The sequence below is a fragment of the Paenarthrobacter sp. 2TAF44 genome, from assembly GCF_052114885.1.
GTDB lineage: Bacteria > Actinomycetota > Actinomycetes > Actinomycetales > Micrococcaceae > Arthrobacter.
The window spans coordinates 1-41,906 of the sequence record NZ_JBFRFP010000038.1 but is presented as its reverse complement, the minus strand read 5'-3'; the positions used below and the strand labels follow the sequence as shown (position 1 = coordinate 41,906).

45 protein-coding genes and 1 pseudogene are annotated in these 41,906 nt (G+C 61.8%); 20 read left to right on the top strand and 26 right to left on the bottom strand.

The annotated features are described in order from the left end of the window. Both AB4Z15_RS23615 and AB4Z15_RS23610 read right to left on the bottom strand, forming a co-directional pair. Window positions 1-836 (bottom strand): hypothetical protein (locus AB4Z15_RS23615; protein WP_442019197.1); only part of this gene is annotated, 836 nt, incomplete at its 3' end. 4 nt (window positions 837-840) lie between these two features. Continuing rightward, the gene (locus tag AB4Z15_RS23610) at window positions 841-1,254 is read right to left on the bottom strand and encodes a DUF6318 family protein (RefSeq protein WP_442019199.1); all 414 of its coding nucleotides are present in this window, start codon (window positions 1,252-1,254) and stop codon (window positions 841-843) included. Between AB4Z15_RS23610 and AB4Z15_RS23605 the strand changes: the two genes are divergently transcribed. The 9 genes from AB4Z15_RS23605 to AB4Z15_RS23565 all read left to right on the top strand — a co-directional run bounded on the left by AB4Z15_RS23605 (window position 1,205) and on the right by AB4Z15_RS23565 (window position 6,019). After that, a complete protein-coding gene (locus AB4Z15_RS23605) occupies window positions 1,205-1,549 on the top strand; it encodes a hypothetical protein (protein WP_442019200.1) in 345 nt (114 codons plus the stop codon). The two genes, AB4Z15_RS23610 and AB4Z15_RS23605, sit on opposite strands and share 50 nt — an antisense overlap. Window positions 1,550-1,697: 148 nt before the next feature. Continuing rightward, window positions 1,698-2,264, top strand: coding sequence for a hypothetical protein (locus AB4Z15_RS23600; protein WP_442019196.1), 567 nt, complete (start codon window positions 1,698-1,700; stop codon window positions 2,262-2,264). A 90-nt stretch (window positions 2,265-2,354) separates the two neighbouring features. Beyond that, window positions 2,355-2,792: an Asp23/Gls24 family envelope stress response protein gene (locus AB4Z15_RS23595; protein WP_442002791.1), complete on the top strand. Its 438-nt coding sequence runs from the start codon at window positions 2,355-2,357 to the stop codon at window positions 2,790-2,792. After that, on the top strand, window positions 2,789-2,980 hold the full coding sequence (locus AB4Z15_RS23590; protein WP_216922303.1) for a hypothetical protein: 192 nt from the start codon (window positions 2,789-2,791) through the stop codon (window positions 2,978-2,980). Before AB4Z15_RS23595 ends, AB4Z15_RS23590 begins: the two co-directional genes overlap by 4 nt. Next, window positions 2,977-3,357 carry a hypothetical protein gene (locus AB4Z15_RS23585; RefSeq protein ID WP_442019195.1) on the top strand — a complete coding sequence of 127 codons (381 nt, stop codon included), beginning with the start codon at window positions 2,977-2,979 and terminating at the stop codon, window positions 3,355-3,357. The genes AB4Z15_RS23590 and AB4Z15_RS23585 overlap by 4 nt, the downstream gene beginning before the upstream one ends. After that, on the top strand, window positions 3,354-3,998 hold the full coding sequence (locus AB4Z15_RS23580; RefSeq protein WP_442019194.1) for a DUF6286 domain-containing protein: 645 nt from the start codon (window positions 3,354-3,356) through the stop codon (window positions 3,996-3,998). The genes AB4Z15_RS23585 and AB4Z15_RS23580 overlap by 4 nt, the downstream gene beginning before the upstream one ends. Next, window positions 3,995-4,606, top strand: a complete 612-nt coding sequence (locus tag AB4Z15_RS23575; protein WP_442019193.1) for a hypothetical protein — start codon at window positions 3,995-3,997, stop codon at window positions 4,604-4,606. The genes AB4Z15_RS23580 and AB4Z15_RS23575 overlap by 4 nt, the downstream gene beginning before the upstream one ends. A gap of 174 nt (window positions 4,607-4,780) precedes the next feature. Next, on the top strand, window positions 4,781-5,116 hold the full coding sequence (locus AB4Z15_RS23570; protein WP_442002787.1) for a hypothetical protein: 336 nt from the start codon (window positions 4,781-4,783) through the stop codon (window positions 5,114-5,116). Window positions 5,117-5,365: 249 nt separating this feature from the next. Then, a complete protein-coding gene (locus tag AB4Z15_RS23565; RefSeq protein ID WP_442019198.1) occupies window positions 5,366-6,019 on the top strand; it encodes a DNA alkylation repair protein in 654 nt (217 codons plus the stop codon). Here the strand turns inward: AB4Z15_RS23565 and AB4Z15_RS23560 are convergent. Then, window positions 6,016-6,420 carry a helix-turn-helix domain-containing protein gene (locus tag AB4Z15_RS23560; protein WP_442019192.1) on the bottom strand — a complete coding sequence of 135 codons (405 nt, stop codon included), beginning with the start codon at window positions 6,418-6,420 and terminating at the stop codon, window positions 6,016-6,018. The genes AB4Z15_RS23565 and AB4Z15_RS23560 overlap by 4 nt on opposite strands. A gap of 275 nt (window positions 6,421-6,695) precedes the next feature. On the opposite strand from AB4Z15_RS23560, the gene AB4Z15_RS23555 reads away from it, so the two are divergent. The 4 genes from AB4Z15_RS23555 (at window position 6,696) to AB4Z15_RS23540 (ending at window position 11,238) form a co-directional block, all read left to right on the top strand. Continuing rightward, window positions 6,696-8,036, top strand: a complete 1,341-nt coding sequence (locus tag AB4Z15_RS23555; RefSeq protein ID WP_442019191.1) for an ABC transporter substrate-binding protein — start codon at window positions 6,696-6,698, stop codon at window positions 8,034-8,036. Between the two features lie 96 nt (window positions 8,037-8,132). After that, on the top strand, window positions 8,133-9,098 hold the full coding sequence (locus AB4Z15_RS23550) for a carbohydrate ABC transporter permease (protein ID WP_442019190.1): 966 nt from the start codon (window positions 8,133-8,135) through the stop codon (window positions 9,096-9,098). After that, window positions 9,095-10,060: a carbohydrate ABC transporter permease gene (locus tag AB4Z15_RS23545; protein WP_442019189.1), complete on the top strand. Its 966-nt coding sequence runs from the start codon at window positions 9,095-9,097 to the stop codon at window positions 10,058-10,060. Before AB4Z15_RS23550 ends, AB4Z15_RS23545 begins: the two co-directional genes overlap by 4 nt. 125 nt (window positions 10,061-10,185) lie before the next feature. Continuing rightward, entirely contained in the window at window positions 10,186-11,238 is a 1,053-nt protein-coding gene (locus AB4Z15_RS23540) for a LacI family DNA-binding transcriptional regulator (RefSeq protein ID WP_442002782.1), read from the top strand. Between the two features lie 18 nt (window positions 11,239-11,256). Here the strand turns inward: AB4Z15_RS23540 and AB4Z15_RS23535 are convergent, their stop codons facing one another. From AB4Z15_RS23535 to AB4Z15_RS23515, 5 genes are all read right to left on the bottom strand, one after another. Further along, complete coding sequence (locus tag AB4Z15_RS23535) at window positions 11,257-12,180, bottom strand: hypothetical protein (RefSeq protein ID WP_442019188.1); 924 nt, start codon at window positions 12,178-12,180, stop codon at window positions 11,257-11,259. Between the two features lie 33 nt (window positions 12,181-12,213). Further along, the gene (locus tag AB4Z15_RS23530) at window positions 12,214-13,020 is read right to left on the bottom strand and encodes an exodeoxyribonuclease III (RefSeq protein ID WP_442019187.1); all 807 of its coding nucleotides are present in this window, start codon (window positions 13,018-13,020) and stop codon (window positions 12,214-12,216) included. A 97-nt stretch (window positions 13,021-13,117) separates the two neighbouring features. Continuing rightward, the gene (locus AB4Z15_RS23525) at window positions 13,118-13,684 is read right to left on the bottom strand and encodes an HdeD family acid-resistance protein (protein WP_442019186.1); all 567 of its coding nucleotides are present in this window, start codon (window positions 13,682-13,684) and stop codon (window positions 13,118-13,120) included. An 86-nt stretch (window positions 13,685-13,770) separates the two neighbouring features. After that, on the bottom strand, window positions 13,771-14,397 hold the full coding sequence (locus AB4Z15_RS23520; RefSeq protein WP_442019185.1) for a response regulator: 627 nt from the start codon (window positions 14,395-14,397) through the stop codon (window positions 13,771-13,773). Beyond that, entirely contained in the window at window positions 14,394-15,692 is a 1,299-nt protein-coding gene (locus tag AB4Z15_RS23515; protein ID WP_442019184.1) for a sensor histidine kinase, read from the bottom strand. Before AB4Z15_RS23515 ends, AB4Z15_RS23520 begins: the two co-directional genes overlap by 4 nt. Window positions 15,693-15,895: 203 nt before the next feature. On the opposite strand from AB4Z15_RS23515, the gene AB4Z15_RS23510 reads away from it, so the two are divergent. Then, complete coding sequence (locus AB4Z15_RS23510; RefSeq protein ID WP_442019183.1) at window positions 15,896-16,474, top strand: GlcG/HbpS family heme-binding protein; 579 nt, start codon at window positions 15,896-15,898, stop codon at window positions 16,472-16,474. A 66-nt stretch (window positions 16,475-16,540) separates the two neighbouring features. Here AB4Z15_RS23510 and AB4Z15_RS23505 read toward each other — a convergent pair whose 3' ends face one another. The 3 genes from AB4Z15_RS23505 to AB4Z15_RS23495 are packed head-to-tail and all read right to left on the bottom strand — an operon-like array spanning window position 16,541 to window position 19,206. Next, entirely contained in the window at window positions 16,541-17,755 is a 1,215-nt protein-coding gene (locus AB4Z15_RS23505; RefSeq protein ID WP_442019182.1) for an acetyl-CoA acetyltransferase, read from the bottom strand. Then, window positions 17,752-18,447 carry a CoA transferase subunit B gene (locus tag AB4Z15_RS23500; protein ID WP_442019181.1) on the bottom strand — a complete coding sequence of 232 codons (696 nt, stop codon included), beginning with the start codon at window positions 18,445-18,447 and terminating at the stop codon, window positions 17,752-17,754. Before AB4Z15_RS23500 ends, AB4Z15_RS23505 begins: the two co-directional genes overlap by 4 nt. A gap of 27 nt (window positions 18,448-18,474) precedes the next feature. Continuing rightward, the gene (locus tag AB4Z15_RS23495; RefSeq protein ID WP_442019180.1) at window positions 18,475-19,206 is read right to left on the bottom strand and encodes a CoA transferase subunit A; all 732 of its coding nucleotides are present in this window, start codon (window positions 19,204-19,206) and stop codon (window positions 18,475-18,477) included. 178 nt (window positions 19,207-19,384) lie between these two features. On the opposite strand from AB4Z15_RS23495, the gene AB4Z15_RS23490 reads away from it, so the two are divergent. Continuing rightward, entirely contained in the window at window positions 19,385-20,170 is a 786-nt protein-coding gene (locus tag AB4Z15_RS23490; protein WP_442019179.1) for an IclR family transcriptional regulator, read from the top strand. A gap of 57 nt (window positions 20,171-20,227) precedes the next feature. On the opposite strand, the gene AB4Z15_RS23485 is transcribed toward AB4Z15_RS23490, so the two are convergent. Then, window positions 20,228-20,809, bottom strand: coding sequence for a GNAT family N-acetyltransferase (locus AB4Z15_RS23485; protein ID WP_442019178.1), 582 nt, complete (start codon window positions 20,807-20,809; stop codon window positions 20,228-20,230). Between the two features lie 191 nt (window positions 20,810-21,000). Between AB4Z15_RS23485 and AB4Z15_RS23480 the strand changes: the two genes are divergently transcribed. After that, on the top strand, window positions 21,001-21,375 hold the full coding sequence (locus AB4Z15_RS23480) for a VOC family protein (protein WP_442019177.1): 375 nt from the start codon (window positions 21,001-21,003) through the stop codon (window positions 21,373-21,375). A 98-nt stretch (window positions 21,376-21,473) separates the two neighbouring features. Next, window positions 21,474-21,725, top strand: a complete 252-nt coding sequence (locus AB4Z15_RS23475; protein WP_442019176.1) for a hypothetical protein — start codon at window positions 21,474-21,476, stop codon at window positions 21,723-21,725. A gap of 104 nt (window positions 21,726-21,829) precedes the next feature. Here the strand turns inward: AB4Z15_RS23475 and AB4Z15_RS23470 are convergent, their stop codons facing one another. Beyond that, a complete protein-coding gene (locus tag AB4Z15_RS23470) occupies window positions 21,830-23,530 on the bottom strand; it encodes a cytochrome c biogenesis protein DipZ (protein WP_442019175.1) in 1,701 nt (566 codons plus the stop codon). Between the two features lie 244 nt (window positions 23,531-23,774). Here AB4Z15_RS23470 and AB4Z15_RS23465 point away from each other — a divergent pair, with 244 nt between their 5' ends. Then, the gene (locus AB4Z15_RS23465) at window positions 23,775-24,461 is read left to right on the top strand and encodes a fasciclin domain-containing protein (RefSeq protein WP_442019174.1); all 687 of its coding nucleotides are present in this window, start codon (window positions 23,775-23,777) and stop codon (window positions 24,459-24,461) included. Between the two features lie 65 nt (window positions 24,462-24,526). Here AB4Z15_RS23465 and AB4Z15_RS23460 read toward each other — a convergent pair whose 3' ends face one another. The 13 genes from AB4Z15_RS23460 to purU form a co-directional block, all read right to left on the bottom strand. Continuing rightward, complete coding sequence (locus tag AB4Z15_RS23460; protein WP_442002769.1) at window positions 24,527-24,712, bottom strand: hypothetical protein; 186 nt, start codon at window positions 24,710-24,712, stop codon at window positions 24,527-24,529. Window positions 24,713-24,723: 11 nt separating this feature from the next. Beyond that, on the bottom strand, window positions 24,724-26,745 hold the full coding sequence (locus AB4Z15_RS23455) for a BCCT family transporter (RefSeq protein WP_442019173.1): 2,022 nt from the start codon (window positions 26,743-26,745) through the stop codon (window positions 24,724-24,726). Window positions 26,746-27,224: 479 nt separating this feature from the next. Beyond that, a complete protein-coding gene (locus AB4Z15_RS23450) occupies window positions 27,225-28,031 on the bottom strand; it encodes an IclR family transcriptional regulator (protein ID WP_442019172.1) in 807 nt (268 codons plus the stop codon). A gap of 127 nt (window positions 28,032-28,158) precedes the next feature. Beyond that, on the bottom strand, window positions 28,159-29,040 hold the full coding sequence (gene fdhD / locus AB4Z15_RS23445; protein WP_442019171.1) for a formate dehydrogenase accessory sulfurtransferase FdhD: 882 nt from the start codon (window positions 29,038-29,040) through the stop codon (window positions 28,159-28,161). Further along, window positions 29,028-30,362, bottom strand: a complete 1,335-nt coding sequence (locus AB4Z15_RS23440; RefSeq protein WP_442019170.1) for a molybdopterin molybdotransferase MoeA — start codon at window positions 30,360-30,362, stop codon at window positions 29,028-29,030. The genes fdhD and AB4Z15_RS23440 overlap by 13 nt, the downstream gene beginning before the upstream one ends. A 29-nt stretch (window positions 30,363-30,391) precedes the next feature. Beyond that, complete coding sequence (gene fdhA, locus AB4Z15_RS23435) at window positions 30,392-31,609, bottom strand: formaldehyde dehydrogenase, glutathione-independent (RefSeq protein WP_431117782.1); 1,218 nt, start codon at window positions 31,607-31,609, stop codon at window positions 30,392-30,394. Between the two features lie 152 nt (window positions 31,610-31,761). Further along, on the bottom strand, window positions 31,762-32,184 hold the full coding sequence (locus AB4Z15_RS23430; protein WP_442019169.1) for a GlcG/HbpS family heme-binding protein: 423 nt from the start codon (window positions 32,182-32,184) through the stop codon (window positions 31,762-31,764). Window positions 32,185-32,334: 150 nt separating this feature from the next. Then, window positions 32,335-34,653 carry an FdhF/YdeP family oxidoreductase gene (locus AB4Z15_RS23425; RefSeq protein ID WP_442019168.1) on the bottom strand — a complete coding sequence of 773 codons (2,319 nt, stop codon included), beginning with the start codon at window positions 34,651-34,653 and terminating at the stop codon, window positions 32,335-32,337. After that, window positions 34,608-35,447 (bottom strand): methylenetetrahydrofolate reductase, encoded by an 840-nt coding sequence (locus tag AB4Z15_RS23420; protein ID WP_442019167.1) that lies wholly within the window; start codon window positions 35,445-35,447, stop codon window positions 34,608-34,610. The genes AB4Z15_RS23425 and AB4Z15_RS23420 overlap by 46 nt, the downstream gene beginning before the upstream one ends. Window positions 35,448-35,449: 2 nt before the next feature. Further along, complete coding sequence (locus AB4Z15_RS23415; protein WP_442019166.1) at window positions 35,450-36,340, bottom strand: bifunctional 5,10-methylenetetrahydrofolate dehydrogenase/5,10-methenyltetrahydrofolate cyclohydrolase; 891 nt, start codon at window positions 36,338-36,340, stop codon at window positions 35,450-35,452. Further along, a complete protein-coding gene (locus AB4Z15_RS23410; RefSeq protein WP_377652555.1) occupies window positions 36,337-36,963 on the bottom strand; it encodes a cyclodeaminase/cyclohydrolase family protein in 627 nt (208 codons plus the stop codon). Before AB4Z15_RS23410 ends, AB4Z15_RS23415 begins: the two co-directional genes overlap by 4 nt. Before the next feature lie 137 nt (window positions 36,964-37,100). Beyond that, the gene (locus AB4Z15_RS23405) at window positions 37,101-39,593 is read right to left on the bottom strand and encodes a GcvT family protein (RefSeq protein ID WP_442019165.1); all 2,493 of its coding nucleotides are present in this window, start codon (window positions 39,591-39,593) and stop codon (window positions 37,101-37,103) included. A 50-nt stretch (window positions 39,594-39,643) separates the two neighbouring features. Continuing rightward, window positions 39,644-40,558 (bottom strand): formyltetrahydrofolate deformylase, encoded by a 915-nt coding sequence (gene purU / locus AB4Z15_RS23400; protein ID WP_442019164.1) that lies wholly within the window; start codon window positions 40,556-40,558, stop codon window positions 39,644-39,646. A 120-nt stretch (window positions 40,559-40,678) separates the two neighbouring features. Here purU and AB4Z15_RS23395 point away from each other — a divergent pair, with 120 nt between their 5' ends. Together AB4Z15_RS23395 and AB4Z15_RS23390 are read left to right on the top strand one after the other, a co-directional pair. Then, the gene (locus AB4Z15_RS23395) at window positions 40,679-41,359 is read left to right on the top strand and encodes a GntR family transcriptional regulator (protein ID WP_442019163.1); all 681 of its coding nucleotides are present in this window, start codon (window positions 40,679-40,681) and stop codon (window positions 41,357-41,359) included. Between the two features lie 192 nt (window positions 41,360-41,551). Then, window positions 41,552-41,906, top strand: a pseudogene (locus tag AB4Z15_RS23390) (pyridoxal 5'-phosphate synthase lyase subunit PdxS); the annotation flags it as partial.

Genomic DNA, 41,906 nt, shown 5'->3' with positions numbered 1-41,906 from the left:
TCCAGGGTTCCGTTGATGGGCAGTGGGGGTCCGTTGTTCACGGAGTAGGTTCCGGTGAAGCTGGTGGTGATGGTGGCGGGGTAGTTCCCTGTTGCTGTGTAGCTGTGGCTGGTGCGGGTGTCGTTGAGGAGCCAGTCGGCTTCGGGGATCGAGTAGCCGGCGGCCGGTGTCGGGCCGAGGGTGGTGGCGTCGCCGAAGTTGTAGGTGAAGCTTGCCGGGGTTGCTGTCAGGTGGACTGTTTGCCCGAGGATGGTGACGTCGAAGGCTTGTTCGGTGGCGGTGGTGTAGAAGTTTGTTGGCCCGCCCTTGAGGGTGTGAGGGAAGGGCTGGGCTTCGAGGGTGCCTGGGTTGACGGGGAGTTGGCGGAAGTCGTTCAGGATCCGGGCTGCGATGTTGGCCAGGACGTTCTCAGGTTTGGCGTCGTACAGGCACGTGGGTCCACTGATGGCCGGATAGTCTGTCCACTGCGGGTTCGCGATTGACTTCGGAGCCTGCCTCCAGATCACCGGTGTGCCTTCTTCACCCCCAGGTGTTTTGGCGGGGCATTCCATCGCCAGGCATCCCCTGTCCGGAGTGTCCGTTCCTCCCGAACGGCAGTGAACATCCGGCATGTACTGATTTGGATCTTCAGATGCGGACGAACCATCCAGCTTTGGAGTCAGAACGCCGGATAAAGGGTCCCTGCTCCATTGTGTCGATGTTAGATTCAGCCCATTGTCCACGTAGCCGATGTCAATCTTGGGCTCCTTCGCGACCGCGTTACCACTGTGAACCACGAGAAGGATGACCGCAGCAAGGATGAAGTTCACAGTGTGGAGAGAAAGTTTCATCATCATGCGGTCAGCGGATCAGTCCGAGATCGGTTAAGACCCATCGTTCATCTGCGAACTCTAGGGCAGCGCGACTAGCCGAGTTGGTTGCCGGCACTGGATCTTGATAGAGAGATCCGTCAGCATTTCTGATTTCGATAGGGGCTTGAATCACTTGAATGATGGCTATTTGGGAAGAGCTTTCGGAATTGAATTCTATTTCGACTGCTGCTGATCGGATGCCCGCCCCCGCCACCCATCGGCCCTCATTCCACCCATCCTCGATGCCGTCGCGAAGTGAGGAACACAAAGTACAAGTAGGGGCACTGAGCGATCGAAGCGTACCTGTTTCACCAGACTCATAGCTGTAGTTCAATTGTTCGTACCAATACCTGATGAACGCCTCCAGCCCCTCTTTCGTGTTCTCCTTCGCCAACTCGGGCATGACGGGCACGGGAACGTTCTGCGCTTTGCCCTTCGCGTCTGCGGGCTTATACACACCCGATGGAGCGGTGCTCGGAGAAGGACTTGAAGGAGCGCCTGAGCTGCTGGCACCCAAGGTGGGGGACGCCGTCGTCGAGCGTGTTTCTGAAGGTGGGCTACCCGGTGAACTGCCGCCCTGGCAACCGCTGAGCAGCAACGAAACCCCGAACGCGACAGCCGCAATGCGGACGGTGAGAACAGTAAAAGAGGCGAACGAAAGGCGTGGCATGACAGGCTCCCCAGCGGCTGTTTGGTGATGTGTCGGCCAGTCTAGGTGGGGTGGGCTCCAGAGACCCTCTCGAAGTGAACTGCCTGTGGATAACTCAACCTCTGTTCACTGCGGCAAGCCGGGCGTAGTCTTGCCCTCGCCGGTTCGTCATCGCAGGCAATCCAACGGGGGACACCATGATCGAAACCATACGCTTCAGCACGTCCAGGCTTCTTGGCAGAAATCACAGGAAAGGTGTCGGCCGGCGAATTACGATCCCGCTGCTGCTCGGTTGTCTTCTCAGCGCAACATTGGCGCTCAGTGCCTGCTCCTTCCCGCTACCGGTTGCGCAGCCCACGCCCATAGCCTCGTCGAACGCCCCAAGCGCCAGCAACGCCCCAACATCCAGCACTGAGCCGACCGCGGAGATCAGTGCAAGCCCCGACGCGACTACAGGCACGGGCGGCGTCTACGGCGAATTCACGTCCTTGTCTGAAGCATGCGTCTCCGTGAGTGCCGCGATGTTGAGCGTGACCATCCTGCCGTTGGCGGCCGTGGTGGGCGGCGACCCGGAAGATATCAAGAAGGCCAAGGAGGAACTGTCCCGGATGCAGGACAAAGTGCCCGAAGAACTGAAGCCGAGCTTTGAGAAGCTGAGGGCGTATACGGAGTCGGCCGGCACGGATTTCCGCAAGTACGGGGAGCCCGAGTTCGAGCAACTTATGAAGCCGATCCAGGACTGGATGGATAAGAACTGCAAGTAGTCGCCGCGCGCGTTCCCTTCACTCCGGGCACCTCTCACAAAGCGTCGGAGCTAGACGCTAGGGTGGTACTCAAGAGAAGGGGAGTGCCCGATGTCAGACCAGAACTTGCAGATCGACCCTGTGCCTGAGGGCGAGGTCCTCGGTACCGGACGCACCATCATCTCCGAGGCGGCAGTGGCAAAAGTAGCCGGCATCGCTGCACGCGCGGTTCCAGGCGTCTACTCCCTGGGCTCAGGTCCATCCCGCGCGCTTGGCGCCATCCGTGACGCAGTGGGAAGTTCGGACCATGCCGCGGGCGTTCGCGCCGAAGTGGGGGAGACCCAAGTAGCCGTGGACATCAACCTGGTGGCTGTCTACGGGCACCCCTTGCACGGCGTCGCCAACCAGGTTCGCGCTGCTGTTTACAGGGCTGTTGAGGAACTCGTCGGGCTCCAGGTTATCGAGGTCAACATCGAGATCAACGATGTGTACGTGGCACCGCCCCCCAAGCCCAAAACCGTCGTGGTCGAAAGGGAGGCACTGCAATGAGCATGACCGTCGTGGGAATCGCGATTGGCGCCTTCGTGGCGTTTATGTCCTTCCAGTTCGGGCTGTGGGGCTTCCTTATCTCGCTGCTCTTTATGGGCATTGGCGCCCTTCTGGGCCGTGCAGCTGAAGGCAAGCTCGATCTCCGCAGCGTCCTGGACGCCATTACGGGCCGGCGCTCTTCGTCATGAGCGTGGCTGAGGCTGTGGAACCTACCACCAGCCTGGCCGGCCATAACCGGATCAGTACCCAGGCTTTGACATCGCTGGCACAGGCTGCGGCCGCCGAGGCTCTCGGCGTGGAACCCGGTGACATCCGCGCCGATTGGTCGGACGACGACGGCCTGCTGGCTTTGTCCATCGTGGCACCTATCAGCATCCCCGCTTTAGGTGAGGTGCTGCGTAATCCGCAGCGTGTCCAGGGCTTCGGCGGCTCTATCTGGGACCGTGCCGTGGCGGCAAAGGCAACAGTGTTGGAGCGTGTCACTCGGCTCAGCGGTTTTCGCATAAGCCGGGTGGACATCAGGATCAGTGGAGCCCACGTTTCAGAGGGAGGCCGTGTCCGTTGACGCAGGACCAGGAAACAGCCTTTGAACCTTCTGGCACCGACTCCGGAGCCAGCCCCATCGCTGGCGAGGACCCGGCCATGAGCCGTATCCTGCGCAGGGAAACGCACTCGTCCCGGGCAGGAGCAGCCACCATCGCTGCAGTGCTCGTGATAATTCTCTGTGTTCTCGCACTTCTGGAATCTGCCCTCCGGGCCATCGGGCAACCGCCGTGGCTTGTTGACCCAAGTACAGCAGCGGAGCGTATCATCGCACTTCCGGCCGGCATCCCGCCGCTTCTGCTCGGCGCAAGTGGTGCTGTCGTTGCGATGGTCGGGCTGTTCTTCCTCCTTCAAGCCGTATTACCCGGCAGGCGAGCCCGGCATTTGCTGAGGGACCCACGGACCGCCGTCGTGGTTGATGACGAAGTGCTGGCCTCGGCACTTGCGCGTCGCGCGCGGACTGCCGCCAACGTGACACCGGAACAGGTCATGGTGATTGTGTCCAGGCAATCAGTGGTGGTCAACGTCCGACCCACCTCAGGAAGCAGGGTCAGTGAAGAAGCCGTCCTTAAAGCAGTGCAGGCCGAGCTCGATGAAATGTCGCCCGTTCCCATGCCCACTGTTCGGGTGAACCTCTCTACTTCGGGGGTGGTGGGCGCGTGAACGGGACACCGCGTGCCCTTAACCGGGTCCTTCTCTTCATCATTGGCGTAAAACTCCTGGCCGTGGGTCTACTGCTTCTGCTACTGGCCACCGTTCCTGCTGTGGCAACGTGGTGGCATGGCTGGTCCGCGGACATGTGGGCTCGTGCGGAGGACGCTTTCCGGCAAACCCGGTTCCCCGGACGGGAGGAAAGCTGGCTGTGGATCGTGGCCGGGGTGGTTTTGGTGGCCATTATTATTGCGATGGTCGCGTGGCTGGCGCAACAGGGTAAAGGCAGGGCCAACCTTCTGGTGGCCAGCGACGACGAGAGCCATGTGGAGGGTGAGGTCCAGATCGGTGGCGGAGTCGCAGAACAGGCGCTTCGGGCAGCCCTGGCAGATCGGCCGGACCTCGCGGGAGCGTCTGTGGCAACGTATGAGGTCAAAGGCCAGCCCGGATTGAGGCTGCGCATCCAGCCCCGGCAGGGAGTCGCACCGCACCTCTTAGCTGCCGAAATCTCGCGCCTGGTCGAAGCCTTGGACCTCGTGATTGGCAAGAAGACCCCCGTATTGGTCCATATGGCTTCCGGGGCCCGGGCAAAATTTACAAAAGCTGAACGGGTTCGCTGACTGTAGCCGCTAATTTTGCCGAATATTTCGCTGAGGGTGTTTTGCGTTGCTTAACCGCTGCGTATGCCCATAGTTTGAAAGCAGAGGGGGAAAAACTCCCTGATGCGATTGATTGCTTTGCGGGACAAAGCCCCAAAAACAATCGGCGTTCAAACCGTCACGAAGGAGAGCACCATGAGTGAAGAAACCACGGGATCAGAAGCAGCAGCGGGCGCCGCGGGCAACGCCAAGGATGTAGCTGGCGAGGCGCTTGAAAATGCGAAGGAATTTGCTGGCGAGGCCACGGAAAATGTCAAGGAGTTCGCGGGCGCGGCAGCAGAAAACGTCAAGGAATTCGCCGGAGATGCAGCGGAAAACGTCAAGGAATTCTTCTCCGGTGACGTCGGGGAAAACGCCAAGGAACTTGCTGGTGACGTTGCGGAGAAGTCCAAGGAATTCGCCGGAGATGTTACCGAAAACGTGAAGGGTCTCGGCTCCAAGATCGCAGGCCTGTTCAAGGGCGGGAAGTAGACTTTACGCCACATGGCGCGAGGATGGCAGATCAAGGAACGTGCGGACTGCACTCCATGAGCTGCCATCCCGCTGTGGTTAAGCGGCTGATCCAGTGCGCCCGGGACCAGCACGCCCACGCCTAGTAGGCTGAGCTTTACACGCGATGGACGGGAGGCTCCAGTGGCCGCGACAACTGCGACAGGTACAACTGCGACTGGTACAACTGCGACTGGTAGTGCCGCGACTGGGACGACGCTGGCTGACGTGATGGCCGAGCTGGCCGCGCTGGAAGACCCGAGATGGCGCGAGGTGAACGAGAAGCACGGTGACGATCACAGTGTGAACCTCAGTAAGTTGCGCTCCATCGCGAAGCGTTTGAAGACACAGCAAGAGCTTTCACGTGACCTCTGGGCTACGGACGACACCGCGGCCAAGCTGCTGGCGCTGCTGATCTGCCGGCCCAAGTCGTTCCGATCCGACGAGCTGGACACCATGCTGCGCGAGGCCCGCACACCCAAAGTCCACGACTGGCTTGTGAACTACGTGGTCAAGAAGAGTCCGTACGCCGAAGGGCTGCGGATCGCCTGGTTTGCGGACAAGGATCCTGTGGTGGCGAGTGCCGGTTGGGCGCTGACGTCGGAGCGCGTCGTGAAGGATCCGGCAGGCCTTGACCTCATCGGGCTGCTGGACGCAATTGAAGCCGGGATGAAGGAAGCTCCTGACCGCCTGCAGTGGGCGATGAACACGTGTCTTGCCCAGATCGGCATCGAACGCCCGGAGCATCGCGCCCGCGCTTTGAGTATTGGAGAGCGACTGGAGGTGCTGAAGGATTACCCAACTCCGCCCAACTGCACCTCTCCGTTCGCGCCTGTTTGGATCAACGAGATGGTTCGCCGGCAGCAACTGTCAGCAACCAGCTAGCCCCTGTTGCGGTGCATCATCCGGTAGGTCAGTTCGGCGAGCAGCTCCTCGTCTGAAAGATGCGAGGCGCGGGCGATAGGGGCTGCCGGTACCATTACGCGGGGCCCCGAAGACTGCCGTGAATCCTCGCCGCTGCGCATGTCGTCCGGCGTGATCTGGTCCGGAGCGAAACTGGATTTTCCTTTGAGTACTTCAGCCACCGAGCCAGCGCGCCAGCCGAGGGCGTGCTCAAGCTTGCGCTGATTGATTTCCTGGGTGCGCCGCGTACCGGATTCCAGCGTCCGGACAGTCTTGATGGCGGTTCCAGCCTGCTTGGCCAACTGCACCTGGCTCAGCCCCTGGGCCAAGCGCTCTTCTTTGATCAGGCGGCCGATAGTCTGGAGTGCTTCAAGTTCATCCACACTTCTCACTGTTGCATAGGCAACAGTGGGCAACCAAATCTGATGACGTGCCTGCTCGGCCGATGTCTTCCTCGCGGCGCGGCAGGAGCTTCCTTTCGACGGCGAGTGGTTCCGGCCCCAGCCTGGTCGCTCCGTTACGATGCAAAGGTTACTTTGTATCGTTGTGGTTACGTTAGGTGTAAGCGCTTGCATTCCCACCTTGATCATGACTAGTGTGAGGCCCACCACATCAAATCGCGCCACGATTTTCTTGTACTCAGCGAGGAGTCTTCAGCATGAAAAAATCCAAGTACCTGCTCCCGGTCGCAGCGGCCGGCGTTCTGGCACTTACCATGTCCGCGTGTAGCGGAAACAGCGGCGGCGGCGGAAGCACGGCGTCGAATGACTGTTCCGCCTACGACACCTACGGCAAGCACGACGGCAAGACCGTCTCGGTGTACTCCACTATTGTCGACGTCGAAGCGACAAACCTCGAGGAATCCTGGGCACAGTTCGAAAAGTGCACCGGCATTACGGTCAAGTACGAGGGCAGCAAGGAGTTCGAGACCCAGATCGGCGTCCGGGCCCAGTCCGGTACGGCCCCTGACGTCGCGATCTTCCCGCAGCCCGGTCTTCTGGCCACCCAGGCAAAGGCCGGCTACCTGAAGCCCGCTCCCAAGGCTGTGTCCGATCTTGTGGACAAGAACTGGTCCCCAGACTGGAAGAAGTACGGCACGGTGGATGGCACGTTCTACGCCGCCCCGATGCTTGCGAACGTCAAGGGATACGTCTGGTACTCGCCCAAGACCTTCAAGGACAAGGGCTGGACAGTCCCCAAGACGTGGGATGAAATGATGGACCTGACCAAGAAGATCGCAGACGACAAGACCATGAAGCCATGGTGCGCCGGATTTGAATCGGGCGAAGCCACTGGTTGGCCTGGTACCGACTGGATCGAGGACGTTGTCCTGCGTGCCGAAGGCCCGGAAGTCTATGACAAGTGGATCACGCACCAGATTCCGTTCAATGACCCCAAGATCGTCAACTCCTTCAACAAGGTTGGCGATATCCTCCTCAACCCGAATTACGTCAACGGTGGCTTCGGTGACCCGCGCTCGATCCTGAGCACCGCGTTTGCCCAGGCCGGTCAGCCCGTTCTGGACGGACAGTGCGCCATGCACCACCAGGCATCGTTCCAGGCAGCCAACTGGCCTGCCGGTACCAACGTGGCCGAGGATGGCGACGTCTGGGCATTCATGACCCCTCCGGTGGATGCATCCAAGGGCACAGCCATCACCGGTGGTGGCGAGTCGGTTGCTGCTTACAAGGACACCCCTGAGGTCCAGGCATACCTGGCATTCATGGCAAGCGCGGACTTCGCCAACAACCGCGTGAAGCTCGGCGGGGCCATCAGTGCAAACAAGGGCCTTGACCCGAACAATGCACAGTCCGCCCTGGATAAGCAGTCCATTAAGCTCCTCCAGGATCCCAAGACGGTCTTCCGTTTTGACGGCTCGGACCTGATGCCGAGCGCCGTGGGTTCCAACTCGTTCTGGAAGGGCATCGTTGCTTGGATCAACGGCAGCTCTGCCCAGCAGGTAACTGACAGCATCGAGTCCAGCTGGCCCAAGGGCTAACTCCGAAGGCACTGCCTCCCTTGGCTGGTTTGCCCAGCCGGGGAGGCAGTGTGTTTCCCGGAACTTAGTGATTCACTCACGCCCCGGAGGTTGGGTATGGAATTTATCGGAGGAAAACTCCTTCAAGTAGTGATCGCCCTGGCGATTTTTGCCGCAATTATCGGCATCCTCATGCTCGTGGTGGATAGGGCACCAAAGTCGGTCAAGGACAAGGTAACGGTGGCCGGATTCCTGGCGCCTGCTGGAATCCTGATGGTGGTGGGCCTTGTGTATCCCGCTGTACGGACGTCAATGTTGGCCTTCACGGATGCCAGTGGCCAAGGCAACGGGTTCGATAACTTTGTTTGGATGTTCACGCAGCCTGAAGCTTTGACCACGCTGCGGAACACCATCATCTGGACCATCCTGGTTCCCCTGTTGTCGACCAGCTTTGGGCTGGCCTACGCCGTCTTCATCGATAAGGCCCGCGGAGAGCGGGTTCTGAAGTCCTTGGTCTTCATGCCGATGGCCATCTCCTTTGTAGGAGCCGGCATCATCTGGAAGCTCGTTTATGACTACCGCGGCCCCGGTATTGAACAGACGGGTGTCATCAACTTCATCCGTGACGCCATGGGTATGAACCCCAAGCAGTTCCTCCTGGACGCTCCGGAAAACACCATCTTCCTGATCATCGTGATGGTGTGGATCCAAACAGGCTTTGCCATGGTGATTCTTTCCGCGGCCATCAAGGGTGTCCCGGTGGAACTCATCGAGGCAGCCCGTTTGGATGGGGCCAACGCCTGGCAGCAGTTCCGCAACGTTACGGTCCCGGGCATCCGTGGGGCGCTGGTGGTGGTTCTGACAACTATCACGATCGCCACGCTGAAGGTCTTCGACATCGTCCGAACCATGACGGCCGGTAACTACGACACGTCGGTTGTGGCCAACGAAATGTACACGCAAGCCTTCCGCGCCGGTGAGCCAGGACGAGGTGCCGCTTTGGCCCTGATCCTGTTCCTCATGGTGCTGCCCATCGTCGTGTACAACGCTCGAGTCCTTCGCAAGCAAAGGGAGATCCATTGACAGCCACGCCAGCCCCGAAAGAGGCGTCCAAGGCCGCCACCCGGCAGCGTCCTGGATCGGACCCCACGGAGGACGCCCAGCCGATGATGCGCAGGGTCAAGACCAAGCTCACGTCCAAGTGGGCAACAACGGCAGCGATCATCATCGCCGTCGTGTGGTCCGTCCCGACCTTTGGACTCTTTGTTACCTCGTTCCGTCCTGCCCCGAAGCAGGTGGGTCCCCGCTCAAACGGTTGGTGGAATGCCTTCCTGGACTGGGACTTCACGGTCAAGAACTATGTGGACGTCCTTACCCCGGCGGGCTCGCAATCTGCCAACCTGTCCCAGTACTTCGCGAACTCCGTAGCGATCGTCATCCCGGTCACCATCTTTGTACTGGTGCTGGCATCGATGGCCGCCTACGTGTTCGCGTGGGGCAAGTTCAAGGGCCGCGACGCACTCTTCATTTTCGTGTTCGCCCTGCAGATCATTCCGCTCCAGATGGCACTGATTCCGCTCCTGCAACTCTTTACGCAAACCCTGCATTTGCCGGCGGGTTCGTACGCGCAGCTGTGGATCGCGCACACGATGTTCGGGCTTCCCCTGGGTATTTTCCTCCTCCACAACTTCATCTCCGAGATCCCTGGTGAAGTTATCGAGGCGGCAAGGGTGGACGGTGCGGGACACAGCACTATTTTCTGGCGCATCATCCTGCCGCTTTCCGTTCCGGCGCTGGCTTCACTGGCGATCTTCCAGTTCCTGTGGGTCTGGAACGACCTCCTGGTTGCACTGGTGTTCTCCGGAGGAACGGCCGACGTAGCACCTATCACCCAGCGTCTGGCGGAGATTTCCGGTACACGCGGTGCCAGGGACTACTTGAACCCGGCCGCGGCCTTCGTCTCGATCATCATTCCGCTTCTGGTGTTCTTCGGCCTGCAGCGGTACTTCGTCCGAGGCCTGCTGTCCGGCGGTCTCAAGGGCTAGACAATTGCAGCGTTGGTTACGCAGCGGATGACTCCGCTGCGTAACCAAGCCCTGCACAAAATAGACTGATTCTTCGCCGAAAGATAAGAAAACGGCGAAGTAAAGGCAGCCGGAGAGGGGGGCCTGTGACACGAACAACGGGTAGGTCCCAGCGCGGTGGTCATACAGGCGTCAGCATCGAGGACGTCGCAGCAGCAGCGGGAGTGTCTACGGCCACCGTGTCCAGGGCTGTCAGGGGGCTGCCCCGGGTTTCGCCTGCAACGCGTGAAAAGATCCTGGAAGTGGCGGCGTCGCTGGGCTATGTGGCGTCGTCGTCGGCGTCGGGACTGGCCACTGGGCGCACGCGCACCATCGGAGTCCTGGCGCCCTTCGTCAGCCGCTGGTTCTTCTCCAAAGCAATAGAAGGCGCGGACAGGGAACTGCACTCGCGCAAGTACAACCTCTCCCTGTTCAACCTCGGCGGCCATGGCAGCAATCGCGAGCGGCTCTTCAGCTCCACCATGGTCTACAAACAGATCGACGCGCTGCTGGTGCTGTGTATGGCGCTCAGCGAGGACGAACTGGAACACCTCCACAAGATCGACATCCCGCTGGTAGTGGTTGGCGGGCACGTTGAGGATTGCGCCTACATCGGCATTAACGATTACGACGCCGCCTCCACAGCCGTGCGGCATCTGCTGGACTTGGGACACAAGGACATCGCCCTGCTCCACGGCGACGACGAGACAGACCTGAACTTCGACGTTCCCCGTGTCCGGATCCGCGCCTTCCAGGAAGTCATGTCCGACGCCGGCTTGGAAGTCCGTCCTGAATGGGACGAATGGGGTGACTTCACAGTTGCCAGCGGGCAGCAGGCATTCCTTCGGCTCTGGAATCAACCCGGACGCAAGCCAACAGCTATTTTCTGTTCCTCCGATGAGATGGCCATGGGAGTCATCTTCGAAGCCACGCGTCACGGCGTTCGCGTGCCGGAGGACCTCTCAGTCATCGGCATCGACGATCACGACTTTTCCGAAGCATTGGGCCTCACAACCGTGGGTCAACGGCCGGACGACCAAGCCGAACTGGGAACCAAGATGCTATTGGATGAACTCGATGGCATTGCCGGTGCCGTGCATTCAGAGGTAGCGCCGCACCAATTGATTGTCCGGGAGACAACAGCACCGCCGTGCCGGTAAAGAGCCGGTAAAGAAAGGCTACGAGGCCCGCGCCAACTGACGGATGGGGATCCAGCGCGAGGCCAGCCGGCGATAAGCTGCAGCCGCGCCCGTCATATCTCCCTCGGCCAGGCATTCGATACCGAGGCGTACATCCATGGGCGATTCGTCCGGGTACACCTTGTCCGCCACAGCCCCGTAATCCAACTCCACCATGGACTGGACGTGGAACAACTCCAGCCATTCGGTGAGCTGCGTGAGATCGTCCAGCATGTCCAGGTCCGGAGCTGCCAAGGCCAGATGGGCTACAGCAAAGCGTGCCCGGTCCAGGGCCTCGGTCAACGGTGTCCACACCCGGACCGTGAGGATATGCCCATCCGACTCCACCACATCCTTGCGGTCAGACTCAGCGAAAAGCGAGAACCAACTGAAAGGGATACCCCAGGTGGAAGCCCGGGTGTGCACACGCTTGGCTTCTTCCCCGGCGTTGATGCGATCAATCCTGGCTTGATGCTTGTCCCGCTGCGAAACCGGAATCAGCAGATCAGCCAGCGGGCTGTGCACACCATCCATGAGGGCATTCGCTGCCAGCCCGGCCCGAATCACCAATTGGCTGGGGCAGTAAAGCAGCCGTCCGGCGTCGTGGGCGTCCTTATCCTGCGGTGACGCGCCAGCGGTCGTGTCTGTGGCACTATCCGCCGCAGTGTGCCGCCCGCCGGGAACCCGCGTCATGCGCACCAAATCAGTCCGCCCCGTGGGGAAAGGGTCCCCGCCGGTCCGCGTGATGCGGCCCAGCGAGGCTTGGAGCTCCGCATTTTCGACGGCGGCGCGGGAACGTATCTTGCTGCTGTCCGCCACGAGTTGGCGCTGCTGCTCGGGAGGAAATGCTTCAAGGGGCTCGTAAATGCGCAGGGACGAAGAGAACGGCAGTCCTGCCTGGCCCCTGTACAGGTTTCCAGTCATCTCCAGCCGGCCCCTTTCTTCCATCAGCGGTGATTAGTCTGCAAGCTCCACGATCACGGGAGCGTGATCCGAGGCGCCCTTGCCCTTGCGTTCCTCGCGGTCGATGGAAGCACCGGTAACCCGGGCCGCCAAGGCCGGGGAAGCCAGGCAGAAGTCGATGCGCATGCCTTCCTTCTTGGGGAAGCGCAGCTGCGTGTAGTCCCAGTACGTGTAGACGCCGGGGCCGGGTGTGTATGGGCGGACGACGTCGGTGTAACCGGCGGTTTCGAAGGCATGGAAAGCGGCGCGCTCCGGCTCGCTGACGTGCGTGTAGTTGTTGTTGCGGAACAGTTCGATGTCCCACACGTCGTCATCGAACGGTGCAATATTCCAGTCGCCCATGAGTGCGACCTGTGCTGCAGGCGCGGACTTGAGCCACTCCGCGGCGTTTCCCTGAAGGACGTCAAGCCACTTGAGCTTGTACGGCATGTGTTCGTCGTCCAGCGAGCGGCCATTCGGAACATACAGGCTCCAGATGCGGATGCCGCCGCAGGTAGCAGCGATAGCGCGGGCTTCCTGCGCGGGGTCCTTGCCGGCCTTGCCGAACATCGGCTGGTCCAGGAAGGTGCGTTCTACATCATCCAGCCCCACGCGGGACGCAATGGCGACGCCGTTCCACTGGTTCACGCCGAAGTGCGCAACCTCGTAGCCCATGCGCTCAAAGAGCTCCCACGGGAAGTTATCGTCTTTGCACTTGGTCTCCTGGATGGCCAGGACATCACAGTCACTGCGCTCAAGCCACGCTTCGACGCGGTCGGCACGGGCACGGAGGGAGTTCACATTCCAAGTAGCTATCTTCACAGCCACTAACTTACCGAACTTGGCGCCAAGCGCATCCCCTCATGAAGGATTGCTGGGCTGCGGCACGTTTGCGGCACGCCTGCCGCGACACGGACGATCAGTGGGCGTACATGAACGAAGACGAGGCGCCCCTGCGCATCTTGACGCCGCAAACGATCAACAACAGCCCCGCAACTACGGAGAAGGCTGCCAGCAAACCCACCACGCCCAGGAACCCGAAGCCGGGGTTGATCAGGACAAACAGTCCAAAAAGCGCCGTCACAAGACCCGTCAGCAGCCAGACTCTCCAACCATTGACGGAGCTCCTTGATGCAAACACGAAGATGATCTCGGAAAGCCCCAGGACCAAGGCCCAGAGTCCAATCAGGATGCCAAGGGCTGCAGCTGTGATTCCCGGCCACGCAACCGCCACTAAGCCGGCGGCGATGGAGATGAAGCCGCCCACCATCGTCCAGCCGGAATGGCGTGAAGGGTCGTAAAAGTAGTGGGCCACGTTGGTGAGGCCGTCCACGATTGCGAAGACACCGAAAACGAAAACCAGTCCGAAGACCGTGGCTACTGGCAAAGATGCAACCAAGAGTCCAAAGAGCACGGCCAGGATTCCGCGGAACAGCAGGGCAGTTCCGGAATGTTTGAACATCTTGCGTTCCGAAGCGTCGGACATAGTGCCAGCTTAACGGAATGCGGGCCGTGGATATATAGGAACGAGCCCTGAATCGCGGCGCGGTCTGCCTACCGGATGCGGCCGGCCTACCTCATGCCCTCGCGACGGATGGCGGTTGCGATAGCGCCCGCCCGCGTCTCCACGCCGAGCTTGGCATAGATGTGGGCCAGATGGGTCTTGACGGTTGCTTCCGAGATGAAGAGGCGTTTTCCCAGATCGCGGTTGCTGAGGCCCTCGGTCAGGAGGCTCAGGAGCTCTGCCTCCCTGGGCGTAAGGATTTCGTCAGGGTTCCGCAGCTGTTGGAAAAGCCGGGAAGCCACGGGCGCGCTCATCACGCTTTTGCCCTGCACGGCACCTCTTACGGCTGCAAAGATCTCTTCCGGTGCAGCGTCCTTGAGCAGGTACCCCATGGCGCCGGCATCCACGGCACGGACGATGTCGGCGTCGGAATCGTAGGTGGTGAACACGATCACCGCCTGCCGGGGATTGCGCTGCCGCAACTGCTTGATGGCCTCGATCCCATCGATTCCCGCACCCATGGCGAGGTCCATGAGAATCACGGCCGGTGAATGCTGCTGTGCCGCCACCAACGCTTCCTCACCCGACGCCGCTTCACCGACGACGACGATATCGGCCTGAGTGCCCAACAGCGCCTTCAGTCCGCTCCGGACTACGGTGTGGTCGTCCACGAGGAGCACGGAAATGGTGGTCACAGGGGCTCCTTGAATGTGTCCGCGGGCGATGTAGCTTCAGGCGTATCTTCGGGCAAGGCTGGCAGCGGGATCTGGGCTGCGATGATGGTGCCTTCGCCCGGAGTGCTCTCCACGGACAATTCTCCGCCCAGCTGCTCAATGCGTTGTCGCATGGCGCGTAGTCCGTATCCTCCCGTTTCCGACGGCGGAGGTACCGCTCCGGGATCAAAGCCGCGGCCGTCGTCGAACACGTCAAGGGTGATCCCGCCCGGAAGGTACCCAAGTGTCACGCTGGCGTTGTTCGCATGGGCATGAAGTTTGATGTTGGCCGCGGCGCTCTGAGTCACACGGAGCAGGGCGTGCCGAACCTCGGGCGGGATGGGACGGGTCTCGCCGGTGACCTGCACAAGGATGTGGTCCAGGTACTGCCGGGCGGCGCGTTCCAAGGCCTCGTGAAGGGGCGCAGTTTCCAGGCCGGGCGCCGAGAGCTCGTGCACCAGGCTCCGGGTGTCGGCGAGATTTCCGCGGAGTAGGCTGGTTGCTTTGCTGACTTCGTGATGCGCCGCGGGATCGGGCCAGGAGCGTTGGGCTGCCTCGAGCAGGAGCAAGCTGCTCGCGAGGCCCTGGGTGATGGTGTCGTGGATTTCACGTGAAACATGCTCACGTTCGGCCGCGATTCCTGCTTTTCGTTCACTCGCCGCCAGCTGTTCCTGCGCTTGGGTTACATCTTCGAAGAGCTTTCGCTGGAGGGCGCCGTCACGCTCGATCTTGTCGTAAATCAACGTGAGCAGTGCGCCTGCAGCAAGCGGTCCGAGCAGCATGGCGACATCCGTCCATCCGCTCATACGGAAAAGCCCGACGGCGGTGGCCGTCGCGGTCGCGCCGCCCGCCAGATACGCCGCCCACCCACGGAAGGCGGTTCGGCTGAGGAAGAAAATCGCAAAGGAACACCATGCGAAGCTGGGCGCCGCGATCACCAGGGCAGCCCACGCAGCCACCAAGGTAAACATCCACAGCTTGCGGTTTTGGGTTTGTTGGCTATGCATGGGATTGCGTCGTTGGATGAGCTGGAGGTGTTGGGTGAGCTGGCGGTGTTGGGCCAGCAACGCTGTCACGACGTACAGGGCACACACGCTGACAGCCAAGGCCACAGTCCACAGGTTGTCCGCGGGGGAGTGGCGCATGACATACCGGACAGCAGAGGCGACCATCAGCACGGCGAAACCCAGATGCACCACGGCGTCAATGCGGGTATCGATCCGGCCGCCTGGACCGGGGCGGCTGCTTGGATCCTGCCGTTGAGGGGCTGCTGGCATGGGGTGGTTCCCGTTTCCGTATCGGTCGGTGGTAAGCGCTCTTTCCATGCTAGATCCCGCGTGATTGCTGGTCTCTCCACCTTTTGGCTGATACGGCTGGCGGAAAGGCTGAGCTTGGAACCGGCACATGGCCGATGTGCCCCGGGGGTTGCTCCCGGAAGCATGGATATGTACCCGAAATTGCTTGCCACGAGGAGAACTCCGTGAAGAAGTCCAACAAGATGATTGCCACTGCTGCTGCCGGAGCACTGTTGCTCACTGGTGGGGTTACCGCCGTAGCCAATGCCGTAGCCCCCGAGGCCGCGCCTGTTAACGGACCCGCTGCGCCAGTCAGTGCCGAGGTCCAGCCGGCACCTGAGAACCTGGTTTCCCAGAATCGAATCACAGTGGGTGCTTCCAGCGAGGCCGTGAATGCCGCGCTTGCCAAGTGCCAGGCAGACAAGCTTCCGTTCGTGACCGTGGCCCTGGTGGATCGCTTCGGCACTGTCCAGGCCCTTCTTCGCGGTGACAATGCCGCCGAGCACACCATCGAGGCCGCCAAGCAGAAGGCCTACACCGCGGCTGCCTTTGGTGCCCCCACCAGCGAACTGGCCAAGCGCATCAACGGTACCGGCCCGTCCATTGCAGACCTTCCCGGCACGCTTTTCCTGGCGGGCGGTGTCCCGCTGAAAGTCAACGGCGTGTCCGTGGCTGGAATCGGCGTCGGCGGTGCTCCCGACGGCGCCTTGGACGAGGCCTGCGCGACCGCTGGTGCCGAAGCCCTGGCCGCAGCTGCAAAGTAACCCAAGTAAGTCGCAGCTGAGCGCGTTTTCAGCCCTCAAAACGCGCAGTGCTGCGACTTACTTGGGTTAGATCGCCTCCAGTACGCTGACGTAATTCGCGATGCCCACGCCGCCCATGTTCTGGACGGCGCCTCGTCGGGCATTGGGAAGCTGCATGTCGCCGGCGGTGCCGGTGAGCTGCATGGCCGCAATGACATGCTGCGACACTCCGGTGGCCCCCACGGGATGCCCCTTGGCCTTCAGGCCGCCGGACACGTTGACGGGAAGTTTGCCGTCCTTATACACCCAGCCTTCTTGGACAGCGCGCGAACCCTCGCCGCGGGGAGTCAGGCCCATGGCCTCGTACATGACGAGCTCGGCGATGGTGAAGCAGTCGTGGACTTCGGCGAAGTCCAGTCCATCAATGCCCACGCCTGCCATGCCCAGCGCCCGCTCCCAAGAGACACGGGTAGCGGCGAACTCGGTGGGATCGCGCTTTTCCGCGGGGAAGAAATCGTTCGCGTGACCGAAGCCCGCCAAGCGCACAGGTGCGGTCGCGCCGCCGGTAGCCGACGTTGAAATCACGACGGCGGCCGCACCGTCCGAGACCGGCGAACAGTCCGTACGGCGCAAGGGGTCCGCCACCATGGGGTTCTTGTCCGAGATGGTGCGGCAGAATTCCTCGCCAAAATCCCGGTGCATCTGGGCGTAGGGATTATCCATGCCGTTGTGGTGGTTCTTGGCCGCAATGGAACCGAGGACATCGCCCAGGCCCCCGGGGTAGGTGGCCGCGTCTATGCCCGTGCCGTAGCGCTTCCCGTAGTGCTTCGCCACTTCTGCGAACAACCCCGTGAACCCTGTGGTGGACGCCTTGCCCGCCATTTCGTACGACGCACCAAGCAAAGCCGCCCCCACCACGTCCGCTCCGGCGTCGGTCATCTTTTCCGCGCCGATCACCAAAACATTGCGGGCAGTTCCGGCGAGCACAGCCTTCACGCCTTGCTGGAACGCTGCGGAACCGGAGGCGCAAGCGTTCTCCGTGCGCGTTGCGGGGACATTGGCCAGGTCTGCAGAGAGCTGCAGGGCCAGCGATGACGTGAAGCCCAGCGGTTGCATGCCTGAGTTGAATTGGCCGAGATAGACCTCGTCGATGTCCTTGGGCTCAAGGCCGGAATTGCGGATCGCTTCACCGGCTACCTGGACAATCAATGATTCGAGGGTGTGGTCCGTGAGCTTGCCGAACTTGCTGTGTCCCCACCCTGTGAGCAGGATGTCCTTGCCGAACTGGTCTTTCAAGCTCATGCGCCTGCTCCTTCAAGTGTGTGTTCTTCGGACGTAAGCGCCACCGTAAACTCCGCCTCTGTCTTGCTGCGGATCTCTTCCACCGTGACGCTCGGGGCGAGGCGCGTGAGCAGGAGGCTCGTGCCGCCGTCGTTGTCTTCTGTGTCCGGAACGATGTCGAAGACCGCGAGGTCTGTGATGATCCGGTCAACGCACTTCAGCCCGGTCAGCGGCAGCGTGCATTCCGTGACGATTTTGGCCGAACCGTCCTTGGCGTTGTGCTCGGTGAGGACCACGACCCGCGGGGTCCCGGCCACCAAATCCATGGCGCCGCCCATGCCCTTGACCATCTTTGCCGGGATGGTCCAATTGGCGAGGTCGCCGCTGCCGGACACCTGCATGGCGCCCAGGATAGCCACCTTCACATGGCCGCCGCGGATCATGCCGAAGGACATGGCGGAATCGAAAATGCTTCCGCCGGGGGTGATGGTGACGGTCTGCTTGCCGGCGTTGATGAGGTCCGCGTCCTCCTCGCCCTCATAGGGGAACGGGCCCATGCCGAGCAGGCCATTCTCGCTTTGGAGAACCACCCGCACGCCGTCGGGCAGGTTGTTGGCCACCAAGGTGGGGATGCCGATGCCGAGGTTGACGTAGTCGCCGTCGTTCAATTCTTCAGCCGCGATGGCGGCCATCTGGTCTCGTGTCCAAGCCATGATGTGTGCTCCTTGTTTTGGTAAGCGTTAGACGGCCAGCGCTTCGGTGTGCTGTGCTCCAGGTCGCTGCCGGACTGTGCGCTGTTCGATGTCCTTAACCCGCGCGCTGGCCTGCACCAGCCTCTGGACGAAGACGCCGGGCGTGACAATGTGATTGGGGTCGAGCTCGCCCGGTTGCACAATGACCTCCGCCTCAGCGATGGTGACGGCGCCGGCTGTTGCAACCACAGGGTTGAAGTTCCTCGCCGTGTAGCGGTAGATCAGGTTTCCATCCGTGTCAGCGGTGTGGGCGTGGACAAGCGCGACGTCGGCGGTGATGGCGCGCTCGCGGACGTACGTCACGCCGTCGAACTCTTCCAACGGCTTGCCCTCGGCAACCAGCGTGCCCACGCCGGTCCGCGTATAGAAGGCGGGGATGCCGGCGCCGCCGGCGCGGAGACGCTCGGCCAGGGTGCCTTGGGGAGTGAATTCGACCTCGAGCTTGCCGGCCAGGTACTGCTCGGCAAAGAGCTTATTTTCGCCGACGTACGAGGCGATGACCTTCCTGACTTGGCCTGCTTCGATCAGCACGCCGAGGCCCTTGCCATCCACGCCCATGTTGTTGGAGACGATGGTGAGATCCCTGGCGCCCGACTCCCGGACGGCGTCAATCAAGTCGGCCGGGATGCCACTCAGGCCAAACCCCCCGACGGCGATAGTCAGGCCGTCTGCCATCAGGTCCTGGAGCGCTTGGGCTGCGCTGGCGTGCATCTTCGACATGTGGAACTCCTCTTTGAGTCTTTGTCGTGGAAGTATCCACGTTGTGGACTGGTTATCTGTAAAGGAGCCTAGGAGTGATCCTTGCTATGGTCAACGACTTCAGCGCTTGGCTACTCACGGTGTGGACTGTAAGCTCAGTCGTGTCCATATTGTGGATGAAATCTTGAAGGAGGCCTCTGTGCCGGAGAATAAGTCACCGCAGAACCCGGTGCAGGGTGCCCAGGTTGTGGGCCGCGTTGCCCAGCTGCTGAGGCTGGTGGGACGCAAACCCGAGGGGACGTCGTTGGCCGGATTGGTTCGTGAATCAGGGCTGACACGGCCAACCGTGCACCGGCTGCTGACGTCGCTGGCTGCGGAGGGATTGCTGGAGCACGATTCAGCCGCCGGGAAGTGGGTTCTTGGTCCGGAAATCTTCCTCCTGGGATCGGTAGCGGCGGCACGCTTCCCCATGGAGGACATTGCCCGACCCAGCCTGCGCCGCCTCGCCGCCGAAACTGGCGAGAGCGCGTTCTTCTCCATCCGACGTGGCAACGAAACCGTCTGCGTATTGCGTGAGGAAGGCTCGTTCCCGGTGAGGTCCTTCGTGCTGCATGAAGGCGTACGTTTTCCTTTGGGAGTTGCCTCGGCAGGAACAGCGATCATGGCCTTCCTGCCCGCCGACGAGCAGGAAACCCTGCTTGAGAACTGGCCTGCGCACGCTGGCGACTTTGCCATGGGGCATTCCGTTGACGTGGTGCGGGACAACCTTGAGCGCACGCGGCTGGCGGGCTACTCCGTGAACCCGGGGCTGATCCTTGAAGGAAGCTGGGGGATGGGCGCGGCGGTTTTTGACCAACAGGGGCGCCCGGCATGGGCCCTTTCCTTGACGGGGATCGAACCCCGGTTCCGTCCCGATCGGCAAGAATTCCTGGGCAAATTGCTGCTCGAGGAAGCTCATCGCATGACGGCAAGGCTGCAGGGCTGACCCAAGTAGGGGACAGCACATGCTCCAATGAGAGCCCAGTGGACCGTTTGCTGTCCCCTAGTTGGGTGAGCGCAGGTCCAGACGCATCAGCACCCTCGGGAATCCGTTGAGGACGGACGTCGTTTCGGCGACCTTGGTGAAGCCGGCCTGCTCGAACAGCCTGCGGGTACCCACGTACGCCATGGTCAGATCCACCCTGTTGCCCTTGTTGTCCACGGGGTAGCCCTCAATGGCTGGCGCGCCATGGCTCTTTGCGAAGTCAATTGCACCCTTTAGCAGCTTGTGCGAAATGCCCTTGCCGCGATGCCCGGGCCGCACCCTGATGCACCAGACAGACCACACATCGGCTTTGTCCGCGTGGGGGATCTTTCGGCTAGTCGCAAAGCTGGTGTCGGACCGGGGGTGCACGGCAGCCCACCCGACTACTTCGCCGCCGTCGTAAGCGAGAACGCCTGGCGGCGGATCCTCCGCAACCAGCTTTTCCACGAACTTTCCCCGCTCCTTCCGCTGGAGCTCGAGGTTCTGCTTCGAGGGAATCCGGTAACTCAGGCACCAGCACACATTGGCGTCCGGACGTTTGGGGCCGACGATGGTTTTCAAGTCCTCGAACACTGTTGCCGGGCGAACCTCGATTCCCATGCCGCCCATCCTGTCACCGCCGCCCAACTCTTCGCTAGACTGGCGGACGTGATGACCGGATCGGGCACCTGCCCTGCACGGATTGGCTACCCGGCCGAACTCTGACATGTGCCAGCGCTGCGCGCGCTCCTCCCCGTGGATTGATGACCCTGAAACCCATCGAACGAAATCCACACAACAAGGAGTCATGCATGCCCGCCCTTTTTAACCACACCATCATCGCGTCCACCGATCGCGTCGCTTCCGCCGAGTTCTACCGGTCCATCCTCGAAGCGGACGAAGCACCCAGCTGGGGGCCCTTCACCAACCTGACCTTGGCTGGCGGCGTAATGCTCCAATTCGCCGAGCCACCGGTCGAGATCCAGATGCAGCACTATGCCTTCCTCGTTGACGACCAGCATTTTGACCGCGCCTATGAGCGTCTGGTGAGTGCCGGCGTCGAGCATTGGGCGGATCCGCAGATGACCCGTGAGGGCGAGACCAACACGGAGCATGGTGGCCGGGGCGTCTACTTCAAGGACCCCTCGGGCCACGCGCTGGAGCTGATCACGAAGCCGTATGTCTAAGCCTTCGCCATTGTGTCCGAGCCATTTGGAGTTCTTCAAACGGCGAAATAATGTTCGACCGATCGCTTGATCCAGCTCGCCCCACTTTTTGGAGAACCATGACCACCACCCGTCAGTATGTAGTTGGCCCTGAAGAAGACCTCATCCTGGGGACTAAATACCGCAAGAACTCGATCATTTTTGGCATCATCGGCCTGTTCATTTTCGGCGTGGGCTTTGGAGCCATGGCATTCCTCACCGCCCGCAAGGCCGAAGGATACGGAGTAAAGGCTACGGCCGGGAAGGTTTTGGGAATCCTGGCTTTCGTCAGTGGTGCCATCTTCCTTGCCGTGTACTTCGCCAACAAATAGGCTCTCCACGCCACGAGCTTGCTCTTGTTCGTTTCCCCCGCCGTACAAGGGTGAGGAGAGCGAACAAGAGTGGGCCCGGCCAACCCAGCTTCCAGCAGCGCACCCTATCCGAATGTGAAGGAGTACGCCTGGATGCCCTGTGGGATCTTGACTTCCAGCTTGCCCTCGTGGATCCCGGAGTCGTCCACGATCTGATAGAGCGTCGGCGTCCCTGAGACCGCTACGGCCGTGGTCTTCCCATCCCGGACAACGTCGATCATGCCTTCACCGCTGACCACGATGTACACCTGCTTGGCGTGGTAATTCAGGGCAATGGAAGAACCGGCGCTGGCAGGGGTGATGGATTGCGTTCCGAGATCCCACGAACCCTTCAAAGAAAAGCTGTCACCGGGCTGATTCGCCAGCGTTGAATACAGTCCCACCCCGGCTTTATAGGGTTCCCTGCCCGCATAGTTGACCTTCTTGGTGGTGCCCAAATACGTCTCCGGAGTGGTGGCACCTGCTACCGGGCCGTCGTCGGAGGCTTCAATGGGCGCGGGGAGCGCCGCTGAAGGGTTCGCCTCTTGCAGGAGTTCGCGGATCAGCTTCTCCGTGGTCTGGTAGCCGCCCTCGCCGAACTTGATGTGACGGACTGTTCCCTCGGAATCGATCAGATAGTGGGCTGGCCAGTAGCGGTTGCGGTAGTTGGTCCATGTGGAGAGGGTGTTGTCGATGGCAACGGGGTAGGTGATGCCCAGGTCCTGCGCGCCGGACATGACGTTGCGGGTCTCTTTCTCGAACGCGTACTCGGGGGAGTGGATGCCGATGATTTCCAGGCCGGAGTCCTTGTACTTGCTGTACCAATCGGTGAGATGCGGAACGGAGCGCTGGCAGTTGATGCAGGAATAGGCCCAGAAATCCACCAGGACCACCTTGCCTTTGAGGTCCTTCAAGTTCACGGCCTGACCGCCGGGGGTGTTCAACCACTCCTGGATGCCCTTGATATCCGGCGCCGTCCCGCACGATTCCAGATCGGTGGAGCCGTTGCTGCACTTGTCCAGCTCGCGGTTTTGGTCATTTACCAGGCCACCAAGATCCAGGGCTTTCTTCACGGCCTCGTTGTCCTGGACCTGCTCTTGGAGTGTGGAGGTGTAGTCGGGCACGAGTTTCTGCAGCAGCTGCGGGAGGTTGAACACCAGGCCGATTGCGAGGGCGATCATCATGACGCCACCGGCGATGCGGATCTTGCGCTGGTTCTTCCGGAAGGCCTTGACGCGCTCTGCGACGCGGCGGCCAGCCAGCGCGAACACCAGCAGCGGAACGGCTGCGCCGAGGGCAAACGTCAACGTGAGGACTATGGTTTCGACGCCCACCTGCCCCGTGGCACCGGCTACGGCAATGGCAGCAAGCACTGGTCCTGCACAGGGGACATAGACGACGCCGAGCGCCAGTCCCAGCACCAGGCCGCCGTTTTCGGTGCCCACTTTGCGTTGCGGGATCCAGGAGAACGGCTTCTCCAGGATGTGCTGGAATCGGTCGAAAATCAGGCCGCAACCAATCAGCACCAGCACCACCAGCCCGATCCATCGAAGCAGGTCCTGCGGCAGGTTCACCAAGGTCAGCAGGAACGAGCCAACCAGCGTGAAGGTGCTGAAGCTGATCACCAGACCGAGGATCACCAAGTACGGGCGCCAGCTAGTTACAGTGCCTTTGCGCGCACCCTGCACACCTCCGGAAAGAAAGATGACCGGCAGGACGGGCAGGATGCAGGGCGAAATACCTGTAATCAGCCCACCCAGCAGGCCGATAAGTGCTAATTGCAGCATTGCGTCTCCCAACGTCGCCGGACCGGCCGTGAAGGGTGCCGGCTCCGGATATCTGTAAGCAGTTCGGAGCCGAAGCCGCGATGGCTTGGTTTGAAAACTTTTTCAATCCGCACCCATCCACGCCGGTGCCACCTCCGAATAGCTGGTGAGGCACAAACCGCCGGCGACGCAGAAGCAGCGCCGGGCAGCCAGTGCCCACACCCAATGGACCCAATGCCCTGGTTCCACGAACAAGGAGAATGACATGTTGTCCACAAAGCGCCCCGCCCTCGCCTTCGTTGGCCTCACTGCAGCCGCCCTTCTCGGACTCACGGCTTGTGGTGGTACAAGCAGTTCCAGCACGCCTCCGTCGTCGGCGTCGTCGTCCCCTGCGCCGGAGATGACGTCCGCGGCACCGTCGCCGTCGGCTTCTGCCATGACCAGCGCCGCCATGGATCCCGCCCGTGATCTTGTTGGCCCCGGCTGTGCCGGTTACGCCGCCCAGGTTCCGGATGGTGCCGGCTCGGTAGTGGGAATGGCGCAGGATCCGGTTGCCGTTGCCGCTTCGAACAACCCGCTCCTGAAGACTTTGACTGCCGCTGTTTCAGGCAAGCTCAACCCGAAGGTGGATCTGGTCTCCACTCTCAACGGCAGCGAATTCACCGTCTTTGCACCTGTTGACGATGCGTTCGCCAAGATCGACCCCGCCACCATTGAGACTCTCAAGACGGACGATGCCCTGCTGAGCAAGATCCTCACTTACCACGTAGTCCCTGGCCAGCTAAGCCCTGACCAGATCGTCGGTATGCACAAGACAGTCCAGGGCGGCGAAGTGACCGTTGGCGGCAGCAAAGATGCACTCACAGTTGATGGCGCCAACGTGATTTGCGGCGGCGTCCACACGGCCAACGCAACGGTTTACCTGATCGACTCCGTGCTGATGCCCAAGTAACCTGCCTGCCCGCAAAAAAAGCAGGCGCCGGAATCAATCCGGCGCCTGCTTTGCTGTGTTGGAAATCAGCGCTTGCCCAGGTCGCTATTTACGTAGGAGCCCTGGACGGTGGCGGTGCTTCCACAAGTGCAACCACCGTCAACCTGGAGCTTGACCGTTACGGGTTTCGTTGCATCCAGGGTGAAGCTCACGGTGTCTCCGGAATCAGTGGAGACACGGAGAGTGCTTTCTTGTTCATGGGTTTGAGTCATGGCGGGATACCTTACTTGTCGGTTGGGTCGGTCCGGGGAGACTGAACCCTGGGGATGCTTCCGGTCGGAGTTCCGCCGGGACAGTCGGAGTCAGGGCAGTCCTCCGCACACTCGTGCCTGGTCACCAGGTCAAATTGAACGCCCCGATGTTGTTCCACGCCCGTACGAATCGCGCGTTCAACAACGGATGTCGCCAAGCGCTTATGCAGTGACAGCGGATCACGGCGCAGGTCCTTCGTGAGGGCGAAACAGAGCAGCAGCATGACGATGACGAACGGTAGCGCGGCAACAATCGTGACTCTTTGAAGTCCGGCCAAAGCCTCGGATGGTTCGTCGCCGCCAGCCAGGAGCATGACCGCTGCTACTGCACCGGTAAGGCTTCCCCAGAAGATCACTACTCCACGCCGGGGGTGTTCTGCTCCGTTGGAGCTGAGCGATCCCATGACGATGGAGGCTGCGTCTGCACCAGTGATGAAGAAGATTGCCACCAGCACCATGGCCAGCACGATCACCGCTGCTGTGGCCCAGCCGGGCATGCCAAGGTTCTTGACGAGATCGAAGAGTGCGCCGTCGAAATTGACGGAGGGCACACCGTTGGCCATGGTCACCAAACCGGGTGTGCCGGCCTTGTCAGCTTCCTGCTGGACGTGGAAGGCAGCTCCACCGAAGATACCGAACCAGATAACGCTGACGATGCTTGGCACCAGCAGAACGCCGGTGACGAACTGGCGGATAGTTCGGCCGCGGCTGATGCGTGCAATGAACATGCCGACGAAGGGCGTCCAGGAGATCCACCAGGCCCAGTAGAAAATGGTCCAACTGGTCATCCAGCTACGCAGTGCTTCGTCGCCGACCGCCTCTGTCCGGGAGGACATTTCTGCCAGGTCCCGGGCGTAGTCGCCGATGGCTGAAGGGATCAGGTTGAGGATGAACAAGGTGGGGCCGGCAACAAACACGATGAGTGCCAGGACGACTGCCAGCACCATGTTGATGTTGGAAAGCCACTGGATGCCGCGGCTGATGCCGGAGACTGCAGATGCGACGAAGCAGAAGGTGAGGATGGCGACGATCACCACGAGTACCGGGGTGCCGATCTCGCCCACCCAGCCGTTGGAGGTCATGCCGCTGCCGATCTGAAGGGCGCCAAGGCCCAGGGAAGCGGCAGTACCGAACAGGGTGGCGAAGATGGCCAGGATGTTGATGAATTTCCCGAGCGGGCCTTCCACCATCCTGATGCCGAAGAGCGACGTGAACGCTGCAGAGACCAGCTGCCTGCGGCCCAAACGGTAGGTGCCGTAGGCCATGGCAATGCCCACTACTGCGTACATGGCCCATGGGTGCAGGGTCCAGTGGAAGATCGAGGTGGCCATGGCCGTCTGGATGGCAGCAGGGGTGCGGCCGTCCACAGTGCCCGGTGGTGGCGAGATGTAGTGGTAGAGCGGCTCAGCCACGCCATAGAACATGAGCCCGATGCCCATGCCGGCGGCGAACATCATCGCTACCCAGGAGACGGTACGGAATTCCGGCTTCTCGCCGTCCTTGCCAAGCGGGATGTTGCCGAACTTGCCCAGGGCGAGCCAGAGGACGAAGACGACGAACAAGGAGGCAAGAACCATGAAGAGCCAGCCGGTGTATTCCATGACCCAGTTCAGGGCGCCTTTGGAAGTTTCGGAGAGGCTGTCCCGGCCGACGAAGCCCCAGACCACGAAGGCGACGGCGATGGCGCCCGTGATTCCGAAGGTGACTTTGTCGAGCGTAAGTTTCTGGTTCCGGCGGGCAGTAACTGCCTGCTCGGTCCTGGCATGGCGCAGTTCTTCAAGGATCTGTGCGTATTCCTCAGTATCCGGCAGCGTTTCTGCGCCTCCGTCCTCATCGTCGAGGACTGCGGGGTTGGCTTCGTCCGGGGAGACGCTGATGACGTCCCCGGAGTTTTCCAGGCGGTTGGTTCTACGTGATGAAGGGGTGTCGGCCAGGTTATCCGTGGCGGGCACTTCCTCGGGAGTTAGAGGCTTTAGATCACTATTTATAGCCATGAGCGGGTCCTTTGCTCGGCGAGTCATGGGCTTGGGTTTATACATGGCCCTGGAGGGTGGGAGCGGGTAGAGGGTTGGGGGCTTCGTCCGACTCCATGACCATCATTTGTGGAGCAGTATCAAGTCGGAGCGCCTGCCCCGAATCGAGCTCACTGATGGGGCAGGCCTTGTGCATGGTGCACCTCTTTTGGTCGGCGAACGGGATTTGTGGTCGCTTAGGCTTAGTCGCCTTCTTGCGTCTCGCAAGGATCAACAGTTCTCACGTTATGCAACAGAGTGCGCCCCGTCACAGGTCAATGTCAAGGTGTTTCTTTTCCACTTCAGGCATCTTGACACTCGCCCCGAGGCGCCTCAGGAGTTGCGCATAGTGGTTACTGTTGCGTAACAAGCGACATTCAAGGCGAAAAATGGGCACGCTAGCGACGCCAGCTAGCTTTACTTAAAGGCGTGCATTACGCGGCGGGCCGGGCGGGCAGCACCTAGCGGCGTCGGTAGCCCATCTTGGCGCTGATGGCCAGGCCAGCCTCGCGGAGGGCCTCTATGAGCCCTGGCTGCTCCTCGGGAGCAAAACGGAAGGCAGGGCCGGAGATACTCACTGCGGCGATGACACTGCCCATGTGGTTGAAGATAGGCACGGCCACGGCCGTCAGGCCGATTTCGAACTCTTCATGGACCACCGCGTAGCCGTTCCGCGCGACGTCGAGCAGCTGCTTCTCCAGCTCCCCACGGTTGGTGATAGTTCGGGGAGTGCGGGCTGGGAGTCCGACGGTCTTAAGGACTTGGTTCCGTTCGTCAGCTGTCAGCGCGGCCAGGAGCACCTTGCCGCTGGACGTGGCATGCAGTGGCGTCAGGCTGCCCACCCAGTCGTAGGTGGCAAGCGTTGAGGGGCCCATGGCTTGATCCACGTTGACGGCATAGTTGGATCGAAGCACAGCAAGGTTGACAGTTTCCTTGAACTCAGCCGCGAGCGCTTCCAGTACTTCCCTTGCCTCGCGCACCACGCTCAGCCTGCCGGGGATGGATGTTGCCAGCCGGAGAATGCCGAAACCCAGCTGGTACTTGCCCCTCTCATTGTTCTGCCGGACAAGGTCGCGGTTAACCAGCGAGCCCACAAGCCTGGACACCGTGGATTTGTGGACGCCCATCTCGTCAGCAATTTCACTGACACCGGCGTCGCCTTCGCGGGCGAGGATTTCCAGGATTTGGAGCGCGCGGTCCACCGACTGGACGCCTCCGCCCTGGGCGTCTGCGTCCTTCTCGATGTCCGGATTGTTGCGTGGGGCCATGATGCCTCGTGTCGTTGTCCCAAGCAGGCGGCCGGGGCTGTAACGCCCTACCGGCCTGCTCCTCGTCTTTCCTCATCCTAGTCCGACACGGACACGGGCCTTGCGCACAAACTCGCAGAAAGGGCGATCAGCGCCCGGCTAAGGCCTCCTCTCTGGCGGCTTTGCGGGGGCGGACCAGTCTGTCACGTCCGGCGTAGACGTTAAGGCTGTGTCCGCGGCTGAAGCCAACCAGTGTCACGCCGGTCTCAGCGGCGAGGTCCGCTGCAAGGCTGGAGGGTGCGCTAACGGCGGACAGGACGGGGATGCCGGCGAGCGCAGCCTTCTGGACCAGTTCGAATGATGCCCGCCCTGAAACCTGCAGGACCAATCCCGTCAGTGGCAGCAGATCCTGGCGCAAAGCCCAGCCCACCACTTTGTCCACGGCGTTGTGGCGGCCCACGTCCTCCCGTAAACAGAGGAGCTCGGGGGTGGCGCCGTCGAGCCTAAAGAGCCCGGCCGCGTGGACGCCACCGGTCCTGTCGAACACTGCCTGGGCTTCCCGGAGGCGTTCGGGCAGTTCGGCCAAGATGTCAACGGGAACCCGCAGCCCGTCCTGGGAGGGGTCGAAATGGAGGGTCTTGCGGACGGCCTCGATGGAGTCTGTCCCGCAGATGCCGCATGAGCTGGAGGTGTACACGTGGCGCATGGTGTCCGGCATTTGTACGTCTGAGCGGAGCTGGGCCTCCACCACATTGAACGTCTGCGTCCCGTCCTTCTCGCCGGCGCAAAAACGCAGGGAGATCAGCTCGGACTGGCTGCGGATGATGCCTTCGGACACCAGGAACCCGGCCACCAGGTCAAAGTCGTCTCCCGGAGTCCTCATGGTCACAGCGAAGGAGCGGCCGCCGATCCTGATTTCCAGGGGCTCTTCGGCGGCCAGGACGTCTTCCTTGAACCGCACCGGATATTCGGTACCTGTCCCGTCGAGATGGAAGCGGTGGATCTTCCGGCGCTGTGTCATCCGTGCCATGGTGCGTACCTTCCTGGCTGGTTGGGGACATCGATGGTTGCTTGCGCCTGTGACCAGGCGCTTGTCCAGGCACTTGACCAGGCGCTGGTCCAGGGCAGCGGCATGACCGGGACGGGTTCGCCTGCTTCCACTCCGTCAGGGGGAACGGCCATGAAGCCGTCCGCCCAAGCCAGCCCGCGCATCATGCCGGGGCCTGTGTGTGAAGCAGGGAAAGCGAGGCCGTGGACAAAGGTGCAGGGAATGAGTTGTGTCCGGCCTGGGCCCGGATCGATGTCCGCCCCGGACGTGAGGTGGCCAGCTGTCTGGAGAGGCCGGTTTTGGAGGGCAGCCAGCAGTGGCTCACCGATGGTCATGAGGGCCATCATGGCGGCCAGGGGGTTGCCTGGGAGGCCGATGATGAAGCGGCCGTCCGGAAGTTCAGCCAGTACCGCAGGATGCCCCGGGCGCATGGCGATGCCGTCGAGCAGTAAGCGCCCACCGAGCGCGGCCACTGCAGTGCGGAAGTGGTCCGTTCCGGATTTCCCAGTGCCGCCGGTGGTGATCGTGACATCGGGACGCTCACCTCCGAGCGGGCCGCCAAGTGCGGACAGCCACTCTTCGTAGGAGTCGCCGATCCGTTGCTGGCTGCCTGGAATTCCGCCCAGCTGTGAAATCACTGCGCCGAGTTGCGGGCCAAACGTGTCGCGCACCTGCCCCGCTGCCGGCATACCCGAGGTCACCACCTCGGAACCGGTAAGTACGACGGCGACCCGCGGCTTGCGTTGTACCTGCAGTTCGTCGTGGCCTGCTACGGCAGCAAGGGCAATGTGTGCAGGATTGAGGAGTGTGCCGGCGGGTACGAGGACGTCGCCGGCTCGGGCTTCTTCACCGGCTGGCCGTATGTGGCGGCCGGGGAGCGTCTCGCCGGGTTTCGCATCTGGTTTCAGTGAGAGCTGCAGCCCGTATCCGGCGTCGAGGACCTGTCCGCTCTCTTTCCGAAGTACCGCTACGGCACCGTCGGGGACCAGGCCCCCAGTGGCAATGACGCTGGCTTCTCCTGATGAGAGCGGCAGCCCCGCCGTCGTGATCTTCCACGGTCCTCTGCCATGAATAGCCCAGCCATCCATGGCAGAGGACGCGTAGTGCGGAAGGTCCTGCTGCGCCGTCACTTCCGTGGTCAGCATGTATCCGATCGCGTCCGCCAGTGGCACAGACGCCGACGCAAGCGGAACAGCGCAATCGAAGGCTAACTGCCGGGCTTCAGACCACGTCGGGGCAGGCATCCGCTCGCACGGCACATGGGACGTTGGCGACGTGCCGCCGATGATTTCCTGTGCGAGCATGGATGCCCCCTTCCTGGTGTTTTTGCGTACTAAGCCTTCACGTAACCGTTCGGGTTCAGTACGAACTTTGTTGCCGCTCCGGCGTCGAATTCGGCGTAGCCGCGGGGAGCGTCCTCAAGGGGGATGGCTTGGGCATTGACTGCCTTGGCGATCTGGACCTTGTCGTGGAGGATGGCCATCATCAATTGGCGGTTGTACTTCATCACCGGGCACTGTCCCGTGGTGAAGGACAAGGACTTTGCCCAGCCGGTGCCCAGCGAGAGCGACAGGGAGCCGTGCTTGGCTGCTTCATCGATTCCGCCCGGATCCCCGGTGACGTAGAGGCCCGGGATGCCCAAGGAACCACCGGCTGCGGTGATGTCCATGAGGGAGTTCAGCACGGTGGCCGGAGCCTCGTGCGAGGCGTCCCGTCCGTGGCCGCGGGCTTCGAAGCCAACGGCGTCCACGCCGCAATCCACTTCCGGCACCCCGAGGATCTGCAGGATCTGCTCCTTCGGGTCTCCGTTGGAGACATTGACGGTTTCGCAGCCGAACGAGCGCGCCTGTGCCAGCCGGTCTTCGTTCATGTCGCCCACAATCACGACGGCGGCGCCAAGCAACTGGGCGCCGACGGCGGCAGCCAGACCCACAGGGCCGGCACCGGCGACGTACACCGTGGACCCTACGCCCACCCCGGCCGTAACGGCGCCGTGGAAGCCGGTGGGGAAGATGTCCGAGAGCATAGTCAGGTCCATGATCTTTTCCAGGGCCTGATCGCGGTCCGGGAAGCGCAGCAGGTTCCAGTCGGCGTAGGGAACCAGCACGTACTCGGCCTGTCCGCCTACCCAGCCGCCCATGTCCACATAGCCGTAAGCGCTGCCCGGGCGGTCAGGGTTAACGTTGAGGCAGATACCGGTCTTTTGCTCTTTGCAGTTCCGGCACCGGCCACAGGAAATGTTGAACGGCACCGAGACGATGTCGCCCACCTTGATGAACTCGACGTCGGGACCCACCTCCACCACTTCGCCGGTGATTTCGTGGCCGAGGACCAGGTCCTGCGGGGCTGTGGTGCGCCCACGGACCATGTGCTGATCGGAACCGCAGATGTTGGTTGTCACAGTGCGGAGGATCGCGCCATGCGGTACCTTCCGGCCGACGTTGGCCGGGTTGACGCCCGGTCCGTCCTTGAGTTCGAACGTCGGGTAGTCAGTGTTGATGATTTCGACTACGCCGGGTTCCTTGTAGGCGACTGCTCGGTTTCCAGACATGGACACTCCTCCTGGGGCGGGTTGTGGTACGGAAATTGGATCTGTCCAATTGCCCGAGAGCGGTGCTTCGATGAGGAAATACCTCCCCAGGTTTCAGGCCACCGAAGCACCATTCACGGACAATTGGATAGTTTTTGCTTAACGTTTTTTGGCTAAAGCCCAGCTGCGCCCTGAAGCTGGACTGCTGCTCCTGCGGATGCGACCGCGTGGTCGTTCTCCACGGTGCTGCCGCTGACGCCGATCGCACCGATCACAGTGCCGTCCTCGCTGCGCAGGGGGATGCCTCCCGGGAAGGTGATGAGTCCTCCGTTGGACACCTCGATGTTGTAGAGCGGTCCTCCAGGCTGCGAAAGCTCGCCGATTGCCCCCGTTGGCATGTCGAAGAAGCGGGCCGTGCGTGCTTTCTTGATGGAAATATCGATGCTGCCCAGCCACGCCCCGTCCATGCGGGTGAAGGCCTTGAGGTTTCCGCCGGCATCCACTACGGCGATGTTCATCGCGGTCGCGGTTTCGCTGGCAGCGTCGCGGGCTGCGGCAAGCACGGCATCTGCTTGGACTTGGGTGATGTCAGACATTGTTTCTCCGTTGATTGATGTCTTCTTGACGAGATGGCTCTTGGCGGGTTTGGAACTCTGGTTACGCGTTGGCCATCTGATATCTCTGCGCAACTAGGAAAGATATATCAGTCACATACTATGGCAGGCATCACACTCTGTCCAGAGCTTTTAAGCCCGTTCCAGCCGGACGATGACGGACTTGGACGTCGGGGTCCCACTGGTATCGGCTACAGAGTCCAGCGGTACAAGGATGTTGGTTTCCGGGTAGTAGGCAGCGGCGCACCCCTTGGGAGTGGAATATGAAACGATGCGGAAGTCTTCTGCCCGGCGCTCGGTTCCCTGGAATTCAGAAACCAGGTGGACCATGTCACCGTCGGCAAAGCCCAGCTCGGCGATGTCGGACTCGTTAATGAGGACCACTCGCCGGCCACCGTGGATGCCGCGGTAGCGGTCGTCCTTGCCGTAGATGGTGGTGTTGTACTGGTCGTGGGAGCGCAGTGTTTGGAGCACCAGCCGGCCGGGCGGGGCCTTGATGTATTCAAGCTCGTTGCCTGTGAAGTGTGCTTTGCCTGACGCGGTATCGAACTTCCTGGCATCGCGGGGCGGGTGCGGCAGCACGAAGCCGCCGGGGTGCTGGATCCGCTCTTCGAAGTTCTCGAAGCCATCGAAGACGGCCTCGATGTGTTTGCGGATCAGCGAGTAGTCATCACGCATGGACAGCCACGCGGCCTTGGGGGCGTTGGGCAGGCGCACGTCGCCGTCGGTGAAGAGCCGGTGGGCAAGATTGCAGACAATGGCAACCTCCGAGTGGAGGTGCTCGCTTGCGGGCTTGAGGCGCCCGCGGGATGCGTGGACCGCGCTCATGGAGTCTTCCACCGTGACCCTCTGGTCCCCGGTCCGCTGGGTGTCTTTCTCCGTGCGTCCGAGGGTTGGCAGAATCAACGCCCGGCGACCCGTGGACAGGTGCGAGTGGTTCAGCTTGGTGGAGATCTGGACGCTCAATCCTGTGTTGGCCAGCGCTTGTTCCGTGACCTCCGAGTCAGGGGCGGCGCGAACAAAGTTGCCACCCATCCCCATGAAGAAGCGGACCTTTCCGTCCCTCATGGCACGGATGGCGGCAACAGTGTCATAGCCGTGCTCCCGTGGTGAGTGGAACGCGAACTCGTTGTCCAGCCGGTCGTGGAATTTCTCCGGCATCTTCTCGAAGATGCCCATGGTGCGGTCGCCCTGGACGTTTGAGTGGCCCCGGACCGGGCAGACTCCTGCGCCGGGCTTGCCGATGTTGCCCTGAAGAAGCAGTACGTTGACCACGTCGCGGAGCGTGGGTACGGAGTGTTTGTGCTGGGTCAATCCCATGGCCCAGCACACGATGGTGGCGTTGGAGGCCAGGAGACGTTCGCCTGTGGAGCGGATCTGCTCCAGGGTGAGGCCTGTTGCTTCCACAATGTCGTCCCACTGCACTTTTTCCAGGAAACGCAGGTATTCGTCGATGCCCACCGTGTGGTCCTCGATGAACCGGTGGTCCAGCACGGTTTCCAGGCCCGGGGTCTTGCGACCCGCGGCTTCGGCCTCCACAAGGTACTTACCCAGGCCCTGGAAGAGGGCCTGATCGCCGCCGGCACGGATCTGCAGGAAGTCATCCGTCAGCTGGGTCCCTTGAATCATGCCAGCCACGTGCTGGGGGTTTTCAAAGTGCAGGAGCCCGGCTTCGGGAAGGGGATTGACGGACACGATGACCGCGCCGTTCTTCTTGGCCTTCTCCAGGGCGCTGAGCATGCGCGGATGGTTGGTACCTGGATTCTGCCCGGCTACGAAGATCAGTGACGCCGTCTCCAAGTCGGTCAGGCTTACCGAACCCTTGCCGATGCCGATGGTTTCCACCAGCGCCGAGCCCGAGGACTCGTGGCACATGTTGGAGCAGTCCGGAAGGTTGTTGGTGCCAAGGCCGCGCACCAGGAGCTGGTACACGAACGCTGCCTCGTTGGAGGTGCGCCCGGAGGTATAGAAAACGGCCTGATCGGGATGGTCCATGCCCCGGAGTTCCTCGGCCATGAGGTCATAGGCTTCCTCCCAGTCAATTGCCCTGTAGTGGGTTGCACCTTCATCGAGGAACATCGGGTGGGTCAGCCGGCCTTGCTGGCCCAGCCAGTAGTCATCGCGGGTCTTCAATTCAGCTACGGAGTGCTGGGCAAAGAACTCTGGCGTGACGCGGCGCCGGGTAGCTTCCTCGGCGACGGCCTTGGCCCCGTTCTCGCAGAACTCTGCTGCGTTGCGCTTCTCGTGTTCCGGCCAAGCGCAGCCCATGCAGTCGAAGCCATCGATCTGGTTCACTGCCAGCAGCGTTTGCACGCTTCGCACCGGACCCATTTGTTCCAGGGAGATCTTCAGTGCGTTGGCAACGGCCGGAATGCCGACAGCCTTTGTCTTGGGTTTGGTGACGGTCAGCTTTGACTCGTCGATGTTTTCACGGGGGGCTTTGGAAGCCATGCGATCTTCCCTTCAAATCTGGGTAGGCGGCTGAGGTCGTTGAAGCTGTAGACGTGGATGCCGGCAAACAGCGGATGGCCGTCGAGGGCCTGATGAACGTCCCGGATCAGGCCGGAGCTGTCATAGCGCATCACGTCACCACCGCGCAGGAGTGCCTTGGCCATTCCTGTGCCGCGGGCCAGCTTGAGTGAGCGTCCCACGCCCAATCGTGCACCCATGGCCAGCAGCTTCTGCATGGAGACCGGCCCGGGAACGCCAACCCACACGGGAAGCCGGTACCCGGCCCGGTGCAGCTCGTGCAGGTATGAGCTGATGGATTCCGCCGAAAAGCACATTTGCGTGACCATGGACGACGCCATGGGTGACTTGCCGGCCAGGCTGCTCCGCAACTGTTCTGCGCTCAGTTGTGGGTGGCCTTCCGGGTAACCGGCGATGCCAAGGGAGAAATCTTCCGAGAAAGCCTTGGTGTCCTCCATCAGCTGGCCGCTCCAGGAATACGGGCCGGCAGGGGCACTGCGGTCTCCGGCAATGAGGAAAAGCTCCCGGACGCCCTCATCGCCCAATTGGCGCAGGAAAAGGTGCAGCTCTGCCTGGCTGGCGATGCTCCGGGCTGCGAGGTGCGGGACCACGCGATAGCCCAGCCGGGCAAGCTCAATCGACGCAGCGACCGTCCTGGCCGGACCGTGATGCGGCAGGCAGGTCACGCTGACCATGCCCGGCGCCTCATAAGCGGGAGACAGTTGCCGGGCAAGGTCAGCGGAGGGACTAACCTCCAGGCGGATCGGCGTTTCCATGGCTAGCCAGCGGTTCCCGAAACCAAGGCCGGCTTCTCCAGAAGCCGTGCTTGTGCCCGGGCCGCTTCAGCGGTGTGGAGGAGCAGCAACGCCGTGGTGACTGAACCCACCCCGCCGGGCACCGGCGTCAGGGCAGCCGCCACTCCGGTGACACTGGCCTCGTCCACGTCTCCCACCAGGGAACCGTCGGGCAGGACGTTCGTACCGACGTCGATCACTACCGACGCCGGCGAAACGTGGCTGCTCGTCAGCAGTCCGGTCCGCCCCGCGGCAACAACCACGACGTCGGCAGGCCGGGTATAGCGCTCAAGGACCCCTGATTTGGAGTGGCAGATGGTGACCGTGGCGTCCTTTTCGAGCAGCAGCAGGGACAGCGGCTTTCCCACCACAGCGGAACGCCCGACGACGGCGACGTTACGTCCGGCGAGCGGAACCTGGAAATGCTCGAGGAGTTCCACCACCGCCTGTGCGGTCGCAGGGGCGAAGGCGGGCTGACCCACAGCGAGGCGGCCAAGGCTGAGCGGGTTGGCGCCGTCAATGTCCTTTTCCGGAGCGATAAGGCCCACGAGCCCGTCCGTTCGAACACCCGCGGGCAGCGGAGTTTGAAGAATAATCCCGTTGACGGACGGTTCCGCACTGAGGTCTTTCAACACACTCGCCAGCACCTGTTCCGTGGCGTCATGGCCAAGGTCCAGGATGCGGCAGCCTATTCCGGCGCGCTCCGCGGCGCGCTCAATGGACCGGACGTACCAGTGCGTGGACTCGTCGTCGGTTGCCACCACCACGGCCAAGGAAGGGCGCTGGCCCTCATATTCCAGGAGGCGGGCCTCATCCTGCGCACGCTGTTGGATGAGGGCGGCCAACCCCTTTCCGGAAAGCACTTCAGTACTCACGCGAGGATCCTTTCGCGGACGCGCTTGACGAGGGAATCGGCCGCGAGGACCACCTTCTCCTCAAGGCCGTCGGTCTGTTCTGCCAAGCGCGAGCGGGCGTCGCCGTCTTTAATGGCCACCACATTGATGTCGATGTTGACACGGGCGGTTGTGGCGGCGGCACGGGCAGCATCTGCTGCTGCCGCGACGTCGCTGATGACATTGGGGTTGGCCATGTCAAAGAGTTCCGTGGCGAGTTCCACCACCTCACCGGCAAGCTTGATCAGCTGAGCAGGTGTATGGGCTGCCTGGACCAGGGCATCCTGGATGCCGGCAGCGCGCATGGCCTTGAGTTCCTCGGTCCCGGACGGGAGTTTGTACGAATCAATAACTCGTTGGAAGGCGTGCTCATCGGCGTCCGCGAGGCGCAGCGCTTCGACAATCAAATGGTCGGCAGCGCTGGTGATGCGGGCAACGGGTTCTGCGTGCTGCGCATACTTTTCACCCGTGGTGTACCTGGCCACCATGGCCACCAAGGCGGCGCCCTGGGCAGCGTGAAGGGCGGCTGCTGCACCTCCGCCGGGGGTGGGCTGTCGTGAAGCGAGCCGGGCGAGGTAGTCGTTGATGGTTTCTGAACTGATCATGTGTCTTCCTGGGCTGGTTGACGAAGAGAGGCTGGCTGACGAAGCAAGGCTGGGGTTGAACGGGTAAGACAGCGGCCCGGACCCCGTTGCGAGGGGATGAGTCCGGGCCGCTGGCCTACTGAAGCGTCCGTCAAGCCTTAGCCGCGGAGCCTGCTCATGGTGGGGTCGTACAGCGGGTCCTGGGTGACTGTCGCCTGGATGCGGCGTCCGAAGTATTCGATCTCCACGGAATCACCAATGGAGACAGCGGCAGGAAGGTACGCGTAGGCAATGGGCTTCTTCACCGAGTAGCCGTAAGCGGCGCTGGTGACGTAGCCAACCGCTTGGTCCTTGTAGAACACAGGTTCCTTGCCCAGCACCAGGCTGCGGCCGTCGTCGACCGTCAAGCAGCGCAAGCGCCGCGCGGAGCTTTCCTCGGTGCGACCCTCAAGGGCGGCCTTGCCGACAAAGTTTTCCTTGGTCATCTTTACGGCGAAACCGAGGCCTGCTTCGAAGGGGTCGTGCTCCGTGGTCATATCGGTGCCCCATGAGCGGTAGCCCTTTTCCAGACGCAGCGAGCTGAAGGCGGCGCGCCCGGCAGCGATGACGCCGAACGGCTGGCCGGCCTTCCACAGTGCATCCCACAAGCGCTGTCCATTGTCGGCGCTCGTGTAGAGCTCCCAGCCGAGTTCGCCCACGTAGGACAGGCGCATTGCGGTAACGGTGACTCCGCCGATGGTGACCTTCTTGGAACGGAAGTACTTCAGGCCGTCATTGGAGAAGTCGTCGTTGCTGACCGTGCTGATGAGGTCACGGGCAAGCGGACCCCACAAGCCGATGCAGCAGGTGCCACCGGTGGTATCGCGGACCTGCACCCAATCGCTGGCCGTACCGTTTTCTGTCTGGTGGCGGGCGGCACGCTCGAAGTAGGCAGTGTCGATGTTGCCGTTGGCGCCCAGCTGGAACGTGTCTTCGCTGAGGCGTGCAACGGTAATGTCGCTTCGGATTCCACCAGCGTGGTCCAGCAGGAGGGTGTAGGTTACGGCGCCCGGCTTCTTGGCCAGGTCTCCCGTGGTGAGTTCCTGCAGCAGTTTCAGGGCGCCCGGGCCGCTGACTTCAAGGCGCTTGAGCGGCGTCATGTCATACATCGCCACGGCCGTGCGCGTCTTCCAGGCCTCCGCCGCAGCAATGGGTGAGCTGAACATACCGGACCACGCGTCGCGTGCCGGCGGCTGCCACTCGTCCGGCATTTCCTTCAGCAGTTCCGCGTTGGCTTCGAACCAGTAGGGACGTTCCCATCCTGCGCCTTCCAGGAAGTAGCCTCCCAGCTGCTTATGGCGGGCGTGGAACGGGCTGACGCGAAGGTTGCGGGGGGAGAGCTTGGGCTGGAGCGGGTGCATCACGTCGTAGATTTCCACGAAGTTCTGCTGGGACGTTTCGCTGACATATTCAGGGGTCAGCTGGACCTCTTCGAAGCGGTGGATGTCGCAGTCACCAAGATCAATTTCGGACTTGCCCGTGGTCAGTAGTTCGGCCACGGCGCGGGCGATGCCAGCAGAGTGGGTGACCCAGACGGCCTCGGCAACGAAGAACCCGTCCACTTCCTTGGACTCGCCCACCAATGAGCCGCCGTCCGGGGTGAAGGAGAAGATGCCGTTGAAGCCATCCTCGATTTCGCTTTCCCGCAGTGCCGGCAGGATCTGCTTGGTGGCTTCCCATGCGGGCAGGAAGTCTTCCAAGGTGAAGTCCAGGCGCGAAGGCATGTTGTGTTCGGTGATGCTGCTGGGCTCGTAGCTTCCCAGTTCATCGAGGTCCACAGGCATGGGGCGGTGGGCGTAGGAGCCGATGCCGTAGCGCTCGCCGTGCTCACGGTAGTAGAGGTCCTGGTCCTGGTGGCGCAGGATGGGCAGCTGGGCGCCGTTGGGCAGTTCGTTCTTGCCCTTCTGGGCGGGAACCGGGGTGGTCTTGACATACTGGTGGGCCAGCGGGAGGAGCGGAACGGACATCCCAATCAGCTCGCCCACTTTGGCGCCCCAGAAGCCGGCGCAGGAAACTACAATGTCGGCCGGGATGACGCCATTGGCGGTCTCGACGCCGGTCACGCGGCGGTTGGACTGCTCGATTCCGGTCACCTCGGTGTTGCCGATGTACTTCACGCCGGCGGCTTCGGTGCGCTTGATGAGCAACTGCACGGCGCGGGCTGCAAGTGCCAGGCCATCGGTGGGGACGTGGAGGCCACCAAGGATGTCTTCCTCATTGATCAGGGGGTAGAGCTCCTTGCATTCCTCGCGGGAGAGGATCTTGCCGTCGATGCCCCACGACTGGGCGTAGCCGAGCTTGCGCTTGAGGTCAGCCAGGCGGGTCTCGGTAGTGGCAACTTCAAGGCCCCCCACCTGGTTGAAACAGCTCTGACCATCTTCGGTGAGGGAGAGCAGCTTTTCCACCGTGTACTTGGCAAACAGTGCCATGGACTTGGAAGGGTTCGTCTGGAAGACCAGGCCCGGGGCGTGGGACGTGGATCCTCCGGGCATGTTCAGCGGCCCCTGATCCAGGACGGTGATGTTGTTCCAACCGCGGGTGACCAGTTCGTCGGCGAGGTTGGTGCCGACAATCCCAGCGCCGATGATGACAATGCGAGGCGTCGATGTCATGAAAGTTTCTCCTGCTGAAGTTCGTGTGTGTGGACGGTGGGGAGGGTGGCTTACCGGAAGACGACTGTGCTGGTTTGATCCAGCAGCACGCGGTGTTCGCAGTGCCAGCGGACAGCCCGGGACAGTGCCAGGGCTTCGGCATCCTGGCCCACTGTTGAGAGTGCGTTGGGGCCGTAGCTGTGGTCCACGCGGATGACTTCCTGCTCGATGATCGGGCCCTCGTCAAGGTCTGCCGTCACGTAGTGCGCGGTTGCGCCAACGAGCTTCACGCCGCGGTCATAGGCCTGGTGGTAGGGGCGGGCGCCCTTGAAACCGGGCAGGAACGAGTGGTGGATGTTGATGGCCCGGCCCTCGAGGGAGCGGCACAGGTTGTCCGAGAGTACCTGCATGTAGCGGGCGAGCACCACCAGGTCAGCCTTGTATTCATCCACGAGTTCCAAGAGCTTTTGCTCCGCCTCGGCCTTGGTGTCAGGGGTGACAGGGACGTAGATGAAAGGCAGTCCGGCTGCCTCGGCCATGGCGCGGTGGGTCTCGTGGTTGGAAACGACAGCTACGAGGTCTCCGCCCAGGCTGCCGCCGCGCCAGCGGAAGATGAGATCGTTGAGGCAGTGTCCAAACTTGGACACCATGACCAGCACGCGCTTCTTGGTCTTGTCATGGAAGCTGAATTTCATGTCGAAGCGGTCAGCGATTGCACTGAACTCTTCCTCAAGCCGGTCCGCCGAGTATTCGGGGGAGCCGGAAAAGGCGGTGCGAAGGTGCAGCGTCTGGCGGATGCCGTCGTCGAACTGCTGGTGTTCGTCAATGTTGAAGCCGCGCTCAAACAGGAAGGTTGTGACCGCCTGCACGATTCCGGCGCGTTCGACGCACGACAATGTGAGTACGAACTTCTGTGCTTGCTCGTCATTGAGCGCTGCTGGCTGGGGCAGGGTGCTTGTTGGTGAGTCTGTCGCCACGAGGGTCATGTCTCCTCCTTTAGATATATTCTTGGGTCCCGTACTGATATATTAGGATTCGGAATCAGCGTATACTGGTCTCAAGGACAGGTCAATAGGTTTTCGGGAACTGCGGAAAGGGCTGGCACTGTGGCATTTGGAACTCTGGCAATCTCGGACGATACCAGCAGGAAATCCTTGGCCGACGTCGCGTATGAGCGTTTGCGCGATCGGCTCCTGATGCTGGACATCAAACCCGGGGACCTCCTCAACGATGACCAGTTGGCGAAGGATCTGGGGATCGGACGCACTCCGGTGCGCGAAGCCTTGAAGCGGTTGGAACTGGACCGCCTGGTGGTCACCTATCCGCGCCGTGGAACATTTGCCACCCGCGTTGACGTGACGGACCTGGCCTTTATTTCAGAGATCCGCACGCAACTCGAGCCACTGGCTGCAGCACGCGCGGCACGGGTGGCTTCTCCGGCCACGAGGGAGCATCTGCGGAACGTAATGAAGGAGGTGGATGCCTTTGATGTGGCCGCCGCCTCGGTTGTGGAGACCCTGCGACTGGATGCCAGCGTCCATCAGGGCATCTATGCGGCCGCGGCAAATCCTCATCTCGAGGACGTCCTGATCCGCTATGACAACCTGGCAACCCGAATTTGGTGCATGGTCCTGGATAGGCTGCCGGACCTTGAGCATCACGTGCGCGAACACCTGGACCTCCTGCGCGCGGTCATTGACGGTGATGAGGAAGAAGCGGCGGAGTTGGCAAAGGCCCACGTCACAGGCTTTGAGCACGCCGTCCGCACGGCCCTCTTCGCCGTGTAGTAATTGCCTCCCGGGAATTCTGGGATTGACTCCCCGCTTCGGCGATTGCATACTGAAACTAACTAATATATCACCCGGATATCAGTCTCCTGGCTCTTCGCCCGGCGTGCAGTACCGGGCGCTTGTGATGAAATCGCAGGCTTCAGTCCCTTGGAGTATCACGTGACCTTTGCACCACGCCCTTTCGAACACATCACGCTTACTGGCTCCGGCCGTGTAAAGCGGGGCATGGCGGAGATGCTCAAGGGCGGCGTCATCATGGACGTCGTTAACGTCGAGCAGGCCCGAATCGCCGAGGACGCCGGTGCCGTCGCCGTCATGGCACTCGAGCGCGTACCCGCCGATATCCGCGCCCAGGGTGGCGTGTCCCGCATGTCAGATCCGGACATGATCGATGCGATCATCGCCGCCGTGTCCATCCCGGTCATGGCCAAGGCCCGCATCGGCCACTTCGTCGAAGCCCAGGTCCTGCAGTCCCTCGGCGTGGACTACATCGACGAGTCCGAGGTCCTGACCCCGGCCGACTACGTGAACCACATCGACAAGT

Coding starts and splice junctions, on each gene's coding strand:
- AB4Z15_RS23555 (WP_442019191.1), top strand. CDS start 6,696: ATGAAAAAATCCAAGTACCTGCTCCCGGTCGCAGCGGCCGGCGTTCTG.
- fdhA (WP_431117782.1), bottom strand. CDS start 31,609: ATGTCTGGAAACCGAGCAGTCGCCTACAAGGAACCCGGCGTAGTCGAA.
- AB4Z15_RS23465 (WP_442019174.1), top strand. CDS start 23,775: ATGTTGTCCACAAAGCGCCCCGCCCTCGCCTTCGTTGGCCTCACTGCA.
- AB4Z15_RS23480 (WP_442019177.1), top strand. CDS start 21,001: ATGCCCGCCCTTTTTAACCACACCATCATCGCGTCCACCGATCGCGTC.
- AB4Z15_RS23425 (WP_442019168.1), bottom strand. CDS start 34,653: ATGGCTTCCAAAGCCCCCCGTGAAAACATCGACGAGTCAAAGCTGACC.
- AB4Z15_RS23410 (WP_377652555.1), bottom strand. CDS start 36,963: ATGATCAGTTCAGAAACCATCAACGACTACCTCGCCCGGCTCGCTTCA.
- AB4Z15_RS23485 (WP_442019178.1), bottom strand. CDS start 20,809: ATGGGAATCGAGGTTCGCCCGGCAACAGTGTTCGAGGACTTGAAAACC.
- AB4Z15_RS23605 (WP_442019200.1), top strand. CDS start 1,205: ATGAACGCCTCCAGCCCCTCTTTCGTGTTCTCCTTCGCCAACTCGGGC.
- AB4Z15_RS23590 (WP_216922303.1), top strand. CDS start 2,789: ATGAGCATGACCGTCGTGGGAATCGCGATTGGCGCCTTCGTGGCGTTT.
- AB4Z15_RS23470 (WP_442019175.1), bottom strand. CDS start 23,530: ATGCTGCAATTAGCACTTATCGGCCTGCTGGGTGGGCTGATTACAGGT.
- AB4Z15_RS23585 (WP_442019195.1), top strand. CDS start 2,977: ATGAGCGTGGCTGAGGCTGTGGAACCTACCACCAGCCTGGCCGGCCAT.
- AB4Z15_RS23430 (WP_442019169.1), bottom strand. CDS start 32,184: ATGTCTGACATCACCCAAGTCCAAGCAGATGCCGTGCTTGCCGCAGCC.
- AB4Z15_RS23500 (WP_442019181.1), bottom strand. CDS start 18,447: ATGGCTTGGACACGAGACCAGATGGCCGCCATCGCGGCTGAAGAATTG.
- AB4Z15_RS23505 (WP_442019182.1), bottom strand. CDS start 17,755: ATGAGCTTGAAAGACCAGTTCGGCAAGGACATCCTGCTCACAGGGTGG.
- AB4Z15_RS23405 (WP_442019165.1), bottom strand. CDS start 39,593: ATGACATCGACGCCTCGCATTGTCATCATCGGCGCTGGGATTGTCGGC.
- AB4Z15_RS23595 (WP_442002791.1), top strand. CDS start 2,355: ATGTCAGACCAGAACTTGCAGATCGACCCTGTGCCTGAGGGCGAGGTC.
- purU (WP_442019164.1), bottom strand. CDS start 40,558: ATGACCCTCGTGGCGACAGACTCACCAACAAGCACCCTGCCCCAGCCA.
- fdhD (WP_442019171.1), bottom strand. CDS start 29,040: ATGGCACGGATGACACAGCGCCGGAAGATCCACCGCTTCCATCTCGAC.
- AB4Z15_RS23420 (WP_442019167.1), bottom strand. CDS start 35,447: ATGGAAACGCCGATCCGCCTGGAGGTTAGTCCCTCCGCTGACCTTGCC.
- AB4Z15_RS23460 (WP_442002769.1), bottom strand. CDS start 24,712: ATGACTCAAACCCATGAACAAGAAAGCACTCTCCGTGTCTCCACTGAT.
- AB4Z15_RS23550 (WP_442019190.1), top strand. CDS start 8,133: ATGGAATTTATCGGAGGAAAACTCCTTCAAGTAGTGATCGCCCTGGCG.
- AB4Z15_RS23525 (WP_442019186.1), bottom strand. CDS start 13,684: ATGTCCGACGCTTCGGAACGCAAGATGTTCAAACATTCCGGAACTGCC.
- AB4Z15_RS23610 (WP_442019199.1), bottom strand. CDS start 1,254: ATGCCCGAGTTGGCGAAGGAGAACACGAAAGAGGGGCTGGAGGCGTTC.
- AB4Z15_RS23455 (WP_442019173.1), bottom strand. CDS start 26,745: ATGGCTATAAATAGTGATCTAAAGCCTCTAACTCCCGAGGAAGTGCCC.
- AB4Z15_RS23450 (WP_442019172.1), bottom strand. CDS start 28,031: ATGGCCCCACGCAACAATCCGGACATCGAGAAGGACGCAGACGCCCAG.
- AB4Z15_RS23440 (WP_442019170.1), bottom strand. CDS start 30,362: ATGCTCGCACAGGAAATCATCGGCGGCACGTCGCCAACGTCCCATGTG.
- AB4Z15_RS23570 (WP_442002787.1), top strand. CDS start 4,781: ATGAGTGAAGAAACCACGGGATCAGAAGCAGCAGCGGGCGCCGCGGGC.
- AB4Z15_RS23565 (WP_442019198.1), top strand. CDS start 5,366: ATGGCCGAGCTGGCCGCGCTGGAAGACCCGAGATGGCGCGAGGTGAAC.
- AB4Z15_RS23535 (WP_442019188.1), bottom strand. CDS start 12,180: ATGACTGGAAACCTGTACAGGGGCCAGGCAGGACTGCCGTTCTCTTCG.
- AB4Z15_RS23515 (WP_442019184.1), bottom strand. CDS start 15,692: ATGCCAGCAGCCCCTCAACGGCAGGATCCAAGCAGCCGCCCCGGTCCA.
- AB4Z15_RS23600 (WP_442019196.1), top strand. CDS start 1,698: ATGATCGAAACCATACGCTTCAGCACGTCCAGGCTTCTTGGCAGAAAT.
- AB4Z15_RS23475 (WP_442019176.1), top strand. CDS start 21,474: ATGACCACCACCCGTCAGTATGTAGTTGGCCCTGAAGAAGACCTCATC.
- AB4Z15_RS23495 (WP_442019180.1), bottom strand. CDS start 19,206: ATGTCGAAGATGCACGCCAGCGCAGCCCAAGCGCTCCAGGACCTGATG.